Annotated in this window: 48 protein-coding genes, 1 tRNA gene and 4 pseudogenes (2 of these 53 cut by a window edge); 27 read left to right on the forward strand and 26 right to left on the reverse strand. The window is 42.1% G+C overall.

What is annotated here, in order from left to right; genetic code table 11:
• On the reverse strand, positions 1 to 118 hold the 5' end (the start) of the coding sequence (locus ACE3JL_RS14590; RefSeq protein WP_375327787.1) for a DUF3488 and DUF4129 domain-containing transglutaminase family protein. Its footprint begins 2,195 nt before the window's first position; the window shows 118 of its 2,313 coding nt (coding positions 1-118); it begins with the start codon at positions 116 to 118; the stop codon falls past the left edge of the window.
• 163 nt (positions 119 to 281) lie between these two features.
• On the opposite strand from ACE3JL_RS14590, the gene ACE3JL_RS14595 reads away from it, so the two are divergent.
• The 5 genes and pseudogenes from ACE3JL_RS14595 to ACE3JL_RS14615 all read left to right on the forward strand — a co-directional run.
• The gene (locus ACE3JL_RS14595; protein ID WP_271990403.1) at positions 282 to 1,019 is read left to right on the forward strand and encodes a phycocyanobilin:ferredoxin oxidoreductase; all 738 of its coding nucleotides are present in this window, start codon (positions 282 to 284) and stop codon (positions 1,017 to 1,019) included.
• Positions 1,020 to 1,259: 240 nt separating this feature from the next.
• A pseudogene (locus ACE3JL_RS14600) lies at positions 1,260 to 1,372 on the forward strand (RNA-guided endonuclease TnpB family protein); the annotation flags it as partial.
• 60 nt (positions 1,373 to 1,432) lie between these two features.
• Complete coding sequence (locus ACE3JL_RS14605) at positions 1,433 to 2,026, forward strand: IS607 family transposase (protein WP_375327788.1); 594 nt, start codon at positions 1,433 to 1,435, stop codon at positions 2,024 to 2,026.
• Positions 1,995 to 2,312, forward strand: coding sequence for a transposase (locus ACE3JL_RS14610; protein ID WP_375327789.1), 318 nt, complete (start codon positions 1,995 to 1,997; stop codon positions 2,310 to 2,312). Before ACE3JL_RS14605 ends, ACE3JL_RS14610 begins: the two co-directional genes overlap by 32 nt.
• 146 nt (positions 2,313 to 2,458) lie before the next feature.
• Positions 2,459 to 3,528, forward strand: a pseudogene (locus ACE3JL_RS14615) (RNA-guided endonuclease InsQ/TnpB family protein); the annotation flags it as partial.
• Positions 3,529 to 3,610: 82 nt separating this feature from the next.
• On the opposite strand, the gene ACE3JL_RS14620 reads toward ACE3JL_RS14615, so the two are convergent.
• Complete coding sequence (locus ACE3JL_RS14620) at positions 3,611 to 4,618, reverse strand: Gfo/Idh/MocA family protein (protein WP_271990610.1); 1,008 nt, start codon at positions 4,616 to 4,618, stop codon at positions 3,611 to 3,613.
• Between the two features lie 84 nt (positions 4,619 to 4,702).
• Here ACE3JL_RS14620 and ACE3JL_RS14625 point away from each other — a divergent pair, with 84 nt between their 5' ends.
• A complete protein-coding gene (locus tag ACE3JL_RS14625) occupies positions 4,703 to 6,742 on the forward strand; it encodes a hydantoinase/oxoprolinase family protein (protein ID WP_375327790.1) in 2,040 nt (679 codons plus the stop codon).
• A gap of 32 nt (positions 6,743 to 6,774) precedes the next feature.
• On the opposite strand, the gene ACE3JL_RS14630 is transcribed toward ACE3JL_RS14625, so the two are convergent.
• The 3 genes from ACE3JL_RS14630 to ACE3JL_RS14640 form a co-directional block, all read right to left on the reverse strand.
• Positions 6,775 to 7,395 (reverse strand): chorismate lyase, encoded by a 621-nt coding sequence (locus ACE3JL_RS14630; protein WP_271990614.1) that lies wholly within the window; start codon positions 7,393 to 7,395, stop codon positions 6,775 to 6,777.
• Between the two features lie 148 nt (positions 7,396 to 7,543).
• Positions 7,544 to 7,840: a glutathione S-transferase gene (locus ACE3JL_RS14635; protein WP_271990618.1), complete on the reverse strand. Its 297-nt coding sequence runs from the start codon at positions 7,838 to 7,840 to the stop codon at positions 7,544 to 7,546.
• Positions 7,841 to 8,500 carry a glutathione S-transferase family protein gene (locus ACE3JL_RS14640; RefSeq protein ID WP_271990620.1) on the reverse strand — a complete coding sequence of 220 codons (660 nt, stop codon included), beginning with the start codon at positions 8,498 to 8,500 and terminating at the stop codon, positions 7,841 to 7,843.
• A gap of 201 nt (positions 8,501 to 8,701) precedes the next feature.
• Here ACE3JL_RS14640 and lepB point away from each other — a divergent pair, with 201 nt between their 5' ends.
• From lepB to ACE3JL_RS14700, 12 genes are all read left to right on the forward strand, one after another.
• On the forward strand, positions 8,702 to 9,799 hold the full coding sequence (gene lepB, locus ACE3JL_RS14645; RefSeq protein WP_271990623.1) for a signal peptidase I: 1,098 nt from the start codon (positions 8,702 to 8,704) through the stop codon (positions 9,797 to 9,799).
• Between the two features lie 150 nt (positions 9,800 to 9,949).
• The gene (locus ACE3JL_RS14650; protein WP_271990625.1) at positions 9,950 to 10,525 is read left to right on the forward strand and encodes a hypothetical protein; all 576 of its coding nucleotides are present in this window, start codon (positions 9,950 to 9,952) and stop codon (positions 10,523 to 10,525) included.
• A gap of 6 nt (positions 10,526 to 10,531) precedes the next feature.
• On the forward strand, positions 10,532 to 10,900 hold the full coding sequence (locus ACE3JL_RS14655; protein ID WP_271990628.1) for a DUF1818 family protein: 369 nt from the start codon (positions 10,532 to 10,534) through the stop codon (positions 10,898 to 10,900).
• 65 nt (positions 10,901 to 10,965) lie between these two features.
• The gene (locus ACE3JL_RS14660) at positions 10,966 to 12,036 is read left to right on the forward strand and encodes a YheT family hydrolase (RefSeq protein ID WP_271990631.1); all 1,071 of its coding nucleotides are present in this window, start codon (positions 10,966 to 10,968) and stop codon (positions 12,034 to 12,036) included.
• A gap of 442 nt (positions 12,037 to 12,478) precedes the next feature.
• A complete protein-coding gene (locus ACE3JL_RS14665) occupies positions 12,479 to 13,294 on the forward strand; it encodes a Cof-type HAD-IIB family hydrolase (RefSeq protein WP_271991855.1) in 816 nt (271 codons plus the stop codon).
• 121 nt (positions 13,295 to 13,415) lie between these two features.
• Positions 13,416 to 14,150, forward strand: coding sequence for a dienelactone hydrolase family protein (locus tag ACE3JL_RS14670; protein WP_375327792.1), 735 nt, complete (start codon positions 13,416 to 13,418; stop codon positions 14,148 to 14,150).
• 96 nt (positions 14,151 to 14,246) lie between these two features.
• Positions 14,247 to 15,104, forward strand: a complete 858-nt coding sequence (locus tag ACE3JL_RS14675; protein WP_271991857.1) for a S1 RNA-binding domain-containing protein — start codon at positions 14,247 to 14,249, stop codon at positions 15,102 to 15,104.
• Positions 15,105 to 15,223: 119 nt separating this feature from the next.
• Positions 15,224 to 16,081, forward strand: coding sequence for a DUF6671 family protein (locus ACE3JL_RS14680; protein ID WP_375327793.1), 858 nt, complete (start codon positions 15,224 to 15,226; stop codon positions 16,079 to 16,081).
• 13 nt (positions 16,082 to 16,094) lie between these two features.
• The gene (locus ACE3JL_RS14685; protein ID WP_271991818.1) at positions 16,095 to 16,754 is read left to right on the forward strand and encodes a class I SAM-dependent methyltransferase; all 660 of its coding nucleotides are present in this window, start codon (positions 16,095 to 16,097) and stop codon (positions 16,752 to 16,754) included.
• Between the two features lie 25 nt (positions 16,755 to 16,779).
• The gene (locus ACE3JL_RS14690) at positions 16,780 to 17,637 is read left to right on the forward strand and encodes an NAD(P)-dependent oxidoreductase (protein WP_375327794.1); all 858 of its coding nucleotides are present in this window, start codon (positions 16,780 to 16,782) and stop codon (positions 17,635 to 17,637) included.
• 417 nt (positions 17,638 to 18,054) lie between these two features.
• A complete protein-coding gene (locus ACE3JL_RS14695; protein ID WP_375327795.1) occupies positions 18,055 to 18,714 on the forward strand; it encodes a restriction endonuclease in 660 nt (219 codons plus the stop codon).
• 2 nt (positions 18,715 to 18,716) lie between these two features.
• Positions 18,717 to 20,171 carry an SAM-dependent methyltransferase gene (locus ACE3JL_RS14700; RefSeq protein ID WP_375327796.1) on the forward strand — a complete coding sequence of 485 codons (1,455 nt, stop codon included), beginning with the start codon at positions 18,717 to 18,719 and terminating at the stop codon, positions 20,169 to 20,171.
• 18 nt (positions 20,172 to 20,189) lie between these two features.
• On the opposite strand, the pseudogene ACE3JL_RS14705 reads toward ACE3JL_RS14700, so the two are convergent.
• Positions 20,190 to 20,354: pseudogene (locus tag ACE3JL_RS14705) on the reverse strand (helicase); the annotation flags it as partial.
• Positions 20,355 to 20,526: 172 nt separating this feature from the next.
• Here ACE3JL_RS14705 and ACE3JL_RS14710 point away from each other — a divergent pair.
• Both ACE3JL_RS14710 and cysK read left to right on the forward strand, forming a co-directional pair.
• Positions 20,527 to 20,673 carry a hypothetical protein gene (locus tag ACE3JL_RS14710; RefSeq protein ID WP_375327797.1) on the forward strand — a complete coding sequence of 49 codons (147 nt, stop codon included), beginning with the start codon at positions 20,527 to 20,529 and terminating at the stop codon, positions 20,671 to 20,673.
• Between the two features lie 57 nt (positions 20,674 to 20,730).
• Positions 20,731 to 21,690, forward strand: a complete 960-nt coding sequence (gene cysK / locus ACE3JL_RS14715; RefSeq protein ID WP_271991826.1) for a cysteine synthase A — start codon at positions 20,731 to 20,733, stop codon at positions 21,688 to 21,690.
• Between the two features lie 98 nt (positions 21,691 to 21,788).
• On the opposite strand, the gene ACE3JL_RS14720 is transcribed toward cysK, so the two are convergent.
• Positions 21,789 to 22,517 carry a hypothetical protein gene (locus ACE3JL_RS14720; RefSeq protein ID WP_271991828.1) on the reverse strand — a complete coding sequence of 243 codons (729 nt, stop codon included), beginning with the start codon at positions 22,515 to 22,517 and terminating at the stop codon, positions 21,789 to 21,791.
• Between the two features lie 651 nt (positions 22,518 to 23,168).
• On the opposite strand from ACE3JL_RS14720, the gene ACE3JL_RS14725 reads away from it, so the two are divergent.
• On the forward strand, positions 23,169 to 24,278 hold the full coding sequence (locus ACE3JL_RS14725; RefSeq protein WP_271991831.1) for a DUF2235 domain-containing protein: 1,110 nt from the start codon (positions 23,169 to 23,171) through the stop codon (positions 24,276 to 24,278).
• 413 nt (positions 24,279 to 24,691) lie between these two features.
• Here ACE3JL_RS14725 and ACE3JL_RS14730 read toward each other — a convergent pair whose 3' ends face one another.
• The gene (locus ACE3JL_RS14730) at positions 24,692 to 25,468 is read right to left on the reverse strand and encodes a cyclopropane-fatty-acyl-phospholipid synthase family protein (RefSeq protein WP_271991833.1); all 777 of its coding nucleotides are present in this window, start codon (positions 25,466 to 25,468) and stop codon (positions 24,692 to 24,694) included.
• Between the two features lie 78 nt (positions 25,469 to 25,546).
• Positions 25,547 to 27,502, reverse strand: coding sequence for a glycine oxidase ThiO (thiO, locus tag ACE3JL_RS14735; protein WP_271991836.1), 1,956 nt, complete (start codon positions 27,500 to 27,502; stop codon positions 25,547 to 25,549).
• A 245-nt stretch (positions 27,503 to 27,747) separates the two neighbouring features.
• On the opposite strand from thiO, the gene ACE3JL_RS14740 reads away from it, so the two are divergent.
• Positions 27,748 to 28,374 carry a DUF2301 domain-containing membrane protein gene (locus ACE3JL_RS14740; protein WP_002768525.1) on the forward strand — a complete coding sequence of 209 codons (627 nt, stop codon included), beginning with the start codon at positions 27,748 to 27,750 and terminating at the stop codon, positions 28,372 to 28,374.
• A gap of 38 nt (positions 28,375 to 28,412) precedes the next feature.
• Here ACE3JL_RS14740 and ACE3JL_RS14745 read toward each other — a convergent pair whose 3' ends face one another.
• From ACE3JL_RS14745 to ACE3JL_RS14760, 4 genes are all read right to left on the reverse strand, one after another.
• Positions 28,413 to 29,411, reverse strand: a complete 999-nt coding sequence (locus tag ACE3JL_RS14745) for an ABC transporter ATP-binding protein (protein WP_375327798.1) — start codon at positions 29,409 to 29,411, stop codon at positions 28,413 to 28,415.
• Positions 29,412 to 29,456: 45 nt separating this feature from the next.
• Entirely contained in the window at positions 29,457 to 31,463 is a 2,007-nt protein-coding gene (locus tag ACE3JL_RS14750) for a nitrate ABC transporter ATP-binding protein (RefSeq protein ID WP_375327799.1), read from the reverse strand.
• Between the two features lie 234 nt (positions 31,464 to 31,697).
• A complete protein-coding gene (gene ntrB, locus ACE3JL_RS14755) occupies positions 31,698 to 32,525 on the reverse strand; it encodes a nitrate ABC transporter permease (RefSeq protein ID WP_271991845.1) in 828 nt (275 codons plus the stop codon).
• A gap of 165 nt (positions 32,526 to 32,690) precedes the next feature.
• Positions 32,691 to 34,013, reverse strand: coding sequence for a CmpA/NrtA family ABC transporter substrate-binding protein (locus tag ACE3JL_RS14760; RefSeq protein WP_271991847.1), 1,323 nt, complete (start codon positions 34,011 to 34,013; stop codon positions 32,691 to 32,693).
• Between the two features lie 1,317 nt (positions 34,014 to 35,330).
• On the opposite strand from ACE3JL_RS14760, the gene ACE3JL_RS14765 reads away from it, so the two are divergent.
• On the forward strand, positions 35,331 to 36,191 hold the full coding sequence (locus tag ACE3JL_RS14765) for a glycosyltransferase (RefSeq protein WP_375327800.1): 861 nt from the start codon (positions 35,331 to 35,333) through the stop codon (positions 36,189 to 36,191).
• Between the two features lie 49 nt (positions 36,192 to 36,240).
• Here ACE3JL_RS14765 and ACE3JL_RS14770 read toward each other — a convergent pair.
• The 3 genes and pseudogenes from ACE3JL_RS14770 to surE form a co-directional block, all read right to left on the reverse strand.
• A pseudogene (locus tag ACE3JL_RS14770) lies at positions 36,241 to 36,501 on the reverse strand (ABC transporter substrate-binding protein); the annotation flags it as partial.
• A 1,289-nt stretch (positions 36,502 to 37,790) separates the two neighbouring features.
• The gene (locus ACE3JL_RS14775; RefSeq protein WP_271991848.1) at positions 37,791 to 38,375 is read right to left on the reverse strand and encodes a DUF3727 domain-containing protein; all 585 of its coding nucleotides are present in this window, start codon (positions 38,373 to 38,375) and stop codon (positions 37,791 to 37,793) included.
• 47 nt (positions 38,376 to 38,422) lie between these two features.
• Positions 38,423 to 39,235 carry a 5'/3'-nucleotidase SurE gene (gene surE / locus ACE3JL_RS14780; RefSeq protein ID WP_271991850.1) on the reverse strand — a complete coding sequence of 271 codons (813 nt, stop codon included), beginning with the start codon at positions 39,233 to 39,235 and terminating at the stop codon, positions 38,423 to 38,425.
• Between the two features lie 57 nt (positions 39,236 to 39,292).
• On the opposite strand from surE, the gene ACE3JL_RS14785 reads away from it, so the two are divergent.
• A tRNA-Arg gene (locus ACE3JL_RS14785) sits at positions 39,293 to 39,365 on the forward strand.
• A 340-nt stretch (positions 39,366 to 39,705) separates the two neighbouring features.
• On the opposite strand, the gene ACE3JL_RS14790 is transcribed toward ACE3JL_RS14785, so the two are convergent.
• Positions 39,706 to 40,974 (reverse strand): DNA methyltransferase, encoded by a 1,269-nt coding sequence (locus ACE3JL_RS14790; RefSeq protein ID WP_375327801.1) that lies wholly within the window; start codon positions 40,972 to 40,974, stop codon positions 39,706 to 39,708.
• Between the two features lie 175 nt (positions 40,975 to 41,149).
• On the opposite strand from ACE3JL_RS14790, the gene ACE3JL_RS14795 reads away from it, so the two are divergent.
• On the forward strand, positions 41,150 to 42,421 hold the full coding sequence (locus ACE3JL_RS14795; RefSeq protein ID WP_375327802.1) for a dihydroorotase: 1,272 nt from the start codon (positions 41,150 to 41,152) through the stop codon (positions 42,419 to 42,421).
• A gap of 634 nt (positions 42,422 to 43,055) precedes the next feature.
• Here ACE3JL_RS14795 and ACE3JL_RS14800 read toward each other — a convergent pair.
• From ACE3JL_RS14800 to ACE3JL_RS14825, 6 genes are all read right to left on the reverse strand, one after another.
• The gene (locus ACE3JL_RS14800; RefSeq protein WP_375327803.1) at positions 43,056 to 44,483 is read right to left on the reverse strand and encodes a hypothetical protein; all 1,428 of its coding nucleotides are present in this window, start codon (positions 44,481 to 44,483) and stop codon (positions 43,056 to 43,058) included.
• 11 nt (positions 44,484 to 44,494) lie between these two features.
• Positions 44,495 to 46,240, reverse strand: a complete 1,746-nt coding sequence (locus ACE3JL_RS14805) for a R3H domain-containing nucleic acid-binding protein (RefSeq protein ID WP_271988760.1) — start codon at positions 46,238 to 46,240, stop codon at positions 44,495 to 44,497.
• Between the two features lie 118 nt (positions 46,241 to 46,358).
• Positions 46,359 to 47,360 (reverse strand): circadian clock protein LdpA, encoded by a 1,002-nt coding sequence (gene ldpA, locus ACE3JL_RS14810; protein WP_271988761.1) that lies wholly within the window; start codon positions 47,358 to 47,360, stop codon positions 46,359 to 46,361.
• A gap of 433 nt (positions 47,361 to 47,793) precedes the next feature.
• Positions 47,794 to 49,953 (reverse strand): O-linked N-acetylglucosamine transferase, SPINDLY family protein, encoded by a 2,160-nt coding sequence (locus ACE3JL_RS14815; RefSeq protein ID WP_271988762.1) that lies wholly within the window; start codon positions 49,951 to 49,953, stop codon positions 47,794 to 47,796.
• 17 nt (positions 49,954 to 49,970) lie between these two features.
• Positions 49,971 to 52,121, reverse strand: a complete 2,151-nt coding sequence (locus ACE3JL_RS14820; RefSeq protein WP_375327804.1) for an O-linked N-acetylglucosamine transferase, SPINDLY family protein — start codon at positions 52,119 to 52,121, stop codon at positions 49,971 to 49,973.
• 256 nt (positions 52,122 to 52,377) lie between these two features.
• Positions 52,378 to 52,869: a c-type cytochrome gene (locus tag ACE3JL_RS14825; protein WP_375327805.1), complete on the reverse strand. Its 492-nt coding sequence runs from the start codon at positions 52,867 to 52,869 to the stop codon at positions 52,378 to 52,380.
• 27 nt (positions 52,870 to 52,896) lie between these two features.
• On the opposite strand from ACE3JL_RS14825, the gene ACE3JL_RS14830 reads away from it, so the two are divergent.
• Positions 52,897 to 53,958, forward strand: a complete 1,062-nt coding sequence (locus tag ACE3JL_RS14830) for a mechanosensitive ion channel family protein (protein ID WP_375327806.1) — start codon at positions 52,897 to 52,899, stop codon at positions 53,956 to 53,958.
• 44 nt (positions 53,959 to 54,002) lie between these two features.
• On the opposite strand, the gene ACE3JL_RS14835 is transcribed toward ACE3JL_RS14830, so the two are convergent.
• The 3 genes from ACE3JL_RS14835 to ACE3JL_RS14845 form a co-directional block, all read right to left on the reverse strand.
• Entirely contained in the window at positions 54,003 to 54,683 is a 681-nt protein-coding gene (locus ACE3JL_RS14835) for a GerMN domain-containing protein (protein WP_271988766.1), read from the reverse strand.
• 202 nt (positions 54,684 to 54,885) lie between these two features.
• Positions 54,886 to 55,701: a DUF2993 domain-containing protein gene (locus tag ACE3JL_RS14840; RefSeq protein WP_375327807.1), complete on the reverse strand. Its 816-nt coding sequence runs from the start codon at positions 55,699 to 55,701 to the stop codon at positions 54,886 to 54,888.
• A gap of 7 nt (positions 55,702 to 55,708) precedes the next feature.
• The gene (locus tag ACE3JL_RS14845) at positions 55,709 to 55,951 is read right to left on the reverse strand and encodes a hypothetical protein (RefSeq protein WP_002763591.1); all 243 of its coding nucleotides are present in this window, start codon (positions 55,949 to 55,951) and stop codon (positions 55,709 to 55,711) included.
• Between the two features lie 121 nt (positions 55,952 to 56,072).
• Between ACE3JL_RS14845 and ACE3JL_RS14850 the strand changes: the two genes are divergently transcribed.
• Positions 56,073 to 57,671 carry the 5' portion of a flavin-dependent dehydrogenase gene (locus ACE3JL_RS14850; protein WP_271988769.1) on the forward strand. The gene runs 366 nt beyond the window's last position, so only the first 1,599 of its 1,965 coding nucleotides appear in the window; its start codon is at positions 56,073 to 56,075; its stop codon lies off the right edge, out of view.

Here is a 57,671-nt window from a genome sequence, read left to right on the forward strand (position 1 = left end):
AAGCTTGCACCAGAATTCTTAAAATAATCGATTCCTCGGTTTCTGGCAAGGGAGAAGATTCTATCTTTTGCCAGAGGGTTTTTAAGGAAGGTCTTGGACGAGTGGCACTGCTAACCATAGGGTAAATTGGGAGAAGGATCAAAAAGTTAATTTTATGTTTCCCAGTTCTAATCTCGATCGCTCCATGGGGTAAAGTGGATTTTAGATGTCAGGAGATAGGAAAATAGGGAGATAGGGAGACGATAACTGATAACTGATAACTGATTACTGATAACTGACCTATGATAGCCGTTACCAACCCTGAAATTTTACCGTTACTTCATCCCCTGATTGGACAATTAGCCACGGCAATTCTGTCCCACTGGGAAAATTATCTTGATTTGTCGCCCTTTGAGTTACCAGAAGGTTTAGGCTATGTGGAGGGACGTTTAGAAGGGGAAAAATTAATTATCGAGAATCGCTGCTATCAAACTCCCCAGTTCCGCAAAATGCACCTAGAATTGGCTAAACTGGGCAATGGTTTGGATATCCTTCACTGTGTCATGTTCCCCCGTCCAGAATATCCGCTACCGATGTTCGGATGTGATATAGTCTCTGGCAAAGCGGGAATCAGTGCCGCTATTGTGGATCTTTCTCCCACCAGTAACGATAAAACTCTCCCTAGTGCCTATAATCAAGCTTTAGCGGCTTTACCTGGGGCCGATTTCGCCCAAGCTCGTGATTTACCGCCTTGGGGTCATATTTTCTCCCAATATTGTCTGTTTATTCGTCCCGAAACCGCCGCCGAGGAACGACAATTTTTACAAAGAGTAACAGATTTCTTGACAATTCACTGCAAATGTGCTAAGGAAAGTCAGCCTCTTTCTGGGGAAGAAGCGCGTATTTATTTACAGGGACAACGGGATTATTGTAGTCAACAGCAAAAAAACGATAAAACTCGGCGTGTACTAGAAAAAGCCTTCGGTTGGGAATGGGCAGAACGTTATATGACGGGGGTTCTTTTTGATCTGCCCGATTAAACTGAACTACCCCTTGTAAAAATCAAAAATTGTCTTTGATTTACCTTTGAGTCCGAGAAATTAGCCCAACTTTTTTAATCAATCTCTATCTCATATTAAATCCGTTGAGGAACACACAGAAAACGGGTTTCTCCGAGAAACCCGTTTTCTACTCATGCAAAGGGCAAAACGGAGAATAAATAATCAGTTTTTAATAACTGGATTTAGTATCAAGGGAGCGATTCATCTCTCGTTAACCGCTGCGATCTCGCTGATAATATCTTCTTGAAGATATTAACTTCGTTTCGTGGTCTAGAGGGATCGTTAGAAAGCAATCTCTAGATTCAGGTATTGTAAAGTTTTGTAAAAAAATATATGCAAATGACTGCAAACAGCCGCTAATACGGTTAGTACAAGTTTACGTTGCAGTTCACATGAAACTATCAGATTATGCTAAGAAAAAAGGGATCAGTTATGACACTGCTTGGAGAATGTGGAATCGAGGGCAGTTACAAGGAGAACGTCTTCCTACAGGAACAATTATTATTTTTGAAGATGACCGTTCTTGCGGTGAAAATAAAGTAGCTATTTATGCGCGAGTTTCTAGTTCAGAAAATAAATCTAACTTAGAGACTCAGGCAAAAAGATTGGAAGCTTATTGTATGGCGAAAGGCTATCAAATTGTTCGAGTAGTTAAAGAAGTAGGAAGTGGAGTCAATGAGCATCGAAAGCTATTATTAAAACTTCTAGAACAAACTGATTATAATTTGATTGTCGTAGAACACAAAGATCGTTTAAGCAGAGTAGGGTTTAATTATCTGAAAGTTCTTTTAACTCAAACAAATAGAGATATAGAGGTCGTTAATCTAGCAGAAGAAAGAAAAGACGATTTAATGCAAGACTTCGTGAGCATAATTACCTCATTTTGCGCTCGATTATACTCATTAAGACGACGAAATAGAAAGACAGAATGTTTAATTAAATGCCTTGAGGAGAATGATAAAATTAGTTCAAAAACATCTAATTAAATTTAATCACAAAAATTATTCAGTAATTGATAAATTAGGATTTTTATCGAAGAATCTCTATAATTGTGCTGTTTATTTAAACCGTCAAGTTTTCTTTTCACATCAACCATTTTTAACAATGACTGAGTTACATCATGCCTTAAAAATGAGTCCAGATTATCAAGCCTTACCCGCCAAAGTAAGTCAGTTAGTATTAAAGCAAGTAGAAAAAACCTTTAAATCCTATCAAAAAGCGAAAGAACAATACAAAAAATCGCCAGATAAATTTACAGGAGAGCCTAAGTAGCTCTCTTAGGTTTGGTGGGCAAAATGTATTCTAAGATACATTCTTTCTGGCAAGCGAGTGGAAGGAACCACAAAGACACAAAGGACACAAAGATTGATCGATCCTCTGTAAGTTAAACTTATCACACAGAACCGAGAAGAGCCCCTAAGTTGCCAAGATACAAAGACAAGAAAAAAGGTAGAAACGTTTTAACTTATAACTATCAAGCCATTTCTAAAAAAGCGTTGAAGCAAGGTTTAATCAAGCTATCAGGGACTAATTTAGAATTTAAAACTAATTTAAAGGAAGTCTTAGAGGTTAGGATTATTCCTAAATTGGGTGCTTATTGTTTAGAGATTGTCTATGAACAACCATCCTCATCAAGTCAAGAGGGAGAAAGATATGCTTTTATCGATTTAGGCTTAAATAACCTAGCTGCTGTTACCTCTAATATTCCCGAATTTCAGCCAACTTTAGTATGTGGGAAAGCCTTAAAATCCTGCAATCAAAAGTACAACAAGACACTAGCTAAACTCAAATCGGAATTACCCAGTCTCCAGAAGACCAGTAAAAGAATACAAGGTTTAACTTTAAAGCGTAATTGCCAGGTGGATTATTACCTCCACACCGCTAGTAAATATATTATTGATAAATTACTAGCTCATCAAATTAACCTTTTAGTTATTGGTCATAATCAAGGCTGGAAACAAAACCTGGCTCTTCTGGTTTCTGTGTGGAAACGGGGTCTATACTGATAGTTTCTTCAGCAAAATAGTCCTAAAAGTCTTTCTAGGTAAATATTTCACGATTCTATAAGCAAAAATTATCACACAAAGTCGAGAAGAGCCAAAACCTTAATATTGGAGATAGAAATAACCAGTCATTCGTAAATATTCCTTATTCAAGGTTTATCGAACAACTTACCTATAAAGCAAATTTAGTAGGAATAGAGGTCAAAACAACTAATGAAAGCTATACCTCTAAATGTAGTTTCTTGGACTTAGAGTCTATTCAAAAGCAAAAAAGCTATTTAGGCAAGAGAATTAAAAGAGGACTATTCAGAAGCTCGTCGGGTTATTTCTATGGAGCAGATATTAATGGTTCCTTAAATATTGGAAGAAAGGTAGTCGGAGAGGCCGCCTTTAGCGGGAATCCGATAGAGAGGTTCGTAGTTAACCCCGTACGGGTCAAAGCGTACAAAGCTAATTCTAGATGCAATATTTGCGGACAGAATTAGTAACTATAAAACCTTGCCTTAATGCGAAAAGTTTTTGGAGCGGGGCATAAATCCCGGTTAGAAAAAGAGACTCCATGTTTCCCTATTCTAAACGCACAATCTCTCCACCTCTGGCTAGAGATAATTCTGCTGCCTGGAGGATTTTGACTAATTCCGTCCCTACCGATCCCGAAGATACAGGAGAATCGACACCCGTAGCTACCGACTCTAAAAAATGTTCGCACAATGCTTTTAGGGGTTCACCATCGGCAATAGGGATAGATTCCGTCTCCTGTCCCCGGGGAATAAAATAGGCTTCCTGACGTTCAAAATAGCCCTTTTGTCGGGTTAAAGGCGATCGAGAGTCTAATTCATTGAAAATTAAAGTCCCTTCGCTGCCAACTATCCCTAAGCGTCGCTGTTTATCGGGATTCAACCAACAAAGGTGAATAGTCGCTTGAAAACCATCGCCATAGATCAGGGTTAACCAGACTAAATCGGCTAGATTAGGTTGTAGCCAGAAGGTTCCCCTCGCCTGCACTAATACTGGTGTACTATCTAGCCAGCTATTAAAAATCGAAATATCGTGAATAGCTAGATCCCACAAAGCGGACACATCCTGACGGATGGGACCCAGATGAGTGCGAGTAGCATAACCATAAAGAGGTTTACCGATGCCACCGGATTGCAGGACTTTTTGTCCGGTGATAACAGCCGGATGAAAAAGATAGGTATGATCAACTAATAAAATACGCTGTTTTTGCGCCGCTAATGCCGTTAGTTCGGCACATTCTTGGGAATTGAGGGTTAAGGGTTTTTCGGCGAGAACATGATAACCTAAATTAAGAGCATCTTTAATCAGGGGATAATGGCTAACAGCAGGAGTAACAACGACTACGGCCGAGATTTTTGGGTGATTGCGAATAGATTCCCAGTTATTGGCTAAAATAACCTTATTAGTATCGAGATTAAATTGATCGCGACAGAGACTGAGTTTTTCAGGGGAGGAGTCAACGATCGCCACTACTTGTGCTGAGGGATGTTGAGAAAAATGACGGACGAAATGCACTCCCCAACGTCCTACCCCTAAAATAGCGATTCCTGTGGACATTTTGCTTACTCAGATAGATCAATCTAGTTTATTTTAAAAGGATTAGGCACAATTGTTAATTGATTCTGAGAACTGGAAGGGATTATGTTAAGATTTTTTATCGATCGAGGGGGAACTTTTACCGATATCGTGGCGATAATCGATCAACCAGAAATTATTGAAAGACTAACTAGAGATGCCGCTAGATTTCTGATTGTTCCCCTTGCCGATCAACAGTGGATTGTTCTCTATAAACTGCTCTCGGAGAATCCCGAAAAATACCCAGATGCAGTCATTCAAGGGATTAAAGATATTAGCGGTTCCCTAGATAACATCGAAGTGATTAAAATGGGAACAACGGTAGCCACCAATGCGCTGTTAGAAAGAAAGGGAGAGCGCACGGTTTTGTTAATCACCAAAGGGTTTAAAGATGCCTTGAGAATTGGCTATCAAAATCGCCCTGATATTTTTGCTCGTCAAATTATTCTTCCTTCTTTATTATACGAACAAGTTATCGAAGTGGCCGAACGCTACGATAGTCAAGGACAAGAATTAATCGCCGTTAATCCCGCCCAAGTTAAAGCCGATTTAATACCAGTTTATCAAGCAGGTATCCGAAGTTGTGCGATTGTTTTTATGCACGGTTATCGTTATCCTGACCACGAAAAACAAGTGGCAGCCATTGCCGAAGAAATCGGCTTTACTCATCTAGCCATTTCCCACCAAGTCAGTCCTTTAATGAAACTGGTATCCCGGGGAGATACCACGGTAGTTTCTGCCTATCTATCGCCAATTTTACGCCGCTATGTTGATAGTATTAGCCAGCAATTACCGAAAACTAGCTTGCTATTTATGAAATCCGATGGCGGTTTAGTCACCGCCGATAAATTTCAGGGTAAAGATAGCATTTTATCCGGTCCTGCGGGGGGAATAGTTGGGGCAGTAGAAACCAGTTTAAGGGCAGGATTTAGCAAAATTATCAGTTTTGATATGGGAGGAACTAGCACCGATGTTTCTCATTTTCAAGGGGAATACGAGCGGCAAACAGATAACGAAATTGCCGGCGTAAGAATGCGAGCGCCGATGTTAAGTATTCACACCGTGGCTGCTGGTGGGGGTTCGATTTTAGTCTATGATGGTTATCGTTTTCGGGTGGGGCCAGAAAGTGCCGGAGCTAATCCAGGACCTGCCTGTTATCGACGGGGTGGACCATTAACAATTACCGATGCTAATGTTTTGTTGGGAAAAATTCAAGCCGCCTATTTTCCCGCTATTTTTGGAGAAGAGGGAAATTTACTTCTAGATAGAGAGATTGTGCTGATAAAGTTTCAAAAATTAGCAGCAACAATGGGGGGTAATAATAGTCCTGAACTGCTGGCTGCGGGGTTTATTCAAATTGCCGTGGAAAATATGGCTAATGCGATTAAAAAAATCTCTCTACAAAAGGGTTATGATCTCAGTGATTATACTCTTTGTACCTTTGGCGGTGCCGGGGGTCAAGTGGCCTGTTTAATTGCCGATACTCTGGGAATGAAAAGCATTTTTCTCCATCCCTACGCTGGGGTTTTAAGCGCCTACGGCATGGGTTTGGCCGATTTGAGGGTAATTAAAGAAAAAGCGATCGAACAGCCGTTAAATGCCGATTTAATCGGGCAGTTACTCACGGAGATGAACGAATTAGAAGTTTTAGCGGGTCGGGAATTAGAGGGTTATAATCAGGTACGCCAGCAAGTCAGTTTGAAATATCAAGGCAGTGATGCCACTTTAGTGGTTAATTTTGGCGATCAAATGCGTCAGGATTTTGAATGGGAACATCAAAGACGTTATGGGTTTAAACAAGAACAAAAAGCTTTAATTGTTGAGTCCATCGCCGTGGAATTGATCGAGACTATGGACAGTCCCCAAGAAGCAATTTTAACTCGCACCCGTCCGATGGGAGAATTACCTCCTATGCTCGATCGAGTAGCGGTTTTTATGGCTAATCAATGGCGGGAAACGCCAATTTATCAGCGTTCAGATCTGCAACCTTTTGATTGTCTGGCTGGACCGGCAATTATTATCGAAAAAATTAGCACGATTGTGATCGAACCGGGTTGGATGGCCAAATTAACGGAGAAAAATCATTTAATTCTTTGCAAAGATTAGCTAATTAAACCACATAGAAATATCTACGGCAGTTATTCTAATTGATCAATTCTCATTTCGCCGAGGTATTTACGGAGATAAGGAGAAAAAACCTCATAAATCAGGGTAAGGGGTTGGCGAGCGTGCCAAAATAGGTAATGACGACCCCAAAATGCTCCTTTTTCCCCAAAAGATATTTCTAATTCCGGGGAATGACCGTAATAAAGTCCCTGCACATCGCGATACAATTCCGTGTGCAGCCGCGAGAGACTTTCCCAAATCGGTAGGGAACGATTTTCTAGATATTCGTCCACTTGATTGGCAGACCACCAAGAAGCGGCATAGGCTAACCTTTGACCACTAGCTGTGCGTAACCAGACTTGACGACGCAATCTCGGCCCCGGAATCAGGCTAATTTTCATCGGTGCGCCATCCTCATCGTCGCCGATGGGGGACATATCGATCACATCCACTTCCGTTTTTTCACCGGTTAAAAGTTGTAAATGACGGGTGGGAGAACCATCGCCGAGAATTAAAATCTGCCACGGGGGGGCGAGTTGACTATGGGGTAAACCTTGTTTAACATCGGTTTCGTCTCCTTGCCAGAGAGGGGACAGGGAGTACCAAGGACGATTAAGCAGGGGTTTTTCTTGGGGGTGGAGGATAGCAGTCAAGGTTTGTTACAAAACTTTATGATTTTTTCATTAATCATAACACGGGATTTTTCTCTGCTGGTGATAAAAGCGATCGCCTTACTCCAATCCTCTCTAACTTTTTGGTTAGCAGATGCACTCTCGCCAAAGGAGATCGGCTATTTTGATCTTAACGATAAAAAGGTATCAAGATCTGGAGGAGTTTTTGTAATCTTCTCAGGGCAATTAATTGTCGAATCTTGGGATTGATTTGGGGTGGATAAATGCTAGTGGCTAATTGTTCTTCTAGTAAGGCATATTCTGCCGCATTTAGGGGTTGATTATCAAGGGGCGATCGAGCCGAAGTGATAATTTCTGCTCGTAAAACTTCTTCGGGAATATCTTCAGGAGAGGGCAAAGCAAGGGCTTTTAGGGGCGATAAGAAACCGATCAAGATAAGGATAATAATTTTGGTTGTTCGCTGCATTTAATTTAAACCGGGGGGCAATTTTTCTCGACACTGTTGATGAATTTCCCTGATTCTAGCAAACAACCAGGGATATTTTTGACGATAACTGGGAATTAGCGCCAGAGGACTGAGTAGGGCAGTGGCGGCAATATCGGCTACACTTAATTTATCTCCCACTAAATAGGCCTGATTTTGCCAATATTCTAGAATCTTGAGGGCATTTTCTAGGCGCTCCTCCGCTAGTTTTACCCTGGCTGGGGTGATTTTATATTGTTGTCGCACGATCTTAATAATTATTTGACTACTTAGGGAAGGATCGATCGCTTTTCCCTCTCCAGCGCGATAATCATAATAGACAAATCTAGTGGCTACTCCAATACTTTCATCTAACCAATCCTCTAGTAACCAAGCTTGATTTTTCTCCTTTTCCCCAGCGGGAATAAAAGAGGGGACAGGAACTACTTTTTCTAAATATCTGAAAATGGCAGTAGAATCGGCAATAATCTCATCTGCTGCCATTAAAACGGGGACAGTGGTTAACCCTTTGGTTAGGGGCCTGAGTTTGAGAATATGTAGTCCGGGGGTGAGATTTTCTACTTGGTAATCAATCCCCTTATAACCTAGGGCTAAACGAGCTTTGCGACAGTAATGAGATGTGCTAAATTGAAGTAAAAGCATTAATTGTTATTGGTTGTTATATCAGTTATCAGTTATCAGTTATCAGTTATCAGATTTGAGTTTTAAGTGAGTAGTATATATTAAGGGATCAGTATTATTCTTAATGTGTTTTCACTGATTACTGTTTACTGATTACTGTTTACTGATTACTGTTTACTGATTACTGATCACTGTTCACTGAATTGGCAATAGGTCTATACTATGAGCAAACCTCCCCTTTTTTCGGCTGTTTCTCCTCCTGATGCGACTAACTCCCCGGCAAAAGATCCCTGGTTAGCGGTCAATCTTTCGATGTTTTTCCCCGGTTTGGGACAATGGTATGCTAACAAAAACCAAAAAGCAACCATTTGGGCAATTGCACAAGTAATATTAATAATTGTGACAATTTGGTCAATTTTTAGCCCCAATGGCCCTGTAAGCTGGGGATTAGGGGGAATAGTTGCTCTGGTTGTCCTTTACATTAGCAATATTTTTGACGCTCACTGGACTGTTTATGATTCCAGACAGAATAACAGCTTAGAGAAAATTCCCCGTCAACAGAAAAACCCCTGGTTTGCCGTCTTCGCTAACCGGATTATACCGGGGTTAGGGCAATTGTACGCCGATAAGGTGATCTTAGGGATAATTTTTCTGACTATATCCCAGATTAGCCTGAAAATGGCTGATTTTTTTGCTAATATCCTCTTTCTTGCGCCTTTAATTACAGCGATCGCTATTTATCATGTTTATCACACTTTCCCCGATCAATTCCATCCCCATCGTCACATCTATCGTTCCATTTTGGCGCTGATGGTGGGAGTGATTTTTACTTGGGGAATTATCTGTAATTATTTTCCCAATTGGTTACACCAAAGAATAGAATTTTTCGAGATTCCTAGTAAATCCATGCTGCCTACCCTCGCAGTCGGTGATCGCGTTTTCGTTAGTCAATCCAGTAATTATCAAGCGGAAAGACGCGATATAATTGTTTTTAGAACTCCCGAAAAAATTAGGCAACTAGAGCCTAATTCGGGAGATTTTTTTATCAAACGAGTCATCGCTATTGCTGGGGATACCATTGAAATCCGCAGGGGTAAAGTTTATCTCAACCAGCAAGTTATCGAGGAACCCTACACCACCGAGTTAGCCAATTATGAAATAGAATTTATGACTGTACCCCCAAAAACCCTGTTTGTTTTGGGAGATAATCGCAACCATAGTTTTGATTCCCGTGATTGGGGTTTTTTGCCAGAAAGTTATATCTTTGGTCAAGCCTATAAAGTTTACTGGCCTCTCGATCGTGTCCAATCTTTGCTATGATGGGGATGACTGGGGTAACTTTAAACCTAGGTGTTACAGTTAGATGAGTTGGGGTATTGTTAGATGATTATAATATTCCCAACCTCTGGAAATGTTCCTGAACAATCCCCACTATTCCCAGATAATTAACTTCAACTTTTCTTGATTAATATGCTGTTAAAATTTCCTCAAAAGCTAAAAATTAAGCGAATAATATTATTAGTATTCTGTTTAGGAACGGGGATAATTCTCTGGTGGTTATCGTGGCAATCCACCGGGATGAGTCAAATTCAACGACCCGAAACAGTTGCCCAACAAATTTATCAAGTAATGCCAGATTTACCGAAAGAAAACAACTATATCCGTCGAGAGACAGGAGAGATCGATCCGAATAATACCCTAATAAGTCGCTTTCTTCGTTATCATCAAGATACAAAAAAAAGGTTTACTCTCATCCGTTTTGATTGGCAATTAACCCTAGGAGATTATCTAGGAGTAAACGAGAAAATCAGCGAAGAAAACTATCCCGGACAGGCCACCCTTACCGTTAATCCCATGGCTGCCGATATCAAAGCGATGAACAGTCTTAATCGTCGCCAACGGCAGCAGTTAGTCACCCTTCTAGTCGAAATTTATAACCCCGCTATTCTTCCCCAAGAAACCCCCAATCCTAGTCCTTCTCCTAGTCCTTCTCCTAGTCGTCCATCTTTATCAAAACCGGGAGATGCCGACCTATTAAAATTCTAGAAAATTATGGAAAAAATTCTCAAATATGGTTCGGGTTGGCGACTCGGTTGGAATCCTAATGCAGCCGTTTATAAAGGATTAATTGGTGGCGATGATTGGGCGATCGAATTAACCGAGGCTGAGTGGCAAGATTTGCGTCGATTACTATCACAATTAACCGCGACTATGGCTGCCATGGCCACAGAATTAATGGATGAAGAAAGTATTGCTTGTGAAGCGGAAAGCGAGCTTTTATGGTTAGAAGCAACAGGATTTCCTGATAACTATTCCCTGCGATTGATTCTCTATCAAGGTCGCGGTTGTGAGGGCAATTGGTCGGCCAATGCCCTGCCAGAGTTGCTCGCTGCTTGGGACAATTTGCTTTACAATTTTTAAGAAAGCGGTGGGCATAAGTTAATTTTTGTTTCCCACTCTTGACTTTTAGATTCCCCTATGCTGCTATGCTTGCCCATCCGAGGACGAAGACCGATAATCTCACCTACACTCCACCCCCATTGCTGAAAAACGGTTTTGCCATGACTCTCTATGTGGCCCTAAAAGCGCGAGAAACCTGGCAAAATACTATCGCTATTCCCGAACCAGTCTATCAAGAAACCATTTTCACTGGGGCCAATGCCGTCCCCATCTACGGGATTTTTTCCATTCCCCCGCAAGCGAAAGGAACCATTATCGGCACCTACGGCATCACGGGAGACTTAGATAATCAATGGTTTTTAAGGATTTTAGGCAGAAAAGCCGTAGCAAGAAACTATGCGGTCGTCCTCTTCGATTGGCGGGCCCACGGTAAGACAGCCGAATTATCCCCGACTCTCACCTCCGATGGCATCTATGAAGGGCTAGATTTCCTTCATATTGCCGCCCAAGCCCAAAAAATGGGCTGTCCTGCCCCTTTTTGGTTCACGGGTTACTCTCTGGGGGGACAATTGGCCCTCTGGGGAATTAAATCGGCCGAGAATCAGGAAGATATGGGGATTGATCCCGTTGATATCGGCGGCGGTGCGGTAATTTGTCCTAATTTAGACTCTAATCGTTCCTTATCCTATCTCGTCCGGGATACCTGGGGGAAACATTTGGAAAAAGCGATCGCCAGGGAACTACGCAAGTTAGCCAAACGCATCCATAAAGCTCATCCCGATCATATCGATCCCGAAGCAATTACTCGCGCCACCACGATTGCTGGATTCGATCGAGAATTAGTGATTAAAAAGCTAGGATTTGAGACAGTTTTTGACTATTATGCCGCTAGTAGTCCCTTGCCCTTTCAACCCTATTTAACTAAACCCACTTTTATCCTCTACGCAGCCGATGATCCCCTCTTTTCCCCCGCAGTTATTCCCGATCTGCAAGCAGCGATCGCTGATAATCCCCACGTGGATCTACTCTTAACCAACCATGGCGGTCATGTGGGTTATATCAGCAGTTTATCCTGTCAGCGTCAGTGGGGCGATAGCGATCGCTGGTGGGCATGGAATCGGGTTTTAGACTGGTTTGACCAAAAAACGGGCAAATAATACTAAATCGGTTGAGTATAGGTCAAATATCAGGATAGGCAAAAGGCAAAAAGCAAAAGGAGGAATAGATAATCAGTCTTTAATAAGCTTTATTTTGGTATTCATTCGGCTCTTCTAGGTTTTGTGTGATAAGTTTAACTTACAGTACGATCGATCTTTGTGTCCTCTGTGTCTCTGTGGTTCCTTCCACTCCTTCGCCAGCGAGACTGTATCTTAGAATACATTTTACCCACCAAATCCAAGAGAGCCAATTTTCCCAATACTTAACTGACTAAGTAGTCGTGCAGAATTAATTTCCTAGTCAAGACTCCGAGACTATTTTTTATTTATTCTCCCTACACCCCACACCCTACACCCCACACCCCCAAAAAACTTTTTGCCGCAAACCCTACTTAATTCTTGTGGCAAACTATTAACTGTTACTGTTAAATGGGAAAAGACTGTGGATATTCGCTTAATCGTTGTTGATGTGGATGGAACGATCGCCGGGGATAACAATCAGGTTGATCCGGCCGTGGTGCAAGCTGTCTCAGCTGTCCAAAAAAAGGGAATTCCCGTCGCTATTGGCACTGGTAGGATGTATCGCTCGGCTTTACGCTTTCATCAACGTCTTAAATCCACTTTACCTATAATTGCTTACAACGGCGCTTGGATTCAAGATCCTGTTTCCCAAGTTCATCATCGACATACTCCCATTTCTCCCGACTTGGCGATCGATCTTTTAGATTATCTCGAACAACCCCAATGGAAGGAGAAAATCTCCCTTAATTTTTATATGGACGATGTGCTTTATGTGCGGCAATTAAACGCGGAAACGGAATTCTATCGCCAGCGATCGGGTATTATTGCCGAAGCAGTGGGAGATTTACGCAAAGTAGCCCACAAAACCACTAAAATCCTGGCCATGGGGGAAGATAAGCAATTTATCGCCGAGATTTGGCAGCATTTGCAGCAACGCTATCAAAATCAAGATTTATACTTTACCCAATCGAGTCCGACTTTTTTTGAAGTTACCCACGTTGAGGCTACCAAGGGAAGCGCCACCCAATTTTTGGCCGAAGATATCCTAGGATTACAACCGCAAAACGTCATGGCGATCGGTGATAATTTTAATGATGTTTCTATGCTCACCTATGCGGGTGTCGGTGTTGCCATGGGTAATGCTCCCCAAGCCGTTAAGGATCAAGCCGATTGGGTGGCCCCCAGTGTAAACTTAAATGGGGTGGCCGCGGCCTTGGAAAAGTTTGTTTTAATTTGAGGAATGGGGGAATGGGAAAGTGGGGGAATGGGGAAGTGGGGAGTTTTAACTAAAACTCTAACATCCTACAATCCTACAACCCTAACACCCTAACACCAATCCGCTTTTCAGCGAGAAAATTATGACTATTAATACGCAAACTGTTACGATTTCTAACAAAGATATTGACATAGATGCCTATTTAGCCATTCCCGATCGGGAGGGAATTTATCCAGCAATTATCGTGATTCAGGAAATATTCGGCGTAAACGACCATATTCGCGATGTTACCCGCAGAATTGCCCAAGAAGGCTATATAGCGATCGCTCCTGCCATTTATCAGCGATTTGCTCCCGGTTTTGAAACGGGGTACAGTATGGCAGATATCGAAATCGGTCGTCAGTACAAAGAACAAACCAAAGCAGCTGAATTACTCAGCGATATCCAGGCTACCATCGATTATCTTTATAGTTTGCCACAGGTGCAAAAAACCGGTGTCGGCACGATCGGTTTTTGTTTTGGTGGTCATGTGGTTTATCTTGTCTCCACTCTAGAGGATATCAAAGTTAGTGCCTCTTTTTACGGTGCAGGAATCACCACGGCAACCCCCGGGGGTGGTCAAGCGACAGTGAAGGTGACTCCCCAAATCAAAGGGACAATCTACGCATTTTTCGGGGTGTTAGATACCAGTATTCCTCAAAAGCAAGTGGATGAGATAGAAAACGAATTAACCCGTTATCAAATTCCTCATCGAGTTTTCCGCTATGAAAATGCCGACCATGGCTTTTTCTGCGACCAAAGAGCCAGTTATAATGCTAAGGCGGCCAAATCTGCCTGGGATCATGTGCTAGAGTTATTTAGCCTTCTTAAATCTTAATGGTCTGACTCCTCAAGCTTCAGCTTACACTGGAAGCAGATCGAAATTATACTTGTAACCATTATATCTATCATGACACCGAACCCAGCCTTTTCCATGGACGATTTTGCCAAAGCTCTTGATCAATACGATTATCAATTTGAAAAAGGGCAAATCGTGCGCGGGAGAGTCGATCAACACACCTCCGATGGAGCATACATCGATATTGGCGGCAAATCCTCCGCTTTTATTCCTTTAAGGGAAATTTCCCTGGAAAATGTTATTTCTATTGCTGAAGCTTTACCCATAGGTGCAGAATTCGATTTTCTGATTACCCGTGGACAGGACGCGGAAGGACAAGTTACCCTGTCTCTGCGGCAATTATTACTACAAAAAGCTTGGGAAAATGTCAGGGAAATCTCTGAAAGTGGCAAGTCGGTACAGCTGCGCGTCACGGGGGTGAATAAGGGAGGAGTGACGGGAGAAGTGGAAGGATTAAAAGGATTTATCCCTCGCTCCCATTTAATCGAAAAAAATGATTTAGATTCCCTGATCGGACAACTTTTAACCGCAACTTTTATCCAAATCGATCAAGAAAATAATAAATTAGTTTTATCTCAGCGAGAAATTGCTCGCGCTAACGCTATCAGTCAATTAGCTGTGGGTAAATTATTAAGTGGCACCGTGGTTAAATTACAACCCTACGGTGTCTTTGTCGATTGCGGTGGAGTGACGGGATTACTCCATGCTAAACAGGTGACGGGAGCCTCTTTTAATTCTCCCATGACTTTCTTTAAAGTTGGTCAAGCAATTCAAGTGGTAGTCGCAGAAATTGACGAATATAAAAACCGCATTTCTCTATCTACAAAAATCCTCGAAGCGCATCCCGGTGAAATTCTCGAAAACTTTGCAGAAGTCATGGAAACAGCATCAGAAAGATTAAAACAAGCTCAGGGAAAAACAATGGACAGTTAAATCAGTTATCAGTTATCAGTTATCAGTTATCAGATGTGAGTTTTAAGTGGACAGTCTTAAGTAGGAAATTGCCGTTTTCTTTTCGCTGATTGCTGTTTTTTACTTTTTCCTTGATCAAGATGTTTCAAGAAAAGATGTTTCAAGATCGGATAGCAATTTTAGGGACTATGCACGGAAAAGAGCGGGTAATAGCGCCGATTTTAGCGCAAGAAATAGGTCTTAAGGTGATTGTACCCGATAATTTTAATACCGATCGCTTTGGCACTTTTACCCGGGATATTAAGCGCATCGGAACACAAATTGAAACCGCTCGCAGGAAAGCACAAAAAGCGATCGAGCTTTCGGGATACGATATAGGAATTGCTAGTGAGGGTAGTTTTTATCCCTATCCCAACTTGCCATTAGTTTCCTGTAATCGTGAATTGATTTTATTACTCGATCGAGTCCATAATCTAGAAATAATTGGTCAAGCAATAGTCACGGAAACTAATCACGCTCACCAAACTGTAACTAATCTAGCAGCTGCTTTAGAATTTGCCGAAAAAATCGGCTTTCCTAGTCATGGTTTAGTGGTGATGTTTGATAAAAACTCTCTCGACTCCGAGCAGATTTTTAAGGGAATTACTGACGAGAAAAATTTCGTTAAAATTGTTGAAGATATTCTTGACAAAAACGGCAAAGTCCACCTAGAAACCGATATGCGCGCTATGCACAATCCCACGCGGATGAAAGCGATTGCAGCTGCGACAGCAAATCTGGTTCAGAAACTCAATCAATTATGTCCTAATTGTGGTTGTCCGGGGTTTGATATTATCGAAAGAAAAGCGGGTTTACCCTGTGGTTTATGTCACTTTCCCACCTCTTTAATTAAACTGGAACTATACGGTTGTCAAAGCTGTGATTATCGAGAGGAAAAACTCTTTCCCAACGGTGAAAAAACCGCCGATCCGATGTATTGTGAATATTGTAATCCCTAAAGATAGCTTTTCTATGGAAAGAATTTTAGAACCAGAAGTAATGGATGATCGGGAAGAAGCGATCGAATATGATGCCATGGACTTCACCAAAGTTAATACTAATTTCGCTAAAGAAGCCGTACAATTGGCCGGTATTAATGCTAGGGTATTAGATGTAGGAACTGGTACTGCTCGCATTCCGATTATGATCAGTCAACTGCGTCCCCAATGGCAAATTATCGCTATTGATCTGGCCGATTCTATGTTAGAAATTGGTCAAAAAAATATCCTGAATGCTAACTGTCAAGAACAAATCAAATTAGAAAAAATTGATGGAAAAAATCTTCCCTACCAATCCGAGCAATTTGATTTAGTTATTTCTAATAGTTTAATTCATCATCTCGAAAATCCTCTGTCTTTTTTACGGGAAATTAAGCGAGTTTTAAAACCAAATGGCGGCATCTTTTTAAGAGATTTATTCCGTCCCGATTCCGAGGAAATAATCCAGGGGATGGTGACGGAAATCGATCCCAATTTTTCTCCCCGACAAGCGCAACTATTTCAAGACTCGTTGCGAGCGGCTTTTACCCTAGCAGAAATTGCCGATTTAATCCAGCAATCGGGATTAAAAAATGTTAAAATTTATCAATCTTCCGAACGTCATTGGACAGCCATAAAAACAAGTAAAAACTAATCACTAAATCAGGAAAAATTGAGTTATGAAAGTCGGATTTCTTGGAACAGGATTAATGGGAACACCAATGATAGAAAGATTATTAAATCAGAAAATTTCTGTTATTGCCTATAATCGCACCTTAGAAAAATTAGCACCTTTACAGCAGTTAGGAGCCAAAACAGTTAACTTTCCTGAACAAGTTGTTCAAGAGGCAGATTGTCTGATTTTAATGTTAACTAATGCCGTCGCTATTCAAGAGGTTTTAGGACTAAATTCTGAACAATCTAACTTCAATAATCGGACTATTATCCAGATGGGAACTATTGCTCCTTCTGAAAGTAAACAACTGCGAGATCAAATTGTTGCTAAAGGGGGAGAATATTTAGAAGCACCCGTGTTAGGAAGTATTCCCGAAGCTAAAAATGGTACTCTCTTAGTTATGGTGGGAGCAACGGAAAAACAGTTCCATCAATGGTCAAATTTATTAGCAAATTTTGGTCAAGAACCGATGTTAATTGGGGAAGTAGGAACCGCTGCGGCGTTAAAATTAGCTTTAAATCAATTAATTGCCTCTCTAACCAGTGCTTTTGCTGTGAGTTTAGCTTTTTTATCCCAGCAAGGAGTAGATATAGAAAAGTTCATGACTATCCTGCGTCAAAGTGCCTTATATGCGCCTACTTTTGACAAAAAATTAACCAGAATGTTAGAAGAAAATTATGCTAACCCGAACTTTCCCACTAAACATTTACTGAAAGATGTTAATCTTTTTTTAGAGGAATCGGAGAAATTAGATTTAACCACTTTTCCCCTAACAGGAGTACAGCAACTTCTGGAAAAAGCTTTAGAAATCGGATTAGCAGAGGAAGACTATTCAGTTTTATACGAAGCGCTGAAAAAATAATTAGGGGTTGCTTAATGTTACTGGAAGCTTTGATAGAAAATGGTTTTGGGACTTTTTTCGCCAAAAAAGAGCAAGACACAAAAGTTGAGGCTCTTCGTTACTTGTTATGGTTCGATAGGGTGGCATAAATCGACTAAATCCTTATCTGGCAAGAGACTTAATTGATTAGTTCGCTCTAGATAAAAAACAATTGACAAAAATCGCTAAATGCCTTTCTATATAAGGGTTCCATCCCTTATAACCCCCGTCCATTGCATAACACAAACCGAAGAGCCGAAAAAACTATGAGCGATAATATTTTGTCTCAAGCTTCACAGCCATGTATTACATAGATGGCAGTTGACTTATAATTAAGAAAGCTTGCTAACTTTGTCAGTCAGATAGAAAAAACGAGGAGATTAATTAATTTAGCTATATATGTCAAGATTAACCCAAGAATCTTTAGGTAATGAGGCGGCTATATTTTCAGCTTTAGAGTCTCAACATCAAGAAGCTTCGCTCTACGGTGTTACAGATGGTAAAGCGATCGGAACCTACTTAGAACAAAAGTTTAAACTATATCTAAAAGAAAAATATGATTTTGTTGAGGGTAATGCAGCCAGTGGTATCGATTTTCCTGAGTTGCTGGTTGATATAAAAGTAACCAGTACTAAACAACCACAATCATCTTGTCCTTTTAAATCCGCAAGACAAAAGATTTTTGGCTTAGGATATTCCTTAATTATTTTTGTTTATAAAAAGTTAGATAATAGTCTCAATCGCACTGCCAATTTAAGAATGATCACGACAATTTTTGTATCGGCTGAAAGAACAGCTGATTTCCAGATGACTCGTGGTATTCGCAACATCTTAAACAATCAGGGTAACAAAGATGATTTAATTGCCTTTATGTTAGATAAAAACTTACCCGTTGATGAAATGGAAGCAGCCAATATAGCCGATGAAATTCTTGCTAATCCTCCAGTACAAGGATTTTTAACCATTTCCAACGCCTTACAGTGGAGACTACAATATACTAGAGTAATTGATCTTGCTGGTCAAGAAGAAGGATTAATCGCTATTTATAGAGAGAATTAGTAATGTCAGTTTCTCCAGTTAAAGTTGAATACGGCGACTTTCAAACTCCTTTAGAGTTAGCCGAAAAGATTTGCAAAAAGTTATCACAAATAAATGTTAATCCCAAGGTAATTATTGAGCCAACTTGTGGTACAGGAAACTTTTTAAAATCGGCAGCAGTTACCTTCAAACAAACTGAAAAAATTCTTGGCTTTGAAATTAATCCTAATTATGTTGCACAGATAGCCCAAGATGAGCAATTATGCCAAGATACAAGAATACAAGTTCATCAAAATAATTTTTTTGACTGTGATTGGAATGCTCTAACTCAAGCATGGAAAGAGAATATTTTATTCTTGGGTAATCTACCTTGGATAACAAACTCAAAACAGGGATTGATTCATGGTAGCAATTTACCGCAAAAAAGTAACTTTCAAGGTTATCATGGTTTAGATGCTATCACAGGAAAAAGTAACTTTGATATTTCAGAATGGATGTTAATTAAATTGATTGAATGTCTTAATCATCGTTCAGCTTATCTGGCAATTATCTGCAAAACAGCCGTTTCTAGAAAAATTTTGAACTATATTTATACTCAGAAAATTAATCTCATCTATTCGGCAATTTATCCGATAAACACTCAAAAATATTTTCAAGCTAATGTAGATGCTTGTCTCCTATTTTGTCAATTTGATTCTCAATCAGAAAATTACTTTTGTGATGTTTTCAAGAGTTTTGAGGAAAGGGAGTTTCAGCGTATTGGTTATCAAAATGATATTCTAGTCAGAGATTTAAATACTTTTATCAGACTAGAGAAGTTATATCATCGGCATCCTCTTGTAGAAAAATGGCGTTCAGGTATTAAACATGATTGCTCAAAAGTCATGGAATTGCAGTTAGTTAATGGAATTTTTGTCAATGGTTTAAAGGAAATCGTTGATATTGAAACCACCTATCTTTATCCTCTTCTTAAAGGTTCAGATGTGGCACAAAATCGCCTAGAAATTATCAATAAATACGTTTTAGTAACTCAGAAGTTTATTGGTGAATCTACAGAAAATATGCGAGATATAGCGCCAAAAACTTGGCAGTATCTAGTTAATCATGTAGATTACTTTGGGAATAGAAAAAGCAAAATCTATCAAAATCAACCAGATTTTTCTATATTCGGCGTTGGTTCTTACACCTTCTCTCCTTTTAAAATTGCCATTTCTGGACTTTATAAGAAACTGAATTTTCAACTTATATCACCCTATCAAAATCAACCAGTTATTTTCGATGATACTGTTTACTTCTTAAGCTTTGATGATTTAGATACTGCTCAGAAAACACTACAGCTTCTCAATTCTTCCCTAGCGATGGAATTTTATTCATCTCTGATATTCTGGGATGAAAAAAGACCAATAAAAACCCGTATTTTAAATAGTTTGAATTTATCAGAATTAGGGTGTATTACTAACGCTAACGCAGCTAAGTAACGCATCTCACGGGATATTTTATGATAATTCTTTCATCTCCTCGATAATTGCCATTGTCTCGACGCTAACGGTACACCCACGGGTTAATAAGTCAACCACTTGCTCTTTATACTTTACAAAATGATAGGTATTAAATTTCTCAGCGATGGTTTTATCTTTAGGTTTCTTTTCTTTATATTGATCTTTATACATTATCATAACTACTCTAGAATATACGCCTTTAATTTCTATGTGTTGTTCTTGCAATAGACCCGATTATATTTAATGGTCATGACCGTAATTCTGACTTTAGTAAACTATCCATAGTTATTTTAGTACAAGTATAAGCTTTTGGAAAAAAGCAATCTTATCGGTCATGGCAGTTTTGCCTGTCTCTGGGAATCAACTCGGACTGACTAAAGAAACAAAGGAAAATGGAAATTTTGCCGATCTAGGGCTGGCCTTTGCTATAAGTGAGCTATATAGCGCCTCCTTGGCTAGTGAGGAGATTCTCAAACGCTAAAGCTGAGAACTTACCGCTATAACTAAGCACACGAATCACCCAGACTGAGAAAATATCATGCGTATCGCTCACGATGTCACCGAATTGGTTGGCCGCACACCTTTAGTACAATTGAATCGGATTCCCCAGGCGGAGGGCTGTCTTGGCCGAATTGTGATGAAATTAGAAGGGATGAATCCCGCTGCTTCCGTCAAGGATCGCATTGGCACTCACATGATTAATAGCGCCGAAAAAGCGGGTTTAGTCAATCCAGAAACCACGGTTTTAGTGGAACCCACCTCTGGCAATACGGGAATTGCTCTAGCGATGACTGCGGCAGCTAAGGGTTATCGCTTAATTTTAACTATGCCGGAAACGATGAGTTTAGAGCGCCGGGCGATGTTAAAAGCCTACGGTGCTACCCTAGAACTTACCCCCGGTTCCCAAGGCATGAAAGGGGCAATTTTACGCGCGCAGCAAATCGTTGATAGTATCCCCGGCGCTTATATGTTGCAACAATTTCGCAACCCTTCTAACCCAGAAATTCACCGTCTCACCACTGCTGAGGAAATTTGGCAAGATACGGAGGGACAGGTAGATTTTATTGTTGCAGGTGTGGGTACTGGTGGCACGATTACGGGAGTCGCTGAATTGATTAAATCGCGTAAACCTAGTTTTCAAGTAGTCGCGGTGGAACCTTTCAATAGTCCGGTGATTTCTGGAGGTAATCCCGGTCCCCATAAAATTCAGGGTATCGGTGCGGGTTTTATTCCAGAAGTTTTACGCACAGATCTGATTGATGAGGTAATTACCGTCAGTGATGAGGAAGCTTTTCAATTTGGTCGTCGTTTGGCAAAAGAAGAGGGTTTACTTTCGGGGATTTCTTCCGGTGCCAATCTTTGCGCTGGGATTCAACTGGCCCAACGACCGGAAAATGAGGGTAAATTAATTGTGGTGATTCAGCCTAGTTTTGGAGAACGTTATCTGAGTACGCTGATGTTCCAAAATATCGAGGAGCGCGAGTTAACTTTGGTGTAAAAAAAATATCCTCTTCAACCTCTACAGTCAGCCTTTAGGGTGGGGTGGGATTCAGTTATCAGTTATCAGTTATCAGCTGTGAGTTTTCAGTTCACTGATTACTGTTCACTGATTACTGATTTAAAGAGGGATTTTTTCACCTGTAGGGGTATTTGTAAAGGTTGCGGTTTGATTGCTTCTTTGCCAGCAAAATTATCCAATAAAGCCGATCGCACTTGCGTATCGGTTTCTCGCGAGAGAAGATAACGGAAGTATTCTTGGCATTGTTCTCGACGACTGGGGGAAAGTTCCATTTCACTTAAACGTCGGACTGCCATTAAGCGCATTAAGGGATCATTGACCGTTAATTTTTCTAACCAGCGATCAAAGTTTTTTGACTCATTTTGACCGCGATGGTCGAGAAAATGCCATCCTAGCAGGATTAAAGTCAAAACCGTGCCAAATCCTTGCAAAATTGAGGCCAGGGCCAACCAGCGATTTTCGGCATAGGTCCAAATAGCCACAGCGAGATAGGTGGCTAAACTGCCTAAACCGCCACAGACTACCGCTAAAGTTAATTTACCGCTATCGGCACTGAAAAAAGCACGCCCCCACAGCCACAGCGATGGCCAGTTTCGCCCCTGGAGATGGTAAGCTCCGATCATCGCCCCCACCCCGGTTAAAGTGGCCAAAACTAGCTGCCAATTCCACGCCCAGAGGATCAAAAAACTAGCACAAGCTGCCGCCCATGTCAAGAATTGACGGGTTTTTTTTGACGCGAGAGTTTTCATGACTCGACGCTGCAGAGCGGGGGAAAAATAGGGAGGAAGGCGGAATACTGAAGACACGAGAAGTTTTTCACTGAGGGTTTGATGATCACTATAGCCTGTTCTCAGGCAGACAGATCATTTTTCTCGGTAAAAATCCTCGTGGCAAAAGAGGGAAATGTTAGGGTGGGCTAAAATTGCGATCGAGAATCGGCTAAAGTTCAGGTTGGCGAGCTAAAGTGTTAAGATGGTTTGCCATCAAACTGAACTTTTTTTAGTAATAAATAGCTCAACAATATTCTGTAAACTTATATATAGAAACCTCAAGAAATGTATTAATTTGCCGTCTTTAGGGCAGCAAGCTCTGATAGACGATCTAGAGTAGTAAGTATAAATACCACACCTAATTTTACCTAGTCACGCCAGCTATCTAACTCATCTATATCATTTCCGAACAGAGTTAGAACTTCCTTTGTCTCGGTTGAGTCTTGCGGGAATTTTACCTTAAGGAAAATCTCGATAATTTTGAGTCATGATTCACTAGAATCCTCAAATATTCCATAAACTAGCGAGTTTTAAGAAACCTAGGAGGTTCATCGCCAGCAATTCTCATTTTAAGGTTTCATGACATTAAAACCCTTGCACCCAGAGGGGTTAATAATTCTTAACGAATCTCTAGATCGCTGAAACAACGCAAAATCGTTTCAAAATGAGAATTGCTGGTTCATCGCTATGAAAAGCCGTCTTATTGTCTGTTGTGATGGAACTTGGCAAGATTTAGGACAAGGCTATCCTACCAATGTTGTCAAAATGGTGCAAGCTATCACGCCAGTTGATGATAGTCAGGGCAACCCCATCCGTCAAATCATCTACTATGACGAAGGGATTGGGACAAAACAAACTAATGCCGAGGTAACTGATACTTTAATTAAAATTGCTGGAGGTGCTTTAGGCATTGGCATGGATCATAAGATTCAGGATGCCTATCGTTTTCTGTGCTTAAACTATCAACTTGAAGATGAAATTTATCTCTTTGGGTTTAGTCGGGGAGCTTACACTGTACGCTGTTTAGCTGGGTTAATTTATAATTGTGGTTTGTTGTATCGAGAATTTATCCGACAAATCCCCAAAGCCTACGAAATTTACCGAGACAAACAAGACCCAAATAACGCACCTAACGGTAAAAATGCCATTGATTTCCGTAATCAGTATGGACGACGAGTTCCCATTAAAGCCTTATGCTGTTGGGATACGGTTGCTTCTTTAGGTATCCCTGATATCGTTCATTCTCTGCACTTGGATGAAAAGTTCAACGAACGTTATCGCTTTTATGATTCGACCATCAATCCTACAATTGAAAAGGCGTTTCATGCAGTTGCCATTGATGAAATTCGTAAGGTCTTTGATGTAACACTAATGCGTCCCCATTCTACCCAGATCAGACAACAAAAAGAACAAGTGGTTCAAGTTTGGTTTCCGGGGGGTCATGGTTGTGTTGGTGGAGGTTCTCAGGAAGAATCTGGCCTATCCGATGGAGCTTTATTGTGGATGATGGAACAAGTCGAAGCCTTGGGTTTGACCTTAGATAAAAGTTATATTCAACAGGAAGTTCATCCCAATCCTAGTGCGCGTTTTGATAATACGTCAAAATGGCCATTTAATGTAGCGGGAACAGCACCTCGTCAGTTTGAAGGGGATGTTAGCAATTTGCATGAAAGTGTTAAAAATCGCTGGACAGACCTGAATCTTAATCCCCCTTATAAACCCGCTATTCCCGAAATTCAAATGATGCTTGAGCAAAAGCTTGGTGCTTTGAGAAAGAAAGAAATAGTCTCTGTTTAGCACTTCTCTCCCTCAAAAATGCTCATAGAGTCAAGGCTCATAAGTACCTAAGCAAAATTAATTACACATATCTAACCCCCTCTTGCCTTTTGCCTATCTTTACTAGGAAATTAATTTTGCACGACTACTTATCTTTTTATGTAGGGCTTGCTGAATAAATGTGAAATGTAGGCAAAGTAAGGGTTTTGGGGCTTTTCTCGCGAAACAGGTGCAAGATTTTGAGAGAATCGTCGTTCAAAACCTCGCGTCTTCATCGGCCCGCGTCCTGTAGGGGCGAAGCATTCGGGCAATAACCTATCGGTGAAACCGGAGATTTTCTATCCGAATGCTTCGCCCGTACTTTTTCAGCAAGCCCTATGTATGTTGGCTTATTATGTGGAATGGCATTTAAAACAGTCCTTGGCTCCTTTTTTCTAGGCTGCTTGCAGAACATAGAAGGTATAACCATAGAAGTTGCTGAATTTCTCAAAAAGTTTCATCTCTTCTTCAGTTTCACGAATAACCGATGAGCTACTTGGACTGATTTCCAGCTGCCCGATTCGCTCACGGAGAGGTTGATAATAATTTAGCCACCAAACCTGACTGGGCAGCCTCTGGGTAGAAAGTACCTTAAAACCAGACCTATTAGCCCGAACGATATTCTCAAACTCATTACCCATCATAGGATAGGCGTTTTGCCAATAGGCCACAGCCCCTTCGACTTGGCTCAGGGCAAGCGGCTCTCGCAGCTCATCAGTAAACCAACTCATCTCCGAGATGACGGCGATCCCCTTCTTAGAAACAAGCGGTCGCCAGATTTTAAGAGCCTGCTCAAACCCAAGATTATAAGCAGCCCCCTCAGACCAAAGTAGATCAACTGAACCCACTGACCAATCAAGTTTAGCCATGTCACCATGAATTGGAATGATTAAATGCTCAAGACCAAGCTGTTTTGCTCGGGTTTTGAGTTCGTCGATAAAAACCGACGAGGAATCCACTGCCATGACAGGGCTTTGGTAGTATTGTGCCAGCAGTAAAGCACTAGCACCACTTCCACATCCTAGATCGGCAATTCGCGGCTTGAGGGGCAAAATAGAGAGATTACTCAAAATTTTTAGGGAGAAGTCAGAGTCGCCGGGTCCTTTATGGTCAAGTCCACGGTGTAAATCAGTTAAAGCGGCAACATACTCAGTGTGATTGTCTGTAGTCATAGAGATTTTTGCTGGCTCTAATAGCTGAAAACAGCCCATTCCTACCCTTCGACTTGGCTCAGGGCAAGGCTTAATCGGTTAGGCGATCGTTCCCGTCAGGGGGGAACTAGGACTAGCAGAGGACTTAATCGGCATTCTTCCCGCTAAATGGGCTAAACGTCCCGCTTTTGTCGCCATTCCCATGGCCTGCGCCATCAGGGCCGGATTGGCGGCCATAGCGATCGCACTGTTAATTAATAAAGCATCGGCCCCCATTTCCATGGCCCGGGCTGCTTCTGAGGGTGTACCGATCCCAGCATCTACCACCACGGGAATTTGGGACGATTCGATGATAATCGCGATATTTGCCTCATTTTTCAGCCCTTGTCCTGACCCAATCGGCGATCCTAGGGGCATAACCGTGGCGCAGCCAGCTTCCTCTAAACGTTTGGCTAAGAGAGGATCGGCGTTAATATAGGGCAGTACGGCAAAACCTTCTTTAACTAATTGTTCCGCCGCTTGCAAAGTTCCGATCGGATCGGGTAATAAATATTTAGGATCGGGAATAACTTCGAGTTTAATAAAGTTATTGTCTTCCTGTCCCAATAATTTGGCCATTTCTCGTCCTAAACGGGCCACCCGAATCGCTTCTTCGGCCGTTTGACAACCGGCAGTGTTGGGCAACATCCAAATTTTAGACCAATCGATCGCCTCTGCTAATCCCTCATGACCGGGCTTGCCCTGAGCCAAGTCGAAGGGTGCGTTCGTTTGTACTCGTCTAACGGCAACGGTGACAATCTGACATTCACTGGCACTAATACTTTCCTGCATAGTCGTCAGATTGGCATATTTGCCAGTCCCAGTCATTAAGCGGGAGTGAAAGGTTTTCCCGGCAATAGTGAGACTATCATTCTGGGGCGATAAAAGCGCCTGGGGTTTATTATCAATAACAGTTAAGGACATAGGTGGAATAGTAACGGGTGATGGTTGATTAAAGCGATCGCAGCTAAAATGGGTCAAAATGGGATTAACTTTCTCATTAATCACCAGGTCAGCAATCAAGGAAGCAGTGACAGGAGCGAGTAAAATGCCATTGCGATAGTGACCGGTAGCTAAAATCAGGTTATCACAGCTACTGCGGCCTAAAATAGGTAATTCATCCGCTGTACCCGGGCGGAATCCCCACCACATTTCTTCGATTTCCCAGTCAGCTAAAGGGGGATAGAGACGGGTAGCACGCGCAAAAAGGGTTTGCAATCCTTGGGGTGTGTTACCCGTTTGCCAGGAGACTTTTTCGGAAGTAGCCCCGATAATTAAACGACCATTGCGACGGGGAACCAGATAGGTTTGCGGACCGAATAAAACCCTCGCTAAGGTCTGGTTAGGGGGCATTTTTACCGCGGCCATTTGACCTTTGACGGGATGGATAGGGAGGGGTAAAAGTTGACTAGCCCAGGATCCCGTTGCTAAAATATAAATTTTTGCCTCTAATTCCCCAATTGAGGTATAAATACTCTTGACTTTTCCCTGCTTTTGTTGTAAGGCGTGGACTTCTACCCCTTGGCGAATTTCTACCCCTAAATTTTCGGCTGCTTGTTGCAGCGCAGTCACTAGCTGCCGATTGTCCACTTGTCCATCGTCGGGATACCACCAACCACCGACCACATCTTTACCTAATCCGGGTTGGTAGAGGTGAACTGCATTGCTGTCTAACCAAATTTTATTAGCTGTATTGGCAGCAATGGGCTGATCTAGCTCGTAAACGGGAGCAAGAATACCACAGGGATAGTAACCGCTGTTTACACCCGTTAAATCCTCGATTTTGCGGCTCCATTCTGGATATAACCAGCGCGATTGTAAACAAAGATCGAGAAACGGACCCGGGGGAATCCCTTCTGCATGGGGGGCCAACATTCCCGCAGCCGCACGACTAGCGGCCTGAGCTATATCTCGAACTAGGAGGGTAACTTTTGCCCCCCGCAATTGCAAATCGACGGCGATCGCTAATCCGATGATACCACCGCCCACGATCAAAATTTCGCTAGTTGAGTTCATAAAAGTCTCTGGCACCAAAGAGAATTACTGAAATGACAAGGAATCAGAAGTTGAAACAAGAAAGACGTAGTAAAATAACATATGTATTTTTTTTATCCCAATTAATCATAATTTTTAGCTTGATTGACTACTAAACTCGCAATTAGTCAGCCGAGAGAGGGGAGAAGTGAGGATACGGGCATAATTCAAGCTTAAGATTATTTGTAGTCAATCTTTTCTAAGCTTCCCTTTTTCTTTAGAGCATTATGACTTCCCCTGCTGTCGATCGAGTTTATCAAGGTCAATTCGGAGAGTTTACGATTACGGATAGCGATCGCCTAGGGGTGCGTCTCTACCGTCTGGGTTTAAATTTAGCGGCTTTTAGTTTCGCTGTCGCTACAATTATAGTTCTCACTCGACCGCAATTATTGCCCCTGACCAACCTTTTATACATTGGTTTTTGTCTGGGGTTAGGCATCAGTTTATTGACTATCCATATTTATTTAATTCCCCTTCATCGTCTCCTGCAAGTTTTTTGGCTAATCGGGGCGATTACTTCCCTAATTTTCAGCCTTTATTATCAGCTTTCTCCCCTAGAATTTGTCTATAACCATCCGGTGAGTTTATTCGGTGTCGGCTTTATTTTTGCTAGTCTCACGGGGATTTATTTCAAAGAAGCTTTTTGTTTTAATCGTCTAGAAACCAAGTTTTTAACCCCTCTAGTTCCCACTCTTTTACTCGGTCATCTTTTGGGGATATTACCCTTAAATTGGGAGAAGGGGCTATTAATTCTCTGGGCGACTTTATTCGTTATCTTTGCTCTGAGAAAATTAAGCCAACCTCTCCCCAACGATATCGGTGATAAATCAGTCTTTGAACATCTTAATCATTGATAACTGATAACTGATAACTGATAACTGATTACTGTTACTTATCTGGGGGACTCTATGGTAGCTGGATTAGCAGTATTGGGAGTCTTGCTAGTGAACATTTGTATTAGACTAAAACCGACAAAAGCGAGTAAAGCTATGCCACCAATAGTAGTAACAATTTTACCCACGAGATTTTCTGTGCGGGGTTGTTCGGGGGCATCCTCGTTGGGATCCTCCGAATGGGCAAAACGATTGTAGAGGAAATCGAGAGCTTCATTGCGGAGTTCGTAGTAACGGGGATCCTCGGTAATTTGGGAACGAACCCGGGGACGAGCAAAAGGCATCTTTAACACCTCCCCGATTTTAGCGCTTGGGCCGTTGGTCATCATCACCAAGCGATCGCACAAGAACAAAGCCTCATCGATATCGTGGGTAATCATCAACACGGTTAACTGGTGTTCTTGCCAGATTTTCAGCAATTCTTCCTGTAATTCCTCTTTAGTGATCGCATCTAAGGCCCCAAACGGTTCATCGAGGATGAGGACCTGGGGACGAATGGCCAGGGCGCGTGCGATCGCAACCCGTTGTTTCATACCTCCCGATAATTGGGGGGGTTTTTTCTGGGCTGCTTCTGTCAATCCCACTAGGGATAGATTTTCTTCCACAATCTTCACCTTCTCAGCGTGAGATTTTTGGGGATAAACCGAACTAACCCCGATATAAACGTTCTCAAAGGCAGTTTTCCAGGGCAGAAGCGAATAATTTTGGAATACCATCATCCGGTCTGGTCCTGGTTCCTTAACCTCTTTATCCTGTAGCAGCACTTGCCCACGACTAGGAGAAGAAAACCCCGCCACCATATTCAAAAGAGTCGATTTACCGCAGCCGGAGTGACCGATAATGCAGACAAATTCCCCCTCATTAACTTGCAGCTCCACACCGTCTAAAACGGTGTAAACCCCTTCGGGGGAGGGGTATTCTTTGGCAACATTACTAACTAATAAAAAAGGCTGGGTGGTGGTGCTGGAATTCACGGTCTTATCGGTAAAAGTTTGCATATTCGTCCTAGATTTATTTTAAGGTGGGCAAAGCCCACCACAACCTTAATTAGCGACGGTATCATCGAGGAGAACTTCTGAGACGCGATAATCGCGACGGATCGAGAAACGTTCCAGATAGCCGATCGGATCGTCAGGATTGAAAATAAGACGATCAAAGAGGGCGAAACTGTGGCGATCAGGTTCCAAATCGGGAAGGCCTAGAGACCGGCAAGCTTCACCAAACAGATCGGGACGACGGACGCGTTCAATCACTTCTACCCAGTTGCGGGGGAACGGTGCGTAACCCCAACGAGCAAGCTGAGTTAGGGTCCATAGGGCTTCACTCCGGCCTGGACAGTTAGCTTGATCGACGTAAAACTGATTAAATCGGAATAGGGGTTCGGGGGCAGTTCCTAAACCGCGATCGTAACCATCGAGGAAACCGGGGCGGATAATGGCCCTATCCACGCCCACATACTGGGGCTGACTGAGAATATTAACGATATCTTCTCGATTACGCTGATCATCGCAGTATTCGCAGGCTTTAATTAAAGCTTTCACCATGGCGATATGAGTTTCGGGATGTTTCGCCGCCCAAGTTTCCTTGACTCCGAGAACTTTTTCTTGGTGTCCGGGCCAAATATCGAGATCGGTGGCGATAACGTAGCCTAATTTTTCGTGAACGGCGTAGGAGTTCCAGGGTTCCCCCACACAATAACCGTCGATATTACCCGCTTTTAGCAGGGAAACCATCTGAGGCGGCGGAATTACGGCTAAATTGACATCACTATCGGGATCGATGTCGCCACTAGCTAACCAGTAGCGTAACAGTAGATTGTGCATGGAAGCGGGGTGAACCATGCCGAAAGTGGCGATTTTATCGGGACTTTGCTGGAGGGCATCCTTTAAGTCCTCGAGTTTTTCTACCCCCAATTCCCTGTATTTATTGCTGAGGGTGATGGCGTTACCGTTGCGACTGAGTACCAAGGCGCTAATGACGGGGACAGAGGGCTTATTGCCAGCCCCAATGGTCATGCTGAGGGGCATTCCCGCCACCATCTGGGCCGCATCGAGACGACCGGTAGCCACTCCTTGGGCGAGCGCTTTCCAGTTGGGTTCCCGTTGCAGGATAACATCCTCCAATCCTTCCTCGGCGAAGAAACCTTTCTCTTTGGCGATAATAATCGGAGCGCAATCGGTGAGGGGGATAAAACCGATGGTGGGATTGGTTTTCAATCTGGTAGCTTGGCCGATCACTGTTACCGGTTCGGTGGGTTGACCGACTTTCTTCGATCGCTTCTGTTGGTTGAGGAAATAAACGATTTCGTTACGGAGGGCGTAGTAACTGGGGTGATTAACTACTTCCAAACGATGTCGGGGCCGGGGAATGGGAACATCGAGAATCTGACCGATATGGGCCTCCGGACCGGTGGTTAACATCACCACTCGATCGGATAGTAATAGGGCTTCATCCACATCGTGCGTGACCATGATACAGGTAACGTGGCTTTCTTCGACGATTTCCATCAAACGTTCCTGTAAATTGCCTCTGGTTAACGCATCCAGCGCCCCAAAGGGTTCATCGAGTAGCAGGACTTTTGGCCGTAGGGCTAAAGCGCGGGCGATCGCTACCCGTTGTTTCATGCCTCCCGATAATTCTCCCGGTCGTTTGTTGGCGGCATGGCGCAGGTGTACCATATCGATACTATGTTCGATGACACTTTTGCGTTCAGCAGCCAGTAGATGACGCAGCACGCGGTTAACTCCTAGGGCGATATTTTCCCGGACGGTTAACCAAGGCAGCAGAGAATAATTCTGGAACACCACCATGCGATCGGGACCGGGACCTTTAATTTCTCTTCCCTCTAAAATCACCCCTCCCACCGTCGGGCGATCGAGTCCAGCGACCATATTTAAGAGGGTGGATTTCCCGCAACCGGAATGACCAATTAAAGATATAAATTCCCCTTGAGTAACGCTGAGATCGATATTTTTTAGGGCGATATATTGACGGCCATCGGGGAGAGGGAAAACTTTATCAATGTGATCGACTTCAATAAATGCAGACATTTTCAGTTATCAGTTATCGGTTATCAGTTATCAGCTTTTGAAGGCAAGAGGCAAAAGAAATAATCTGGCAATTCTCCTATCTAACAAGGAGGTTAGAAACTAGGTAGAGCAAAGCTTTTAGCTTAAGAAATTAGGTTTTAGATTCGGACTTTGTTATCGGGGGTGAGGTGGGTTGGGTGGCTAATAATTTAGTTTTGAACCTCACCCACTTTTATTTACTTGTAACAATTAAACTTATTTATTTTCTTCGGGTACAACTAATTTAGCGATGTAGGCCATGAGGCGATCGAGTAGGAAACCAACAATACCTACATAAATCAGGGCGAGGATAATTTCACTGATCATGGAACTATTCCAAGCATCCCAGATAAAGAAGCCAATTCCCACGCCACCGATCAGCATTTCTGCCGCTACAATCGCCAACCAAGATAAACCGATACCGATTCTTAATCCGGTGAAAACGTAGGGAACAGTAGCGGGAAAAAGAATGTTAAAAAAGTATTCAACTTTGGATAATTTTAGCACTCTAGAGACGTTTTTATAGTCTTGGGGAACCTGTTGTACTCCCACGGCTGTATTAATAATAATTGGCCAAATTGCTGTAATAAAAATTACAAATATGGCACTAGGTTCGTTATTGCGAAAAGCCGCTAGGGAGATGGGTAGCCAAGCTAGGGGGGGAACGGTACGCAGGATTTGAAAAATCGGATCGATCGCATCATAAATTAGGGCGCTACTACCGATTAAAATACCCGCAGCGATGCCAACAATAGCGGCAAGGGTAAAACCGACGGCCACCCGTTGTAAACTGGCGAAAATTTGCCAGAATAACCCCACATCCGTGCCACCATTATTGAAGAAGGGATTAATAATTAATTCCCAGGTCTCGCTAACCACTTTAGTGGGACTAGGAAGGGGGGCATCGGGACTAAAACAGAGAATTTGCCAGAGGAGAAGGAAAATTAATAAAGCAATCGCCGAAGTTGCTAGTTTGGATAATTTTTTTTTCAGGTCTTTTACCCATCTTGTACCTTGAGAACGACGAGAAATAGAAACAGCCATAATCAGTTATCAGTTATCAGTTATCAGTGGTTGAGTTATCAGTGGTTCAGTGATCAGCTTTGATCTTGGCTTGATCCCAAAGGATTTCAGTTATCAGTTATTAATTACCAGTAATCAGAAAATCATCTTTAACTGATTACTGATTACTGATCACTGATCACCGATTTAAACCTTTTTAATCTTGAGAGATTTCAGGTAAGCGGTGGGATTTTCGGGGTCAAATTTCACGCCATCAAAGAAAGTTTCCACACCGCGAGAAGGGGTAGCGGGAATTTGATCGGCCGGAACATTGAGGGCTGTGGCGGCTTCTCTCCAGATATCTTCCCGGTTAACTTTATCAACTAAAGCTTTGATGTCTGTATCGGCGGGAATATAGCCCCAACGGATGTCTTCAGTCACAAACCAAGTATCATGACTCTTGTAGGGATAGGAAGCGTTATCAGCCCAGAATTTCATGGCTACGGGGCTATTTTCGATTTTGCGACCATCACCGAAATCGATATTACCCTGCATTCTGCCCAAGATATCGGCGGGGTCAATTTTCAGCCATTCCCGTCCTGAAATAATCTCGCACATTTCCTTAACATTAGCGGGATCATTGCACCATTGCTGCGCTTCCAGAACAGCCATAGTTAAAGCTTTTGCCGCTTTGGGATTTTTATCCACCCAATCGGCGCGCATAGTTAGGGCTTTTTCGGGGTGATCCTTCCACAGTTCCCCGGTAATCAGGGCCGAATAACCGAGTTTTTTGTTAACTAATTGGGCGTTCCAAGGTTCCCCCACACAGAAAGCTTGCATCGTGCCGACTTTCATGTTAGCCACCATTTGTGCCGGAGGAACAACAATTAGGGATAGATCTTTATTCGGATCGATGCCACCGGCGGCTAACCAATAGCGCATCCAAAGATCGTGAGTACCACCGGGGAAAGTGACGGCGGCTTTAACTTCTTTGCCCGCAGATTTAGCTTTAGCGAAGGATTCTTTCAGTACACCGCTATCGAGGGCAACTTTTAGATCCATGTATTCGTTAGCGATGGAAACTGCTTGACCGTTGGTATTCAAACGCGCCAGAATATACATTGGTACGGGCTGTTTGGTGATTTTGCCCAAGGTCATTAGGTAGGGCATGGGGGATAAAATATGCGCCCCATCGATACCGTTACCCGCCGAACCTAATTCGAGGTTATCCCGGGTTGCAGCCCAAGAAGCTTGTTTCATCACCTGTACATCGGGCATCCCGTGTTTAGCGAATAAACCTTTTTCTTTGGCGATAATTAAGGGGGCAGCGTCGGTGAGGGCAATAAAACCTAGTTTAGCGGTGGTGACTTCGGGGGTTTCTCCACTGGCAACGGGGGAAGCGGCAGGACTGCCGGCCGGGGAGGGACTGGTCGCGGTATTATTGGGAGTGGCGCAACCGTGGAGAATTGCTGTTCCTACGGCAGTTGCCCCGGCAGTGAAGATAAATCTACGTCTAGAAAGTTTACTCATGGACTAAAAAATCGTGATTAGAAACTAAACAAAGGTGATGAAACGGTGAAAAATTCTCATTATTTCCCCTAACTGACTGCGGTGATAACCGAGAAAATTTTTTGAAAGTAACTGTTGATTCAGTAAGGAGGCTTTGACTATTTTTATCTCTCGATCGCTTTTGCTTCTCCATCTGGGGAGATTTAGCAGTAGTTTTTGTCTAAGAGATTTTTTCTAGAAGCATAACAGTTTTGAGGAGCCGATAGATAGGGGCGGTTTTTGGTCATCTGGGCTAGAAAGATCACTTTATTTCAGGGTTATCACCGAAGTAATTAACTTAAATTTACAGTCTTCAACAGGAAAATTCGTATAGATTGTTACAAAATACTGTCAGCCATGTCATAAAAGCATAAAAATTTGTCTGAAACGCATGGTTAGGGGTTGGGTTTTGGGTGTTGGGGGGTGGGTGTTGGGGTTTTGGGGTATTAGTTGAATTCTCCTATTTCCCCCTTTGCCAATTTTTTTAGGGGCGGGAGCTGCTCAACAAGACTTCTTAATTGTTTTTTCACGTAAGATACTTCCATTTGAAAATGTGCTATAATGGTATAGTTACAGCCTTTCTCGTAACAGTGAAGCACATACTAATGTGGTTCTTCGTTACTTGGTATGGTTCGATAGGGGGGCATAAATCGACTAAATCCTTATCTGGCAAGAGACTTAATTGATTAGTTCGCTCTAGCTCAAAAACAATTGACAAAAATCGCTAAATGCCTTTCTATATAAGAGTTCCATCCCTTATAAACCCCGTCCATTGCATAACACAAACCGAAGAGCCACTAATTTTTGCTAATCAAGTATTTCAGATGCAATAACGAACCTCATCTATCTGAGAAACGCTGTGTATGGCTAATAGACATCTCCAAAAATTATAACCCAGTCACAGATTGCTTTTAGCCTATGTACTAACTAAGCAGTTCGATGGCTGAAATGTATATCTGTCGTTGCTAATTCAATTTTACTGAAAAAATATGAGGCAATTAAAATAATTTTTATTCGGGTATATTCCTTGACTAGAAAGACTTTTGGTCTTGAGATAATATTAGGTCGAGGTCTAATGTCCAACTCAGGCAAAATGTTCATCATAGACATTAGTACAATAAAAACGAATGAACAGTTTTGTATTAGAAACTTAAAAAGAGGAGACATATTCTCAATATGGAAAAAATTTACTTCTACGCACCTGATAAAAATACGCATCATCTATTTAACCATGAAAACCAACAATGGCTCGGTCTTTCAGATTGATATACATGCTGGATTGTCCGTACATATCTTAATATGAAGCAAGCAGGACTTTACTGTGAAGTTGTAGATGATATTCCTAAGAAGGGAATAGTCATTGCTGATAGAGGTACATTGGGCAATCAGTATCCATATTTTGGGGAAGCAATGCTAATCTGCGCGAAGGGTGATAGCGAATTTCATCCATCAGCACATTTGCATATTGTTCAAAATCTTTATGATCTTCAGAACAGAAAAAATTCACTTTGGAATCCTTACTATATTCCCCATTGGCCACAACCTGGTTTAATTCCTAGATCAGAAGAGCGAAGATTTTTGATAGAAAATGTTGCCTTCATGGGTACTGGAAGTAATTTAACGAAGGAATTGTTATCTGAAAAATGGCTTCATTCTTTAAGTTCATTAGGATGTAAATGGCATCCAGTTTTCAACAAAGAAAAATGGAATGACTACAGTTATATAGATGTTATTGTTGCCGTTCGTCGGTTTGATAAATGTACCTATCCGAATAAACCAGCAAGTAAATTAATAAATTGTTGGCGTGCTGGAGTTCCTGCTGTCCTAGCTCCTGAATCTGCTTTTCTTGCTTTAAGAAAGTCGGAATTAGACTTTTTAATAGTTCGTTCCCTTGATGAAGCAATTGCAGCAGTAAAACGCTTAAAAAACGATCCAGATTTGTATCTAGCGATGGTCGAAAATGGAAGGGAACGAGCCGAAGAATTTAGTGAAGAAATCATTACTGAATCTTGGATGAATTTCTTTCATGCCGAGGTTCCTCCTCAGTATGGAAAGTGGCTGCAAATGTCTGAGTTTGAGAGAAGGCTCTTGTTTCTAAAACGCTACCTCAGATTAAAGCTAGATAGAATGCAAACAAGAATTAATAAATTCAGTCCTTAGACTTGGGTGTTAAGCTCAATATTTTTCGGTACCGTTACCCGCCGAACCTATCGGGCATCCCGTGTTTAGCGAATAAACCTTTTTCTTTAGCAATAATTAAGGGGGCAGCGTCGGTGAGGGCAATAAAACCTAGTTTAGCGGTGGTGACTTCGGGGGTTTCTCCACTGGCAACGGGGGAAGCGGCAGGACTGCCGGCTGGGGAGGGACTGGTTGCGGTATTATTGGGAGTGGCGCAACCGTGGAGAATTGCCGTTCCTACGGCAGTTGCCCCGGCAGTGAAGATAAATCTACGTCTAGAAAGTTTACTCATGGACTAAAAAATCGTGATTAGAAACTAAACAAAGGTGACAAAGGTGATGAAACAGTGAAAAGTTCTCATTACTTCCCCCAACTGACCGCGGTGATAACCGAGAAGATTTCTTGCAAGTAACTGTTGATTCAGTAAGGGTGCTTTAATTATTTGTATCTCTCGATCGCTTTTGCTTCTCTATCTAGACAGATTTAGCAATAGTTTTTGTCTAAGAGATTTTTTCTAGAAGCATAACAGTTTTGAGGATTCGATAGATAGATAGGGGCGGTTTTTGGTCATCTGGGCTGGAAAGCTCACTTTATTTTAGGGTTATCACCGAAGCAATTAACTTAAATTTACAGTCTTCAACGGGAAAGATAGTATAGATTGTTACAAAATACTGTCAGCCATGTAATAAAAGCATAAAAGTTTGTCGAAAACGCATAGTGAGGATGATGGCGTTTTTGTAACTATCTTGAATCAGTTATCAGATTTGAGTTTGCAGTTCACTGATTACTTACTGCTTGGCTGCAGCTCACATTTGTTACTCTCTCTGATACTAAATCCGTTGAGTTAAATATCTTTTTGTCGATTGTGGAAAGCTTACTCAAAAAAGGATTTCTATACTAATACTAAATCCGTTAAGTATAGGTGACATATCAGGATAGGCAAAAGGCAAGAGGGAGAATAAATAATCAGTTTTTAATAACTGGATTTAGTAAGTACCTAAGCAAAATTAATTACATACATCTAACCACCTCTTGCCTCTTGCCTTTCTTCACTAGGAAATTAATTTTGCACGACTATTTAGTAAGAAAGAGTCGGGAGCATCTCACCTTTGCAATAAGCATAAATACTTAGTAGAAAAATAGGCTTTTCGAGGGTAATTCTTGTTTTAATTCTCCATGTACGCGGTCTTTAAAAGCCTCTATTTCGTTCCAAGACACGATTAAGAGTGGCTTTTAGGCTAAGTATAATTACTCATCGCGTAAGTGAGATGCTCCCGAAAGAGTCTATCTTTCTCGAAAAAAATGGATAATCATATCGGAGAACCCTTTAATATTTTGTTCATGACTACAATGCACAGCTAACAAAGGATTAAGCCCCCATCACTACTACCGAATCAGCACCTTTGTTTTGGGGACTAAGTCATCAGCAAATTTGTTATGCTTCATCTTTATTAAGAAAAACTGTAATTTAGAAAAAAATACCAAATCCGTTTTAATCACAATGATGATCAAATCCCGAAAGATATGCTGTGACTAGATGTATCAAAAATTATGGTCAGCGGATTTGGTAGAATCATGTAATTAATCGAGTTCATCAAATAAAAGTTCCTCTAGAATTGGTCCCATGCCCTCATCATCGGGGGAAACTAATTCAACTTTCCCTTTCGCATCACCGACGGCTAAGAATAACAAAGGAGCGAGGGGACTGTAAATCGAGTATTTTTGGTCTTCCGAAAAGAAACTGGCAAGAAATTGCAATTCTTCTGGCTCTGATGAGGAGGAAGGGATATCGCTATCAATTTCTAAACTGAGAACATTATCTTCTTCTAGGGGCGGTAATTCACCACTAACAGTTAAGGTGTGAGCAGTGGGTTTGAGCAATAGGTCTAATTCTGCTAAAACTGCCTTAGCATCGGCGAAAACCCGCTCAATTTCCTCGCTATCTTCGATTAAGAAGGCATCAGACTCCTCTTCCTCCGATTCCTCATCCCAAGCTAGAATCATCACCGGTGTATCCACGGGGACAAGAAGCATATAGGTGAGATCATCGGTTTCATAGGCGTTCTCAATATAACAGTCTAGCGATCGACCTTGCTCATCCCAGAGGGTTATGATATCCGCTTCTTCGAGTTCGTTTTCTTGAAAATTAAATTGAGATGGGGACATAGGCTCTCAAACGCTACTGATTGAATCAGAATATCATGAGATGATCCTCAATCAAACCAAGAATTCCGGTGCAAATGTTGAAAACCTTGCACATCAGTTAAATTGTATTGTAGGGGCGTGATGGTGATAAAATTCTCGCCAATGGCGCGCACATCCGTAGGCACTTCCGGAGATAAATGGCCGTAGTCCGGTTGTTCGATATCTTCGACCACTTCCCCAATTAACCAGTAATAACTTTTACCCCTGGGGTCTAGTCTCTTCTCGAAGGTTTCCTCGTAGCGTCGCAATCCCTGCCTAGTGATTTTCACCCCCTTGATTTCGGCACTACTAACCGGAGGGACGTTGACATTGAGTAAAGTGGGAACAGGAAAAGGGTTAAGGGTAACTTTTCTGACTAAAGTGAGGGCAAAATCGGCGGCCGGTTGGAAATCACAAGCTTTAAAACTAGCGAGACTAACAGCAATACTGGGAATACCTTCGATTAAGCCCTCCAGGGCTGCGGAAACCGTGCCAGAATAGAGAATATCAGTACCGAGATTAGAGCCGTGGTTAATGCCAGCTAAAACTAAATCGGGAATCTCTTTGAGGACGGCACTAAGGGCGAATTTCACCGAATCAGCGGGAGTTCCCGAGCAAGACCAAGCAATCACATCGGGATGAAAAATTCCTTCCACCTGTTCGGCCCAGATGGGATGATGTAAGGTTAAGCCATGACCAGTAGCAGAGCGCTCACCATCGGGACAAACGACGGTGACTTGATGGCCTGCAGCAGCAAGGGTGTTAGCGAGGGTGCGGACTCCTAGAGCCGAAATGCCGTCATCGTTACTGATAAGTAGTTTTAAAGGGCGGTCGCTAATCATAGGGAATTTCTGCTCTACTGCGTCGGCTAGTGGTATAATGTAATAGTATTTTATCGTGGGTACGTAGCTCAGAGGATAGAGCACCAGGTTCCGGTCCTGGGTGTCGGGGGTTCGACTCCCTCCGTACTCGTTCAGACATCAGGAGTTACACTTCGGTGTCAACCCAGTGGTTCGACAACTTCACGGCCGAAGTCTCTTGCATGAATGCCCATCTTGACTAGGAAATTTATTTTGCACGACTACTTAGGGTTTGCTGAAAAAGCTTTTCCTGGTTGTGGGGTATGGGGTGTGGGGTTTTGCCGATTTTGAGTTAGTCATACTAAATCCGTTGAGTAACGCACAGAAAACGGGTTTCTCGGAGAACCCCATTTTCTGCTCATGCAAGAGGCAAAAGGGATCATAAATAATCAGTATAAGGTTTTTAAATTTATTCAACCAGCCCTACTTATCATCCAAAGTCGAGGAGAACCCTACCTCTTTTCTAATATTAGTAAATATTCTGATTTCATGCCATCAGGATTTTTATTCTTGCGAGATTTGAATAATTGTCTGGTTTTAATTCTATCCTCAAAGACAGTATCAAAAATAAAGCCATTTTCCTGAAAATATTCCTTGAATATTCGCCAAGTTTCTACTTCCACTCCATCCACTTTCGGATTACCCACAAAAATGCAAGCTTTCCCGGCTGGTTTTAATTTTCTGGTGGCATTTTCTAAAGCGTTGATGGTGTGACAAAAATAGGAATCGAGTATTTTATGTAAATTCTCCTTCTCTAAACTCAATCTCACTTTATTTAAGGTTTCGGTTTCGATTAATCTGGTAGCGTGTCGGTAGGGAATTTCTAGCTTAGAGATTTTTTGTACTTCTTTTTCTGTATATCCTAACCAATATAAATCTAGTTTTGCAGTTCTGATATATTCCTGTGCTTGCAGATAGGGTGGTGAACTAATTAAACAATCTAACTCTAGATTTTGCTCGATCTCAAAAGTGGCACTATCTACTCCTCCATAAAAAAGCACTTGATTACAATTATGCCAAGTTACGGTAATATATTGATTGACGCTGGTTAAAGTTTCAAAACTCATCTCTTTAATCGTTCGTTTTAATTCCTCTTGCCAATTTCTTTGTAATAGTTCCTGTATATCTGATTTTTTGTATTTCGATTGAAATAATTTAGGTTTGGTATGTTCTGCATAGGAAAACTGTTTACTAACTTTCACTAAAACCGCTTGAATAATCTGGGAATACAAATCAGGTTCTAGACTTTTTTGACCGGCCCAAAGTTTCTGTAAAACTGCTAAAATCTCCTCTGGATACCAATAGTTTAAATTTGACCACTGAGGGATAAATTTATACTTGCTGGCAAAAACTTCTAAGATTTTTTTATCTAACTCTGAGTAACTCAATGGTTCTTGGTGTTCTGTGATCTTAATCGGTATAATATGGTTTAAAAGATAATTCAGGTCAGTTAAAACCGCATTTCTTTGACAAAGTTTCGCCTCTAAACCCACCGTACCTGAACCCGCAAAAGGATCGATAATCCAATCATCCTTTTTAGTATAATTATCAAGACAAAATCTCACTACTTGGGGAATAAATTTGGCAGGATAATAATAGATGGCATGGGTTAGATAACTGGTGCTGGTGATTTCTGGCACTAAATCTCGAAAAGAAACTAATCGCGGGGTTCCCTGATTAAATTCTTCTAAATTATTAGAATCGAAAAGTTCTAACTGCATGATTCGGCTATCAGTTCTCCCTAGAGTAGGCCAGCCAATTAAAATAAAGATTAAAACCTTAGTTGATCAATATTCTAACTTATCGTCCCCTAATCTAACCGAGAACGCAAATTTTTTACTTTTTACTTAACGTGATATACTGCCAAAGGAAAAAATGACGTTTTAATTAGTCTGCGTGAATAGCCAATCCTCGACGATCATAGAACAGGTTAGAGTCCTTGACCCCCTGACACAAACCGATCGCATTGCCGATGTCTGGATTGAGGAGGGGGTGATTAAAGCGATCGAATCTCAGCTTCCCCCAAGAGAAAATAGTCACTATATTTCTGGTCAAAACTGTATTTTTGCTCCCGGATTAGTCGATCTCTACAGTCATTCTGGGGAACCCGGCCACGAGGACAGAGAAACCCTCGCATCTTTGCTCAAAGCGGCCACGGCCGGAGGCTGCACCCGGGTGGCAATTCTCCCCAATACTCTCCCCCCCCTCGATCACCCCGCACTCGTTAGCACATTACAGCAAAAAAGTCAAGGGTTTTTTGACTCAAAATCGACTCGTCTGCATTTTTGGGCAAGTCTTACCCTAGGAAGGGAAGGGCAAAAAATGACGGAATTAGCTGATTTAATGCCTGTAGCGGTGGGTTTTACCGATAATCGCGGTCTAGAAGATTTAGGACTGTTGCGGCACTTATTGGAATACCTAAAACCCTTCGGTCAAAATATCGCCCTTTCCCCGGTAAATCAGCAATTAAAGGGTAATGGAGTCATGCGCGAGGGAGAAACCTCGATTCGCTTCGGTTTACCCGGAGATCCTGCTATTTCCGAAACCACTGCTTTAGCTACAATTTTAGAAATCGTCGGCGAAATTAATACACCTGTTCACATCATGCGAATTTCTACCCGTCGAGGAGTGGAATTAATTCGCGAGGCAAAAATGCGGGGATTGCCGATAACCGCTAGTGTGACGTGGTTGCATCTCCTCTTAAATACGGGATCGATCGCCAGCTACCATCCCAGTTTACACCTCGCTCCACCCTTGGGCAACGAAAGCGATCGCAAGGCGTTAATTGCGGCAATTAAAGAGGGAATTATCGATGCAATCGCGATCGATCATCGTCCCTATACCTACGAAGAAAAAACCGTCTCTTTTGCAGAAGCACCCCCCGGCGCGATCGGGTTAGAATTAGCTTTACCGCTACTCTGGGAAAAATTAGTAATAACCGGGCAATTATCAGCTTTACAATTATGGCAAGCACTTAGTCTTAATCCCTGTCATTGTTTACAACAAAAACCGGCATCTCTCAACCCCGGAAATCCTGTGGAAGCAATTCTTTTTCATCCCCAAGCAAGCTGGAAAGTAACAGCAAATAATCTTAACTCCCTCAGTCATAATACTTTCTGGTTAAATCAAACAATTACGGGAAAAGTGTTAGAAATGTGGAATTTTTAAAGATGTAGGAGAGTGGGGAGTGGGTTAATAACCCACTTTCAGCAGGTTAAGACGGAAAACAAATAATTTTCAAACTCTGTCAGAGCAAAGGTTTCGACAATTTCCCCTCTCCCCCCAAATTGGACTTGAAGAGATAAGAGCCTCTCATACCTGGACTTCCCCGTTGACAAAAAGCCATAGGGAGCATCTCACTTACGCGATGAGTAATTATACTTAGCCTAAAAGCCACTCTTAATCGTGTCTTGGAACGAAATAGAGGCTTTTAAAGACCGCGTACATGGAGAATTAAAACAAGAATTACCCTCGAAAAGCCTATTTTTCTACTAAGTATTTATGCTTATTGCAAAGGTGAGATGCTCCCGTAGGGTTTGCGGCAAAAAGTTTTTTGGGGGTGTGGGGTGTAGGGTGTGGGGTGTAGGGAGAATAAATAAAAATAGTCTCGGAGTCTTGACTAGGAAATTAATTTTGCACGACTACTTAGTCAGTTAAGTATCGGGTAAATTGGCTCTCTTGGATTTGGTGGGTAAAATGTATTCTAAGATACAGTCCCGCTGGCGAGGGAGTGGAAGGAACCACAGAGACACAGAGGACACAAAGATCGATCATATTGTAAGTTAAACTTATCACACAGAACCTAGAAGAGCCGTAAATTTTGGTATTCAGCCAAAGCATTGATAAAAAAGAAGTCTCCCCAAATTAAACCCGTATCATAGATTTGGCTGGGTCGAATAGCAGCCGGATGATGATAACAACCATGACGCAATAGACTCATCTCTGGGGCAGTTTCATCGGGAAAATACTGAAAAGAAGTCAAATTTAAGAGAGTATTATCGATCGCCTCTCGATAGGTTCCATAACTAGGATCACTGCTGGGTAAAGCTTTTAATAAGCGAATCATCCCCGCCACGGCGATCGCTGATGCTGAAGAATCCTTTTCGGTAGCGGCATTTTTTTGCCAGGCATAATCAAAGTCCCAGGGGGGGATAAAATCTCCGGCGCGTCTTTGCTCACCGGGCCAGCGATCGGGCAAATTTTCCAGATAATAATTAATGGCATCCTTGGCAATGGTTAACATTTCTGGATCGCCGGTGTAAATATAGGCCGTCGTGGCACTATAAATAAACCAAGCTTGACCCCGGGACCAAGTGCTATCATCGCGCCAACCCTGTTTTCCCTCATTAAATAAGAAATTTCTATAGGTGGGAGAGTTGACATTTTGATCAAAATACCCTCTTTGCCAAGTTCCCGTTTTACCTGGGCGACGGTTAGCCCCAAAAGTGCGGCTAATGGTGCGGATGTGGGAAAGGGCTTTTTCTTGCCAATCTTTTGCTTCCTTGGGGTCAGGATTGTGGAGACTTGGCCAGAGCAGTTGTTCTATATTGATCGTATGATCCATAAAAACGTGCCAATGTTCTTGCTGATCGGTGCGATCGGCCTTGCGTAACCAGCCAAAAGTCCCGATATCGGTGCGATAACTCCCTTGACCATCCTGAAAAGGTTGCGCTAGTTGTCTGGCTCCCTGTAAAGTTATCTCTAAGGCTGCCTGTTTTTCCTGGCCCTGTCCCGACTGAAACCAAGGAGCAAACACCAGTACGTTATTGAGAGCGACATCTTTGTTCTTCAAACTCGCTTCTTTTAAGGAATCGCTCCATTTTTTCGCCGCAGCTGCCCAAAATCCTGCATCCATAGGGTTTGATTCTAAGTCAGCAATTTTCCATAATAGAGCAGGAAAAGCCCCTGCCGCCCAAAAATCGGCCTTTGCTAACTTCCAAGTGCCGGGGGTGGGACTATTCCCCCTCCGTAGCCAATTTAAGAAGTTAAAACCCGATGGCTCTGGATGGGTAAGATAGGGATAAAGAATGCCCCGACGGGCATAACTATCGAGATAATCGATCGTGGTGGCTAGTTTCATCTTAGCCAGATCGAGACAGAGCTTAATTCTTTCAGCTAGGGGCATTTTAGCCCGCAATTCCGCCGCCGATTCGGGACGACGGATTATCAGGGCGGCCGCCGTACCAATCGCCGCCCCTGTACCCATAATGATGAGTGTGCGTCGCTGCAAATTCCTGACTCCTAAGCTGGATAGATACGAATACGGCGATTAGGTTCCTCTCCGAAGCTATCAGATTGGAGACGGTAATGTTCCACTAATTCGTGTTGCATTTTTCGCACTTTCGCCGAGCGCGGCAGTAACTCCACCGGTTGGCCGGTGGGAATAACGATTTGTTCCACCGCTAACCGGGCCTCCTCCAAAGCTTCGATCTCGTCATCGCTGCCGCTGCGGGCAAATAAACGCAGATCTGCACCTTCCTGATTCATCGGGTCATCAATGCCCAAAATCCGCTTTAAACCCCGAGAAATTTGGGGCAAGGTATTGGATTTGATGCCGTGGATGGGAATTTGTCTTACTTTGGCAATTTGCCGCAATTTTGACTGATTTTTAACGTGGGAACGCAGGGCCAGCACCGCGTCGGCCTCCTGTAAATCTTTGGTCAAAACGATCGGCAAATCTAGGGCCTGTACTACCTGTTCAATCGGGGCGCGACTGACTCCGTAGGGATAGATATAAACTGGCCAATCTTCGCCATTGGGACCAGGGACGCGGAGTTTTTCCGTTTCCGGTTCTTCCTGCAGCCAGGATTGTTCGAGGAGGCGATCGAAATCGTTTTCTCGGTTGAGTGGACTCGCACTGAAACGGGCCACGGGAGTCATCTGGCCATCGGCACGCCATCCCTTGGGTTTATCCATTTCTGGGAGATAATTGCGACGCAAAGGGGTGAGGTTTTCTGGTTTTGGTTCTTCCTGAGTGACCTGTACTTTTCCCTCCTCATCTACCCAACGGATTTGGGCAATTGCTTCGCGTCCCCGCAGCAGTTGGTCGATCGTGGTGGATACGTCTTCGTGAATGACCCAGCGCTGACGTTCCAACATTTCGATGGCAATCTCAAAGGTGGGGGGTGCTTTGCGTTCTAAAACGGTCTTCTGAGAACCCCGGCGGCGCGCTTCTTCGTCTCCGAGAGTTACTGCCTGAATTCCCCCAACTAAATCCGATAAGGTCGGGTTTTTAATTAAATTTTCCAATTGATTGCCGTGGGCAGTTCCCACTAACTGCACCCCGCGTTCGGCGATCGTGCGAGCGGCGAGAGCTTCTAATTCCGTACCGATCTCATCAATCACGATTACCTCTGGCATATGGTTTTCCACTGCTTCGATCATGACCTGATGCTGTAATTCCGGACGGGACACCTGCATCCGACGAGCGCGACCGATGGCCGGATGGGGAATATCTCCATCTCCGGCGATTTCGTTGGAAGTGTCGATAATTACTACCCGTTTGTTAAGATCGTCGGCTAAAACTCGGGCTATTTCTCGCAAGGCCGTGGTTTTTCCTACCCCCGGACGACCGAGCAGCAGTAGGGATTTCCCTGTTTCCACCAGGTCGTTAATCAGGGTGATTGTACCGAAAACGGCCCGACCGATACGACAGGTTAAACCGATAATTTCCCCTTCTCGATTGCGAATGGCACTGATGCGGTGTAGGGTGCGTTCAATCCCGGCGCGATTATCGCCGCTAAAACTGCCCACCCTGGCGATCGAATACTGGATTTCTTCTTTTGAGATCGGTTCGTCCCCCAGATCGATCGCCCCATCGGGAAAACGCGCTTCTGGTATGCGTCCCAAATCCATAACCACTTCGATCAGTTGATGCTGCCGCGGCTGTTCCTCGATTTTGCCGCGAATCCGCGCTGGTAGAATTGCCAAGAGTTTGTTTAAATCGTCGGTAACTGGCATCCGAGAAGAGGGTAGGGTTTCTGGCATTATATATTAAAAGGTTTGGGCGATAATTGGCTGTTTTTATGTCCAAGATTTTCTTGGGGCATGACACATTTATGGGTTAGTTGTCAATTAAGAAAATATTATAGTTTTTTGACCAAGGTTAGGCTTTTAATTGGGCAACCACCATAGAGGCGGCTTTAAGGGCTTCTTGGTAGGCTTGGGGGTCATTTTCAAGGTTAGGCTGGTCTAAATGCTCTAAAATTGGCAAAATCAATGAACGGGCGTAACTTCCATAGGCAATACCAGCGATTTTTTCTCTCAGTCCCAGTTGCTGTAATTTGGTCACGGTATGGTCATTGGTTCCCCCAGCTAACTGGACAAATCCGGCTAGATTGTCGGAGAGGACTTTTTTGGCCATATTGATGGCCGGGTGGGTGGTTCCTTTGCCGATATCGCCGCTCATCGGTCGGCCGTCAGTCTGCCAAATCAGAGGACAGCTTAGGGGTGAAATAGTTTCTTGCAGCTGGTGGAGGTAATCAATGATATATTCATGATCTTGGCAACTTATGGCCAGGATTTTTAGGTTTTTAGTTAAGGGTGCGATCGCTGGCCAGAGTCGAGCAAATTCGTCCCTATGGCCGACCTGGGTATGAATTTCGATCGCATCTACTCCCATTTCGACAATTAAGGGGATAATTTCTGCGGGTTGACAGACACGGGATTTTGTCTCGATTATTTGCTCGGGACAAACGGGTAGGCAACGACCGCAACCATAACAGCGCTGTTCAATCACTCCCCCCCCATCGATAGCATAAGCGGGACAGATTTTTTGGCAGGGACGGGGACAATCGACGGGACAGAGTTGCGGGTTAAAGACAGCTTTGCGAAAGTGGGGGTCTTCACCGTCATTGAGACTGACCATTAACCAAGGTCGTCGATTGGGGGGGAATCTGGCGATTTTTTCGGCGGTTTCGATACCTTCGCGGGCCGCAAGGATCACGGCTCGATCAGCGGCCACATCAATACAATCGGCCCCGGCAATAGTATAGGTCAAAGCGAGGTTGCGAATCGTGGGTAAATCCTGGTAACTGGCTCCACAGATGAGCTTGAACCAGTGACCCGCAACTAGGGACCAGAAGGGAGAGGAGTTTTTATCTAGCACTTTTTTATCCTATCGCAGCCAGCCCCTCAATGTCAGGTGGAGACCGTTGAACCGAAGTCTTACGGCCGAAGTCTTGACAATCAAGATATGAGGTGCTGGTGCGATTCGTTCTTATCAGAAGTCTAACAGACGATTTGGCTGCTTGACTCCACAGCAGTGACCGAGTAGCTTGTGTGTCTTCTTCTCTATTTTGTAAAAATCCTAGATAAAAATAATCCTCAATTGCTGGAGAATTGTTATCAGTTAAGTGGTAAACTGAAATAAGTACCTAAGCAAAATTAATTACACATATCTAACCCCCTCTTGCCTTTTGCCTCTTGCCTTTTGCCTATCTTTACTAGGAAATTAATTTTGCACTACTACTTACTGGTCAATAATTTTGATTGTTTAACTAGGTTTGTATGTCTGGCTGCGATTGCATGGTTTTTATCTGCTAAGATTGACAATAAATATTCCACATTTGCCAATAAGCAGTTTCTAAATTTCTGGTAAATTGTTTGGTATTCCAGAGGGGAGATGTATGACGGGACTTTCGGAGTTTCCATCGGATTTCTTCTCTCAAATTTTTATCTAATCCTAACTTAATTCCCCACTGCACATATTCCTCATCACTCCAAGCTATACCCTCGGTTATTCCCGCATTCATCATTAAAGTATAACCGTTGCGTGATGACCATTGTTGCCCGACTTTAACCACGAGAGGAATTCCCATCCAGAGGGTTTCTAGGGTGGTTGTACCACCGTTAAAGGGATAGGTGTCTAAAACCACATCAGCGATGGCTAAATTTGCCCTGTAGGTTTCCGTCTGATAGAGAGGAAGCATCTTGATTCGATTAGTTTCTACCCCAACTTCTGCGGCAATTTGACAGAGCAAATCCCAGAGGGAATTATCATCAGCAACTCCTTGAATCAGGAAATAACTATTGGGGACGGATTTGATGATTTGCATTTGTAAGCGAATCATCGCTGGATTACGCTTAATTGCTGTTTGAGAACTTAGGTAAATAATGGCATCGTTATCAATATCTAAATCTTCTCTTCGCAGGGTAGGAATGTCTATTTCAAAACCATCCACAGCGACAAAAGCATCTGGTAAGCGCCAGATTTTTTCTTGATAATATTCTTGGGCATTTTCTGGCAATACATAAGGATCTGCTAAAAGATAATCCACTGCGGGTAAACCGGAACCATCAAAACCTAACCAGTTAACTTGAATAGGAGCAGGTTTAAGGGCAATAACTTGGACAACCATTGGTCCAGTACCACTATCTAAGTCCACAAGGATATCGATATTATCTTCTTTAATTTTGCGGTAAGTTGCCAGGGAATCAGCAGTAGCATGATAGATTTTATTTAGGGGATTAGAAAACCATTGTTTCGTTATTTCATCCACGGATTGACTTACCATATAAAGGTGAATATCAAACTGTTCACGATTGTGATAATTAATAGTCCAACGACTCAATAAACCGACGGGATGACGTTTTAATGTTTGGGCAATGTAACCAATTTTCAGTTTTTTATTGGGATTGCATTGTTTGAGTTTGTCAAATTTTTCTTCCTGAAAACCTAGCATTTCTCTGTAGGTTTCTTGAAAAAAACTGCCAATCTGATTTAAAAGCGGTCGATTCTCTTTTGGGTTATCTTCATAGTAAGAAATTGGATTCATAACTGTTAGTAAAGCTTCCCGAACTAAGGGATGTATATCTTGGGGCTTTTTTTCTAAAAATTCTTTAATTAAGTGTTTATACTCTTGACAAATACTAGGAATGTCACTCCATTTTGAGGCTCGTAAAGAACCACTAAAGAGAAGAGATTGACTAAACATTTCTAAATCAATTGTTTGGCTTTTATTTTTAAATTCTTTGATAAGATGTATCCCTCTTGGGTAGTTAGGGACAGAGACATAAAACCAAAATAAATTAGCTATTAAGTACAAATTTCCGGGATAAAGGGGAAGAAAAGCTTCCGCTAAGTCAACGGAATAAATAGGTTGATATTTCTCAAAAGCAAAGTATCGGGTAACGGTGATGACGTGATTAAGTAGTTCTGGAGAATTGCCAAGATAGGGTAAACTTAACCGGACTAATTCTATAGTATATTCATGAGCGTAAGGTATAACGGCAATTACTACCCGTTCCAATAATTGAGAGTTAACTGAACCCTGGGTAATTAACTCTAGTATTTGCCATTCTTGCAGTTGTTGAGGATCAAATCTATTTAATTTGATTTCAACGAGAGTTAAATGCAGTAAATTATCCAGATAACTGGGATTAATTTCCTGTAGATGTTTACGAATTAACCAACTAACTTCTAGATTTTCTAACTCTAATTGTCGGTTAGCTTCGGTAGTTAAAATATTGCTTAATTCTAGCAGCCATGACTCGGTTTCTTGTTCATCTCCTTGAGTGAAGACAAATAACCAAGTAGCTTGTGCTTCTTCTTCTCTTTCTTGCAAAAGATAGGATAATCCTAAATACCAATAATAACTAATTTCTGTGGTTTCTCTTTCTATCAGTTGTTCGTAAAACTGACTAACAATATCGTATTGATTGTTTTCTAAAGCGGTTGTAACTTCATTTTGCCAAGACATGGTTTAATTCTCCCTGATTAACTTTCACAATAGATTTGCCACATTTGACGATAGGCATTTTCCACATTTTTAGTAAACTGACGTGCATTCCAAATCGGTGAAGTTTTTCTAGATTCATCTAATTTAGCGATAACCTTGCGTCTCAACTGTTCATCCTTACCTAACTTAATTCCCCAATCAATATACTCCTCATCACTCCAAGCAATACCCTCACTAATTCCCGCATTAACCATTAAAGTATAACTATTTCTCGATGACCATTGTTGACCAACTTTTGTCACCAAAGGAATCCCCATCCACAGCACATCTAAAGTTGTCATTCCTCCCGTGAAAGGATAGGTATCTAAAACCACATCAGCTATCCTTAAATTTGCTCGATAAATTCCTGTGGGATAGAGAGGAAACATTTTTAATCTCTCATAATTAACTCCTTCTTCCTCAGCAACTTTGAAAAATAATTTTTCTACTGATTTAGCATCACTTAACCCTTGAATACTCAAATAACTATTAGGAACTGCTTTTAAAATTTGTAGCTGAAGTCGAATAGTTTCAGGGTTACGTTTTACCCCCGTTTGTACGGTTAAGTAATTAATCGCATCCTCTGGAATCCCTAAATCATCCCTTCGGAGAGAAGGATAAGCAACCTCGACACCATCCACAGAAATATAGGAATTAGGTAAGCGCCAAATTTTTTCTCGGTAGTATTCCTGTGCATCTGCTGGTAAAACGTAATTATCAGCAAGATAGTAATCAATTGCTGGAATTCCCGAAGCATCAAAACCTAACCAAGTCACTTGTATTGGTGCGGGTTTTAGTGCCATGACTTGACAGGTAGTATTATTAGTGATGCTGTCTAAATCTACCAAAATATCAATGTTATCTTGATTAATTTTTTCAGCAATTAGCACTGGGTTAACAGGTAAATTATAGCAGGCATTTACCTGATTTCTAAAACTATTTTCAGTGATCAGGTCTTCTTTTTGAGATACTAGATATAAAGATACATGAAACTGGTTATAGTCATGATACTTCATTAACCATCTAGAGATCAATCCGATAGAATGATTATATAAAGTATGGGCAATATAGCCAATTTTAAGAACTTTATTGGCATCTTTAATAGTAGATTTTTGCGAAAAATGACAGTTAGAATTATTACGAATATATTCCTGAAAAATTTGACCAACAAAATTACTAATATAACGGTTTTTTATCGGGTTATCTTCTAGGTAAGCTAGAGGGGATAAAACTGTTAGGTATGGTTTATTCAATAACCTTGGACATTCTCGATTAGCGATACTTGTTTGCAAGGATTCTGCATATTCTTCAATGTCTATCTGAATATCAATCCAATTACCACTAAATAATTTTACATAAAGAGCAATATAATCAGCGACAGCTTGAGAAGGCAAATCTTGACAACTTGTTTTTAATTGATTAGCTACTTGGATAGCAGCAGCAAAATCTCGATTATCAAAATAACATTTATAAAGTTCAGCTAACAGATAAATTTGCTCTGGTTCTACTGCTAAACAAGTATTAATAATATCAATAGCCAATGGTTTATTATTGATGACTAGAGGAAGTACTTTAGCTTCTACTACTTTGATGAAAGTTTGTCGCTGACAGTGAGATTGAAGAATTGCTTCCAAGTAGGGAACGGTTTCTGGTATCTGAGAATCGAGAAATTTTTCTAAAACTTCTACTAATAAACTTAACTCTAGATTTTGGCAATTATTTGTTTTTAACACATCAATAAATAACCAAGCTTCTAACTGCTCTTTCTCGAAATAATTCAAATCAATTGCCAATAAAATAAACCGCAGTAAATTATCAACATTATCGGGACTAATCTCGCGAATATGTCCTCGAATTAACCAACTGGTTTCTAAATTGCCTAAATCTAGTTGTCTGCGCGCTTCCCCATCCAAAATATTGACTAAATCTGCTATCCAAACAAGAATTTCCTGTTCATCCCCTTGACTGAGGACGAATAACCATGTGGTTTGCGCTTCTTCTTCCCTAGCTTCTAAAAGATAAGCTAATCCTAAATGCCAATAATGGCTAATTTCTAAGGGGTCTTTTTCTATTAATTCTTGATAAAATTGGCTAACTTGCCAGAAATCTCCTTGAATAATCGCCGGTTCAACTTGGGAATGCCAAGACATAAGTATTTATCGTTGAGTGTTTCTACTAGCGTACCCAAATAGAAGCAAAATTTTTCTATATAAGTAAAATTTATCAATCGGTCAGGGGTCGGGTTTTGGGTTGGTCACTGTCTGCGTTTTTGGGGGGGGTGTTAGGGTTTTAGTGGAAATTCCCCCACTTCCCACGTCCCCACATCCCCACGTCCCCCATTCCCCCACTTCCCACTCTCTACCCAGCTTCAACGCATCCTAGCTTATCATCAACGTCAGCCAAGAGTCATTTTTTTGAAAGATTTTCTAAATAAACCAATAAATCGGCCATAGCTTGAGTATCAGGCTGAAATTTGGGCATTGGCGGGGTTTTACCGCTAATTACCTGTTCAATCAGACTAATTCTCGATTTGCGATGGCAAACGTCCTCTAAACTCGGTCCGACGATACCATCAGCAAACTGGCCATGACAAGCAGCACAGTTAATCTGAAAGATTTCGTAACCGCGACTGACATTACCTTGTCGGGATAAAACCTCTTTAATGTAGGGATCCGACATCTTAGCCAGATGAAAAGCGATTAAAAAGGTGCTAATCAGCAATAAAACCACGATTATAACCATTAAAAATCGATAAAGCCCGAATTTTGGTTTAACTAACTGACTATTCACAAAAGCTGCCGAAGAAAAGATGAGTTCCTCTTTACATTTTGCAACTTTTTGCCCCAAAATTCCACCGCCGCTACTAGAGATAGAGAAATGGGGAATAATATAAGGCAAAGTGCATCTTTTTCTAACCCTCTAGCAATGAACCTATTAACCAGACTGGAAGATTGGCCCTATATTATTCTACCCATCACCATCGTCCTCAGTTTCCTGCTGTTGGGATGGTTCGTAGAAAAGCGCGTTGTCAGTCAACTTTTATCGATTGCCAGAGAAAAAAACCTGCGTTTCTCGGAAGGGATTTTACGTTCCCTTCGTGGATTAAGCATACTTTGGTTCGGACTTTTGGGGTTAAATATTGCCCTCTCTCTTCCCAATCTTCCCCTTTTTCCCTACTTGATTCTCCTCAGCAAAAAATTGCTGCTAGTGACTTTTTTAGCTTCGGCTACTTGGGCTATTGCTCAATTATCTGTGGAAATATTACGATTTTATACCACGGGAGATGATGGCATTTCTTCCCTAACTTCCCTATTTGAATTTCTCGCCAAAGTTCTGATTTTTAGCTGCGGTTTTTTGCTGATTTTAAGCTCGATTGGTATTTCGATCACTCCCATGCTAACTGCCTTTGGTATTGGGGGTGTTTCCCTTGGTTTAGCTCTCCAAAATACCCTAGCTAATTTAATGTCAGGAATTAATATTATCACTTCTAAAAAAGTTAGACCGGGAGATTATATTGAACTGAAAACGGGAGAAGCTGGTTATGTGCGAGATGTGGATTTAAGATGCACCGTAGTTGAAGAAATTACCAATAATCTTTTGGTCATTCCCAATGCTCAGATCATTTCTTCTAGTTTCCGTAACTATAGTTTACCGGATAACTCCCTACTGGTTCCTGTGGAAGTGGGCATTAGTTACGATAGTGACTTAGAAAAAGTCGAAAAAGTTACCCTAGAAGTTATGCAAGAAATCGCCCAGTTATTGCAACCTCACCTCGGTAACTATAAACCCTTGATCCTCTATCGTAAATTTGATTACTATAGCATTGTGCTAACAGTTTATCTCAAGGTGATAGAAGAAGAATTTTTTCAACATCTCACCATTAAACACGAATTTATTAAACTCCTACACCGACGCTATCAGCAAGAAGGAATTAAAATTCCCTATCCAATTCTTTTTCCCTATCCCCCCAGTAATCCCCCTAGTTAACCTCAATTTGCTATCGCAACCAACAGTTGAAATGTGCGAACAACTTATAGTTGATAATTCTCCTCAAAAAACTTACGAGTCATCGGTTGGGCAACTTCAATACCGTGGCCTTCTCCTAATAATTTTAGGGGTTTTCCTTCCACTTGAATCCAGACTTTGGCATTCGGATCCTCGGTAGTAGTAGTATAGATGATTTGTGCCAAACGACCGATCAACATATCAGGACCATCATCATTGCCAAACTCCCCCGAGAGATTAATCTTAATTCCCGTTTTATCTACTTTTAAATCCAGTAATTTAGTCCCAGGGGGAATAGTAGTCATATCCTGATGATTACTTGGACCGGCTAATAAAATCTTCAATACTGCTGTTAACTCTCGGTCGTCGCTATTCGCTTTTTGAACGGTAATTTCTTGGGTGACTAATTGATTACCCGTATCAGTCACTTTTAACCAAAAAACCTGTCGAGTTTCCCTAACAGGAATAGCTGCAGGAGTTGCTGTCGGACTTGTCTTCACTAGACCGGGAGAAACCGGTTTCACAATTGGTGATTGACTTATCGGCGCCGGAGTAGGAGATTCAATCGGGTTTTCGCTGGTTTTCTGGGGGGAAGATAGGTGATGGACGGCAAACCAAGCAGCAGCCCCACCAGCAGTAAATAAAGCGAGGCCAATACCAATTATCCAAGGTAAAGAGATTTTATCACTAGAGCGAGAACTAGGCATAATTCAGTTATCAGTTATCAGTTACCAGTTATCAGTTATCAGTTATCAGTTACCAGTTATCAGTTATCAGTTACCAGTTATCAGTTATCAGTTATCAGTTATCAGTCGAACGCTTTTATTCTCCCCATCTCCCCATCTCCCCACTTCATAATTCATAATTCATAATTCATAATTCCGATCTCCTCTTTTCTGACCGTTAAATTTAATTGGGGTTCCCCGATCGAGGTTCAATGCTGCCAAAGGCGGCTATACTCAGCTTATCATCGTCGATCTGCAATTGGAGAAGGCGGGCGATAATTCCTTGTTTCTCGAAGTTTTTTAAATCTAACTGGGTGGATATACCCTCAGCAAACCCCTTGAGAAGGCGAGAGGAGATGCGACGACCATTAAGAGTAGCTGTGGGGTCAATAAGCTCGATTTTTCGCCCCTGCACTAGCTTAAATCCCACTTCTAAGCTAAGATCAAGGGTGGCTGCTGGTTCGTCCGGCCGTTGAGTCTCTAGCTGCAGGCTGAGAGCGACGCGATTATTATTAAGAAAATTAAAATTTGCTTGACTAAGTTGATATTTTGTGCTGCCAAATTCTTCCCTAGAGGGAATCAGATTATTAATCAGGGTCTGAATTTGTTCTTTGACCGCTGCCGATTGTAAAGCTTGATTAACATTAGTTTCCGTGAGGACAAGATGCAAAGCTCCCGCAGCCGGTCGGCGCAGTGCGGCGGTTAAACTGCTGTTTTTTTGCTGTAATCGCCGCAAATCGAGGCTAATTGGCTCAGTTTCTAGCTCGATCTTCTCAATGCGAACACCAGCAAGGGGATAAATTCCCCGTGCAGAAATGCGAACTCGATCGATTTTGCCTTGCAGAACCTGATAATTGGGAGTATTATCGACTCTCACGGCTAATTGTTCCACTTTTTGGACTTGGGAGCGAAGGGTATGGGCTAAAACCGTATCAATAATTGCCCCTGCGGGAGTTAACAGGGTCAAAACACTAGCGAGAGTGATTGTTAGCCATTCCATCGCTCAATTACACCCATCCAGCTAAATTTTGCCAAGCATTAGTCAAAAGCTGACTTAACCAACGTCGTTGCACTTGATCTAAAATCGGGTCTTCTGCGAGAATTTCTTCAGTCAGATCATCGAGAGATTGACCCTGAGCGCGGGCCATTCTAATAATCCCCGCAATCACGGCAGCGATCATCTCTTCATCGACGGGACGCTGTCGGAGGGCGGCAATTTCTTCGGGGGTGGTCGGGATGGGATAATTCATAATCAGAGGGGGTAGGCTGTGTATTAATCTGGGTATGTAAAGTTTTTTAAACTTTTTTCAGAAAACTTTTTGTGTAGTCTAGCGTAATCAGACGATTTTTGGGTTTAACAACTAAATCAAGATGAAAGAAATACTTTACAGAGAAATTCCGACTCCTGACTCGATCGCCGTTTGTCAGTGGTTACAATCCGATTGGCAGCCCGGAAGCGGTGTTAAGACAAATACACCTAACGGGGTGAGATTGCGCTTATCGGAGGCGATCGAATTGTCGATTTTTGTCTGGACGCTGCAACGGACTACTTATTTAAAAGTTTTCCGCTGGGGTGCGCGATCGCATGATCAAGAAATATTCCTGACTCGGCAGCTCGATCGAGCTTTACAAAAGCGTTTTCCGCCGCAGTATAACACGATACCAAATATCGATCAAAAAAATCACTCAATTTTTACAGATTTAGAAGCGGACTATCCCCTAACGGTTCACTACTTCCGCAAAATGCCCCAAGGGGAGGCAGACTTAGCACGCTTGTACTGGTGGGAAAAACGTTGGCGCGACAGTGCCAAAAATCCCCAACAACCGCAGCCGGTAATTTTCTCTAGTAGTGAGGAAAATGATCATCCCATCACCTACGACTTAATTTACATTGGTGGTGCCTTGGGGGCAATTCATGCGGCACAGATGGCCAAATTAGGTTATCGAGTCCTCTTAGTAGAAAGACTGCCTTTCGGACGGATGAATCGGGAATGGAATATCTCTCGCTCGGAGTTTCAAAGTTTAATTAATTTAGGCCTATTTACGGACGAAGAATTCGAGGAATTAATCTTCCAAGAATACATCGATGGCTTTAATAAATTTTTTGATGGCAATAATCCCCCCCATCTGAAAGCCAAAATTCTCCATACTCCCACGGTTTTAAATATCGCCATTAATTCCGAAAAATTGCTGCAATCCTGCGCTAAAAAGATATATGATCATGGCGGTAAAATTCTTGATCAAACGGAATTTATTAAGGCTGATATTACCGCTAATAGTGTTACTGTCACCCTTAATCATGGTGGAGAAATTCAACAAATAAAAGGCCGTTTATTAATTGATGCTATGGGTTCTGCTTCCCCCATTGCTTGGCAATTAAACGGGGTGCGTGCCTTTGATAGTGTCTGTCCGACGGTGGGAGCAGTAGTAGAAGGATTCGATCCGGTGGTGTGGGATTCTCACTATGGTGATGTCTTAAATTCCCATGGCGATATTTCTAGAGGTAGGCAATTAATTTGGGAATTATTTCCGGGGGAAGGAAAAGAATTAACCTTTTATCTATTTCACTATCATCAAGTCCATCCCGATAACCCCGGTTCTCTGTTAGAAATGTACGAAGATTTCTTTACTATTCTGCCCGAATATCGACAGTGTGATCCAGAAAAATTAACCTGGAAAAAACCCACCTTTGGTTATATCCCGGGGCATTTTAGCGCAGGAAAAAAAGACCGAATTGTCTCCTTTAATCGCATTTTAGCCATCGGTGATGCCGCCTCCCTGCAATCACCCTTAATTTTTACTGGTTTCGGTTCTTTGGTGCGTAATTTAGAGCGCTTAACCCATCTTTTGGATACGGCATTAAAACACGATTTACTAACAGCTAAAGACTTAGAAAATGTGCGAGCTTATCAAAGTAATGTGGCGGTAACTTGGTTATTTTCTAAAGGAATGATGGTTCCCACGGGAAAA

Source organism: Microcystis sp. BLCC-F210 (assembly GCF_042134685.1).
Lineage (GTDB): Bacteria > Cyanobacteriota > Cyanobacteriia > Cyanobacteriales > Microcystaceae > Microcystis > Microcystis aeruginosa_D.

What these genes read in the sequence shown, in the direction of transcription:
- ACE3JL_RS14595 (WP_271990403.1), top strand. Translation starts at nt 282, where the DNA reads ATGATAGCCGTTACCAACCCTGAAATTTTACCGTTACTTCATCCCCTG.
- ACE3JL_RS14605 (WP_375327788.1), top strand. Translation starts at nt 1,433, where the DNA reads ATGAAACTATCAGATTATGCTAAGAAAAAAGGGATCAGTTATGACACT.
- ACE3JL_RS14610 (WP_375327789.1), top strand. Translation starts at nt 1,995, where the DNA reads ATGATAAAATTAGTTCAAAAACATCTAATTAAATTTAATCACAAAAAT.
- ACE3JL_RS14620 (WP_271990610.1), bottom strand. Translation starts at nt 4,618, where the DNA reads ATGTCCACAGGAATCGCTATTTTAGGGGTAGGACGTTGGGGAGTGCAT.
- ACE3JL_RS14625 (WP_375327790.1), top strand. Translation starts at nt 4,703, where the DNA reads ATGTTAAGATTTTTTATCGATCGAGGGGGAACTTTTACCGATATCGTG.
- ACE3JL_RS14635 (WP_271990618.1), bottom strand. Translation starts at nt 7,840, where the DNA reads ATGCAGCGAACAACCAAAATTATTATCCTTATCTTGATCGGTTTCTTA.
- ACE3JL_RS14640 (WP_271990620.1), bottom strand. Translation starts at nt 8,500, where the DNA reads ATGCTTTTACTTCAATTTAGCACATCTCATTACTGTCGCAAAGCTCGT.
- lepB (WP_271990623.1), top strand. Translation starts at nt 8,702, where the DNA reads ATGAGCAAACCTCCCCTTTTTTCGGCTGTTTCTCCTCCTGATGCGACT.
- ACE3JL_RS14650 (WP_271990625.1), top strand. Translation starts at nt 9,950, where the DNA reads ATGCTGTTAAAATTTCCTCAAAAGCTAAAAATTAAGCGAATAATATTA.
- ACE3JL_RS14655 (WP_271990628.1), top strand. Translation starts at nt 10,532, where the DNA reads ATGGAAAAAATTCTCAAATATGGTTCGGGTTGGCGACTCGGTTGGAAT.
- ACE3JL_RS14660 (WP_271990631.1), top strand. Translation starts at nt 10,966, where the DNA reads ATGCTTGCCCATCCGAGGACGAAGACCGATAATCTCACCTACACTCCA.
- ACE3JL_RS14670 (WP_375327792.1), top strand. Translation starts at nt 13,416, where the DNA reads ATGACTATTAATACGCAAACTGTTACGATTTCTAACAAAGATATTGAC.
- ACE3JL_RS14675 (WP_271991857.1), top strand. Translation starts at nt 14,247, where the DNA reads ATGGACGATTTTGCCAAAGCTCTTGATCAATACGATTATCAATTTGAA.
- ACE3JL_RS14680 (WP_375327793.1), top strand. Translation starts at nt 15,224, where the DNA reads ATGTTTCAAGAAAAGATGTTTCAAGATCGGATAGCAATTTTAGGGACT.
- ACE3JL_RS14685 (WP_271991818.1), top strand. Translation starts at nt 16,095, where the DNA reads ATGGAAAGAATTTTAGAACCAGAAGTAATGGATGATCGGGAAGAAGCG.
- ACE3JL_RS14690 (WP_375327794.1), top strand. Translation starts at nt 16,780, where the DNA reads ATGAAAGTCGGATTTCTTGGAACAGGATTAATGGGAACACCAATGATA.
- ACE3JL_RS14695 (WP_375327795.1), top strand. Translation starts at nt 18,055, where the DNA reads ATGTCAAGATTAACCCAAGAATCTTTAGGTAATGAGGCGGCTATATTT.
- ACE3JL_RS14700 (WP_375327796.1), top strand. Translation starts at nt 18,717, where the DNA reads ATGTCAGTTTCTCCAGTTAAAGTTGAATACGGCGACTTTCAAACTCCT.
- ACE3JL_RS14710 (WP_375327797.1), top strand. Translation starts at nt 20,527, where the DNA reads ATGGCAGTTTTGCCTGTCTCTGGGAATCAACTCGGACTGACTAAAGAA.
- cysK (WP_271991826.1), top strand. Translation starts at nt 20,731, where the DNA reads ATGCGTATCGCTCACGATGTCACCGAATTGGTTGGCCGCACACCTTTA.
- ACE3JL_RS14725 (WP_271991831.1), top strand. Translation starts at nt 23,169, where the DNA reads ATGAAAAGCCGTCTTATTGTCTGTTGTGATGGAACTTGGCAAGATTTA.
- ACE3JL_RS14730 (WP_271991833.1), bottom strand. Translation starts at nt 25,468, where the DNA reads ATGACTACAGACAATCACACTGAGTATGTTGCCGCTTTAACTGATTTA.
- thiO (WP_271991836.1), bottom strand. Translation starts at nt 27,502, where the DNA reads ATGAACTCAACTAGCGAAATTTTGATCGTGGGCGGTGGTATCATCGGA.
- ACE3JL_RS14740 (WP_002768525.1), top strand. Translation starts at nt 27,748, where the DNA reads ATGACTTCCCCTGCTGTCGATCGAGTTTATCAAGGTCAATTCGGAGAG.
- ACE3JL_RS14745 (WP_375327798.1), bottom strand. Translation starts at nt 29,411, where the DNA reads ATGCAAACTTTTACCGATAAGACCGTGAATTCCAGCACCACCACCCAG.
- ACE3JL_RS14750 (WP_375327799.1), bottom strand. Translation starts at nt 31,463, where the DNA reads ATGTCTGCATTTATTGAAGTCGATCACATTGATAAAGTTTTCCCTCTC.
- ntrB (WP_271991845.1), bottom strand. Translation starts at nt 32,525, where the DNA reads ATGGCTGTTTCTATTTCTCGTCGTTCTCAAGGTACAAGATGGGTAAAA.
- ACE3JL_RS14760 (WP_271991847.1), bottom strand. Translation starts at nt 34,013, where the DNA reads ATGAGTAAACTTTCTAGACGTAGATTTATCTTCACTGCCGGGGCAACT.
- ACE3JL_RS14765 (WP_375327800.1), top strand. Translation starts at nt 35,331, where the DNA reads ATGAAGCAAGCAGGACTTTACTGTGAAGTTGTAGATGATATTCCTAAG.
- ACE3JL_RS14775 (WP_271991848.1), bottom strand. Translation starts at nt 38,375, where the DNA reads ATGTCCCCATCTCAATTTAATTTTCAAGAAAACGAACTCGAAGAAGCG.
- surE (WP_271991850.1), bottom strand. Translation starts at nt 39,235, where the DNA reads ATGATTAGCGACCGCCCTTTAAAACTACTTATCAGTAACGATGACGGC.
- ACE3JL_RS14790 (WP_375327801.1), bottom strand. Translation starts at nt 40,974, where the DNA reads ATGCAGTTAGAACTTTTCGATTCTAATAATTTAGAAGAATTTAATCAG.
- ACE3JL_RS14805 (WP_271988760.1), bottom strand. Translation starts at nt 46,240, where the DNA reads ATGCCAGAAACCCTACCCTCTTCTCGGATGCCAGTTACCGACGATTTA.
- ACE3JL_RS14815 (WP_271988762.1), bottom strand. Translation starts at nt 49,953, where the DNA reads ATGTCTTGGCAAAATGAAGTTACAACCGCTTTAGAAAACAATCAATAC.
- ACE3JL_RS14820 (WP_375327804.1), bottom strand. Translation starts at nt 52,121, where the DNA reads ATGTCTTGGCATTCCCAAGTTGAACCGGCGATTATTCAAGGAGATTTC.
- ACE3JL_RS14830 (WP_375327806.1), top strand. Translation starts at nt 52,897, where the DNA reads ATGAACCTATTAACCAGACTGGAAGATTGGCCCTATATTATTCTACCC.
- ACE3JL_RS14835 (WP_271988766.1), bottom strand. Translation starts at nt 54,683, where the DNA reads ATGCCTAGTTCTCGCTCTAGTGATAAAATCTCTTTACCTTGGATAATT.
- ACE3JL_RS14840 (WP_375327807.1), bottom strand. Translation starts at nt 55,701, where the DNA reads ATGGAATGGCTAACAATCACTCTCGCTAGTGTTTTGACCCTGTTAACT.
- ACE3JL_RS14845 (WP_002763591.1), bottom strand. Translation starts at nt 55,951, where the DNA reads ATGAATTATCCCATCCCGACCACCCCCGAAGAAATTGCCGCCCTCCGA.